This is a genomic window from Acinetobacter sp. Li1LvA2 (assembly GCF_056156705.1).
The window spans coordinates 173015-230685 of the sequence record NZ_JBSICF010000006.1; the positions used below are offsets into that span (position 1 = coordinate 173015).

A 57671-nucleotide genomic window follows, 5' to 3' on the forward strand; every position below is an offset into this window, starting at 1 on the left:
TAAAATACCGATGTTACCTACGTGGTGATGACCACAAGCATTCATACAACCAGAGATATTTAGATCTAAATGACCAAGATCATAAACTTTATCTAAGTCATCGAAACGACGAGTAATCGCTTCAGCAATTGGAATTGATTTCGCATTTGCAAGTGAACAGAAATCACCGCCCGGGCAACTAATAATATCGGTAATAAAACCAATATGTGCACGTGCCATATTTTGCTGTTCAAGCGCTTGCCATACATCGAACAAATCTTTTTGAGGCACATCTGCCAAAGCAATGTTTTGTTCGTGAGTCGTGCGAAGTTCACCGAAAGTGTATTTATCAGCAAGATCTGCAATAAAATTCATTTCTTCAGTGGTCATATCACCCGGTGCGATACCTGCACGTTTTAGAGAAATCGTAACAATACGATAGCCCTTCACTTTATGCGCATGCGTGTTGATGTTGAACCACTGTTTGAATTTTGGATGCTCAGCAAATAAAGCTGTAAAGTCTTCATCTGCCAAATCTTGATAATCAAAAGGAGTGAATTCTTCATCCAATTTTTTCAAGATTTCTGGCTGAATTTTCAATGCTTCACGTGTATGTTCAAATTCAGCTTCAACTTTCTGAGCAAATACTTCAGGAGTTAATGCTTTAACTAGAATTTTAATACGCGCTTTGTATTTATTATCACGACGGCCATGCAAGTTATAAACACGTAGAACCGCTTCTAAGTAAGCAATTAAATCTTCGCGCGGTAAAAACTCACGAATAACGCTACCAATGATTGGAGTACGGCCTAAACCACCACCAGCCATAATTTTATAGCCGATTTCGCCCGCTTCATTACGCACGATATAAACACCAATATCGTGGAATGCAGTTGCCGCACGATCTTTTTCTTCAAGTGCAGAAACAGCAATTTTGAACTTACGTGGCAAGAATGCAAATTCTGGGTGGAATGTACTCCACTGACGAATCAACTCACATGTTGGACGTGGGTCTGCAATTTCACCAGCAACCACTCCTGCGTATTGGTCAGTTGTTGTGTTACGAATACAGTTACCACTGGTTTGAATGGCATGCATTTGTACAGTTGCAAGTTCTGCCAAAATATCTGGCACATCTTCAAGTGCAGGCCAGTTCAACTGAATGTTTTGACGTGTAGATACGTGTGCATATCCACGGTCATAAGCAGTTGAAACTTCAGCAACTTTACGTAATTGCTTAGAATTCATTAAGCCATACGGCACAGCAATACGCAGCATAGGCGCATAGCGTTGCACATATAAACCATTTTGCAAACGTAACGGACGATATTCATCTTCAGAAAGTTTGCCAGCTAAATAGCGTTCAGTCTGATCACGGAACTGAGCAACTCGTTCATTAACCAGCTGCTGGTCGAAATCGGTATATAAATACATGGCGTATGGCTAGTAGATTCATTATTAAGGCGGATAGCATAACGAGCTTTCATTCATCAATAAAATGCTTTTTTTGCATATTTAATAACGGTTTTATTGATAAGCTTTAATATAAATCGACATAAAAAAGCCCGGATAAATCCAGGCCCTTTCTATAAAAGCTTTTTATTTGTTATCTGGTAAGGCATAGGCCACTAAATAGTCACCCATTTTTGTACCAAATGAACCATGACCACCAGCCATAATCACAACATATTGCTTACCATTGATTTCATAAGTCATTGGTGTTGCTTGTCCACCTGCTGGCAAACGCGCTTCCCAAAGTTTCTTACCATTCGTGACGTTAAACGCACGTAAATAGTTATCTTGAGTTGCACCAACAAACATGACATTACCGGCAGTAGAAATTGAACCACCTAAACCAGGCACACCAATTTTCACAGCTGGTAATTGGAACAAGTTCGGCAAGCTGTCACGAATTGTACCAATACGTTTTTTCCATACCACTTCATGAGTTTTCAAATCAACGCCAGCTACATAGCCCCAAGCTGGTTGTTTACAAGGTAAACCAAGCGGAGATAAGAATGCGCTAATTTCAACACCATAAGGTACACCGTACATCGGTTGTACACCCTGCTCAGTTCCCGCACCTTTTGCAGTTTGTGCACGGTTTGGATCAGCAGGAATTAAACGACTTACGAACGGCAAACCAATCGGATTCATCACAGCAACTTGACGGTCAGGGTTAACTGACATACCGCCCCATTCAAACACACCCAAGTTACCAGGGAAAACTAAAGTACCGTTCTCAGATGGTGGCGTATAAATACCATCGTAATTTAGACGTTTGAAAGATACACGACACATAAGCTGATCAAGCATAGTGGCACCCCACATATCTTTATCAGTCAATTTATCTTGTGGAGCTAAGTTCAAGTCAGAGAATGGCTGAGTTTTTGAGTAGAACTCACCTTTAGTTTGTGGTCCACGTTTAACTGTTTGTGGTACTGGTTTTTCAGTCACAGGAACAATTGGTTGACCATTACGACGATCAAGAACAAAGGCATTACCTGTTTTTGTCAATACATAGATTGCAGGAACAGTTTGGCCAGCTTTGTTTTTGATATCAGCTAAAGATGGTTGTGATGGTACGTCCATATCCCATAAATCGTGATGGGTTGTTTGGAAGTTCCATACCAGTTTACCAGTTGAGGCATTAATCGCTAACATCGAGTTCGCATAACGCTCTTTCAATTCGGTACGGTCGCCACCCCAGATATCTGGAGTACCTACACCTGTTGGAACATAAACGATATCAAGTTTGGCATCGTATGCTAAAGGAGCCCACGCATTTGGTGAGTTATGAACGAAATTCGTACCTTCGCCCGGCATTGCATTTGGATCTGCTGCGCCAGTATCAAATACCCAAAGGAGTTTACCAGTGTTAACGTCGTATCCACGAATTACACCAGATGGCTCTTTATTTGAGTAGTTATCGGTTACCGAACCAGCAATAACAACTGTTGAACCAGTCACGATACCAGGAGATGTTGGGTTGTAACCACCTGGGTAAGCATATGGCATAAACTCTTGCAAGTTCACTTCACCATTTTTACCAAAGTCAGTACATGCTTTACCAGTGTCAGCATTCACCGCAACTAAACGGCCATCATTCACAGGAACAAAGACTTTACGCGGACATTGTGTAGAGTCAGATTTCTTGCTTTGAAGACTCGTTGCAAACTCAGTTGTGTTGTTTGCATCGTAGTACATCACACCACGGCAAGTTAAATGCTGGAACGATTTATCCGTTTTAAGCTTCGGATCAAAACGCCATTTTTCTTTACCTGTAGCTGGATCAATTGAAATCAATTGTTGATGAGCTGTACAGATAAACATGTTATTACCGATTTTAATCGGTGTAACCTGATTGGTCGTTTCGCCAGAGTCATTATCTGTCTTAAGATCACCAGTACGTAAAGTCCAAGCAACTTTCAAATCTTTTACATTTTGATCATTAATCTGTTTTAACGGAGAATAACGTACACCTGCTTGAGTACGACCATACGCTGGCCAGTCACTCTCTGCTACACCTGGCACCGCTTGAGCAGTTTCTGGTTGAGGTGTCTTGATTTCACCATTAATTTCTTGCGGATCGTTGAAGATAGAATAAACCATCAACAAGATTGCAATTGCTAGAGTTGAAGATAAGGCAACTTTACTTGATCCAAGGTTGCTGATTCCACGAGTTACGGCTGGAACCAATAACCATAAACCAAGAATACCTAAAATATCTAAACGAGGTGCAAGCGCCCAGAAGTCTGTTCCAACTTCCCAGACACCCCAAATAATGGTACCTAGCATTAAAGCAGCGTACACCCACAATGCGGTAGATGCGCGCTTATAGAGTTGCCATGCAACAATTAGGAGTAATACACCAGTAATAATATAGTAAATTGAACCGCCTAATGTAGCGAGCCAAATACCTCCAATTAACAGGAATAACGCTAATAACCCAATAATAATTACGGTAAAAGTCGTTAAACCTGATCTTGAAGTAGGTTGAGTCATAAACCACCTCTTATCAATCATCATTTTTATCGGAAAGATAGGCCAAGCTTTTCATCAAAAATCGGCCTATCAATACATCTAAAACAAAACTCAGGCATAAAGAAAAAACGGAAGGTCAGGATTATTCAATCAATGATTTAGCCCTCGACAATCCGTTTTTCGGAGTAATTACGCTTAGAATGCAGTTGAGAATTTAATACCGCCTACCCAAGTGTTATCACCATTTTTTAATGCACCAACATGACGAACATATTGCACATTTGGACGGATAGTTAGCCAGTTTGTCGCATGAATACCGTAGTAAAGCTCGGTATTGTATTCAGTGTCGTATTCTTTATTTTGGACATCGTTCCAATCATCGTTGATATGGATACGTGCAACACCTAATGCCAATTCATCTTGAGGACGTTGATTGAGCAAACCTTTATAGACTAAGCCTACATTTTGCATGTTATCAATTTTGTTGGTATCAGAGTCGTGGAACGTTAGGTTCACAAACCCAGTCAAACCACGGTCTGTTTGATCAACCGGCTGGAATAATTTTTGTTTTGCAGTTACCCACACCCCTTGCTTATGAGATGTTTGAGCCTTATTTGTAATTTCTTCGGCATCAGCAGTGCTGTAGTAATACCCTAAACGGTATTCACCAGCCATACTTTGAGCGCCTAATTTAGGTGACCACACTACTTCTGCTGGAATAATTGCACCGTGAGAGCCATCGGTACTTAGGTTAAAGCCTTTGCCTCGGTCCAGATTTTCTGGATTATATTCATATACACCTACTTGCGTATATAAATCGGGTTGCAAATTATATTTAACGCGCATTGCCCATTGGCTGACTGGCCAGTTATACCACTGTTCGCCCACCCAGTTACCGACTTGTGAACCACAAAGCGCCAAGTTCTGGAAATCACAGTCAAAACTATTAAAGTCTTCACCTTCACCAAAACGACCAACTTTCACGTCTAACTTCTGGTCAAGAAATTTTTTCTTGATCCACAAATCGGTTAAACGCCAAGTTTGCTCACGCCCCCACACTTCTTGTGCCGAGCTTAAGTGCCCCGCTAAAGCTGGTGAATGTTCAGAAAGTGATTGCCCATCACGATAAGTTAATGTGATTTGAGCTTCAGTATCTTGCCACCCTAAAATTTTGTTTAAATCAAAATGAGTTCCTAAAGCAAGTTGCCCCGTATAAGCACTACCATGCGTTGATGTATTTTTTGAATCTAAAATACCGGCGTATTCGCCGGTATATCCAAAAGAAAAATCATAACCTTGTGCTTGTAACGCGGTGCGTTGACCGTTCCAATCACCCAACATCCACGGACTATTTGGGTCGAATGCAGCAGCAGCTTGTGCGTGCTGTATGAAAAGAGTAATTGATAAAACGGATAAACAGGAAGCCATCAAGGATTTATGTGTTTTCATGTTTACATACCTTTTATGTCTTTGTTTATAAAGGGTACGCTAATTTTATGTAAAGAAATTATTCAAAATGTTAATCAATTGATTAATCTAATAATAATCTTAATACACAGTGTCTAAGAAATAACCTCAGCTCTTTACCATTGTCCTTCACCAAGTTTTTGACCTATAAAGGAATATCTCATTTTTGATCTTGAAAACTTAATTGGGCAAGCCAACTGTGGTTCTGTATCTGCTGTATTATTCTGCAAAGGAACATCCACAATCCATCCACGTTGTTGTGCTAAGGGCGAGTTTAATGACTCAGTGAGACTTAAAACAGGTTCTACACACACATCAAGGTTTGCAAAAATTTCATGCCACTCTTTAAATGTTTTGCTTTTAATTTTTTCTTGAATCGCTTGTTTAACTTCCTTTCTATCTTCAACATCCAAAGAAGCGCCTTTTTGTAATAATAAAGGCAAATCAAGAGCTACGGACAAACCAGACATAAACTGTGGCTCAAGACTACCTATTGAAAGATAACGACCATCTTGAGTCATATAATAGTCATAGAAAATGCCACCATTGAGCATGCCATGCTCAGGAGCCTGTTCAACCTGCGCGGCAAGTGTAGCGGATGCGGCCATACTATTGAGGCTAGCAACACAATCAGTCATAGAAATATCAATATATTGCCCTTGTCCACTACGCCCGCGTTCAACCACCGCCGCTAAAATAGCAATCACTGCATGAAGTGAACCACCTGCAATGTCTGCAACTTGAATACCAAGTGGTGGCGGACCATTGTCTTGTCGGCCACTATATCCAGCAATACCAGCTAAAGCTAAATAGTTAATGTCATGCCCTGCTCTATCTTTATAGCTTCCTGTTTGTCCATAACCTGTAATTGAGCAGTAAATTAAGCGAGGATTAATTTCGGCAAGTGTTGAATAATCTAATCCTAGACGGCGCATAACATCAGGTCGAAACTGCTCTATGACAATATCAAACTCGGAAATTTTGGCTTTAATTAATTCGATACTTGCAGGATCTTTTAAATCAAGAATAATTGACTGTTTATTTCGGTTTAAATAACTATGTGCCGTTGCTTGCCCATTTGCATAGGGTGGCATGATCCGAATTAAATCTGGACGCGATGGAGATTCGATATGGATGACTTCTGCTCCCATATCGGCTAAGTACATTGTGGCAAAAGGTCCGGGTAAGAGTGTCGAGAAATCGAGAACTTTAAGTCCATTTAATGCTGTCGTCATCGTTTTTTTAACCACTATTATTCATATTTTCTTTTATATTAGTTAAGCAAATATTCTAAAACAATGTCATGTTCAGCCATTTACCTTGATCATTTCGGCAATTTAACATGTAAAAAGTGCTTTTACTCTGTTGTAAATCGCCAATTTATTTTTTTAGACGGTCATTTAGGTCAATTTAAAGTGAACATCAAAGAGACTGAAGGATTCAATATGAGTCGCGATACGATTAGCATCCACTTCGTGAATGCGGCTTTGACAGGCGTAAAGCGCCTTGGCATGGATGTTGAAATGCTCCTTTCACATGTGGGCATTGAAGCGGAATTATTACGTCAACCTAAAGCTCGAATCTCACCAGAACAATACACTCGTTTTATAAAAATGTTGTGGATGGTCACACAGGATGAACACGTTGGATTTGACGTACAACCACGTCGTCTGGGCACTTTTGCCATTATGTGTCAGTTGATTATTCACGCAAAAACATTGGGCCAAGCCCTTGAACTGTCATCTCAATTTTACAAATTATTTGGCGATGAATGGTCTGTCAGCCTAGAGCGTGACAAGCATGAAGCACGTCTAGTTCCACTCATTCCAAAAACTTTAGATCCAGATCATTTCATTACCGAAAGCATGCTTATGATTTGGCACGGTCTAGCATCATGGCTCATTGAACGCCGTTTGCCATTAGAGCGTGTTCATTTTAGCTACCCACGTCCTGCACATGCAGATGAATATGATGCATTATTTTTTGCACCAGTCATGCAGTTTGATGCACCACGCACTGAAATAACCTTTGCGGCTGATTATCTTGATTTGCCAATCCGCCAAGATGAAAAAACGCTAGAAGAATTCTTAAAAGCAGCGCCTGCTCAGCTTTTAGTAAAATTCAAAAATACTAACTCGCTAACTTCTCGTATTCGTGAAGTGCTCAAAAGCCAGATTGGTGAGGAAATGCCAACGCTTAATGACGTTGCATCAATGTTGTATTTATCTCCTCAAACCTTACGTCGCCGCTTGGCTGCCGAAGGTAAAAGCTATCAAGGTGTAAAAGATGCCTTACGTCGAGATGCTGCAATTCACTTATTACTCAACCCTGAATTAACACTTGAAGACGTTGCTCAACAAGTTGGTTTTAGTGAAACCAGTACGTTCCACCGCGCATTTAAAAAATGGACGGGTGTAACCCCTGGCCTATATCGCCAGCTACACGGTTATCACTAATTCTTCAATCTATTTAAGTTTCACATTTAGCCCAAGTTCAACTTGGGCTTTTTTGTATTTCTATTGGCAAAAATCATCACCTGACTGGTGCGCTTATCGTCATTGCACTCGCTATTAAAACCAGTACACTCAAAACACAAATAAATTTTAAGCAATAAAAAAGGAACTGCTATGAGCGAGGCTTATATTATTGATGCCATTCGCACCCCACGCGGAAAAGGAAAAAAAGACGGCTCTCTTTATGAAGTAAAACCAATTACCTTACTCACCACTTTATTAAATGAATTACAGCAGCGCCATCAACTCGATACATCTAAAGTCGACGACATTGTTTTAGGCTGCGTAACTCCTATTGGTGATCAAGGTGGTGACATTGCCAAAACTGCAGCCATTGCAGCTGGTTGGAATGATGACGTTGCTGGGGTTCAAATCAATCGTTTTTGTGCTTCAGGTTTGGAAGCCGTCAACATGGCAGCCATGAAAGTTCGTTCTGGTTGGGAAGATTTAGTGGTTGCTGGTGGCGTTGAATCAATGTCACGCATTCCAATGGGTTCCGATGGAGGACCATGGGCGTTAGATCCTGAAACAAACCTTAAATCATCATTTGTTCCGCAAGGTATTGGGGCAGACCTGATTGCAACCTTAGATGGCTATAGCCGTGAAGATGTTGATAATTTTGCTGTGAAGTCACAACAAAAAGCAGCAGCAGCTCAATCAAATGGTTATTTCAATCACTCTGTCGTACCAGTAAAAGATCACGCAGGCGTGGTGATTTTAGAAAAAGATGAATTTATTAAAGGCAACACCACACTCGAAGGCCTAACGAAGCTCAACCCAAGTTTTGAAATGATGGGGCAAATGGGTTTTGATGCAGTTGCTTTACAAAAATATCCGGAAGCACAAAAAATTAATCATGTTCATCACGCAGGTAACTCATCAGGCATTGTCGATGGAGCGGCTGTAGTTTTATTGGCTTCTGAAAAAGCGGTAAAAGAACAAAATTTAAAACCACGCGCTAAAGTTTTGGCAACTGCGTTAGTCGGTACTGACCCAACCATCATGCTGACTGGCCCCGCGCCTGCTGCACGTAAAGCTTTAGAAAAAGCTGGCCTCACAATTGATGATATTGACCTGTTTGAAGTGAATGAAGCATTCGCAGCAGTTGTTATGCGTTTTATTAATGAGCTCAACGTCCCTGCTGAAAAAGTCAACGTAAATGGCGGTGCGATTGCTTTAGGCCATCCTTTAGGCGCAACAGGTGCCATGATTTTAGGCACACTACTTGATGAGCTTGAACGACAAGATAAAAAGCGCGGTTTAGCGACGCTCTGTGTTGGTGGTGGGATGGGTATTGCCACCATTATTGAACGCGTATAAAAATTAGGGATATAAAAGATGAGTGCAATTCAATACGAAAAAAATGCCGACAATATTGTCATTTTAACGCTTGATTCAACAGGTCAATCTGCGAACACCATGAATGCTGAGTTTCGTGACTCACTCGATGAGGCGACTCAGAAACTTAAAGCGGAAACAGAACTTTCAGGTGTTATTTTCCGCTCAGCTAAAAAAACTTTCTTTGCAGGCGGTGACCTAGATGAGCTGATTCAAGTTCAGCCGGAACATGCGACTGACTTTTTTAATATGGTTGAAAAGCTAAAAGGTCATTTACGTACAATTGAAACGCTAGGAATTCCAGTTGTTGCAGCATTAAATGGCACTGCACTTGGCGGCGGTTGGGAAATTGCATTAAGTTGCCATCACCGTATTGCAATCAATGACCCGAAAAGTAAATTTGGCCTACCTGAAGTTACTTTAGGTTTGTTACCGGGTGGCGGCGGTATTGTACGCATGGTACGTCTGCTTGGGCTTCAAAATGCATTCCCATTTTTAATGGAAGGCAAACAGTTCGGTGTTGATAAAGCAAAATCTTTAGGTTTAATTCACGATACTGCTGAAAATGAACAAGAGCTTTTAGATAAAGCAATTGCTTGGATCAAGGCCAATCCAAAGTCTCAGCAGCCTTTTGATGTGAAGGGTTATAAAATTCCGGGCGGTGATCCAAAAACTCCAGCAGTTGCACAAGTTCTTGCAATTGCACCAGCCATGTTAAGAGACAAAACCAAAGGTTGCTACCCTGCTCCTGAAGCGATTATGGCTGCCGCAGTTGAAGGCGCTCAAGTCGATGTAGATACTGCACTGCGTATTGAATCTCGCTACTTTACCCAGCTTACAACAGGCCAAATTTCCAAAAATATGATCGGTACTTTCTGGCATGGTCTAAATGCGATTAAGTCTGGTGCTAGCCGCCCTGCCGACGTTGCAAAATGGCAAGCAACCAAAGTTGGTGTATTAGGTGCAGGCATGATGGGTGCGGGCATTGCTTATTCAACAGCCATTAAAGGCATTCCAGTTGTACTCAAAGACGTATCTATTGAAAATGCTGAGAAAGGCAAAGCTTACTCACAAAAACTCTTAGATAAACGTGTTTCACAAGGCCGCATGACCGCAGAAAAACGTGATCAGGTTTTATCGCTCATTACGGCTACTGCTTCAGCTCAAGATCTTCAAGGCTGTGATTTAATTATTGAAGCGGTATTTGAAAACCAAGAACTCAAAGCCAAAGTTACTCAAGAAGCTGAACAATATTTAGCTGAAGGTGGAATTTTTGCATCGAATACCTCCACCCTACCAATTACGGGTTTAGCTCAAGCAAGTAAGGATGATAAAGCGTTTATCGGTCTACACTTCTTTAGCCCTGTCGACAAAATGCAGTTGGTCGAAATTATTAAAGGTAAAAATACCTCCGCAGAGACACTTGCTAAAGCCTACGATTTTGTACAACAAATTGGAAAAACGCCAATTGTCGTTAATGACAGCCGCGGTTTCTTTACCAGCCGAGTATTTGGTACTTTTATCCAAGAAGGTATGCGTTTGCTTGCAGAAGGCGTCCACCCAGCACGTATTGAAATGGCTGCTCTTAAAGCTGGCATGCCAGTTGGACCACTCGCTATTCAAGATGAAGTGTCTTTAACATTAACCGAACATGTTGCTGGTGAGGCACGTAAAGCTCTGCAAACCGAAGGCAAAGATTTACCTAAAACCTCTGTAGACGAAGTCGTTCACACCATGATTCATGAGCTAAACCGTAAAGGTAAGGCGGCTGGCGCTGGTTTCTATGAATATCCAGAAAATGGTAAAAAACACCTTTGGGAAGGTTTAAACCGCTGGGAAAAAGATCATGATATTTCTGAACAAGATATGATTGATCGCATTCTATTTGTACAGGCCTTAGATACTTTACGTTGTTATGAAGAGGGCGTATTGGAGTCTGTGATTGATGCCAATGTCGGTTCTATCTTTGGGATTGGTTATGCACCTTGGACAGGAGGAGCAATTCAATTCCTAAATCAGTATGGTACTGATAAAGCACAAAAACGCGCAGAAGAATTAGCTGCCAAATATGGTGAACGTTTTACACCGCCAGCTTTACTAAAAACCAAAGCAGAGCAGAAACAAAATATTCAATAACTTAGACTTACTGAATATTTAAAAACTGCATAAACCTTACCCATATAAATATATTTTATTTATATGGGTTTTTCTTTATAACCTTTAAGATTTCAGCCCTAGGCCTAAATATGCTATAAATAGACTTCATTTTTGTGCTTCTACAGCACATTCGAGAAATCCTTATGTCCGATAAAAATTCTTCCGAGTCAGCAGTTCTAGGCTGGAAATTTGTTCTGATCGTTGGTGTTTTAAGTGCGATTTTCCTTGGCTTTTTCTATTTAGCAATGAGTAATGAACCTGACTATATGCCAGGGGCTCAGCGCAAAGCACAACAAGAGCAAATGCAGCAAAAAGCTGAAAATTCCACAGAGCAACACGCTCAACATAGTGACAACATGTCTGAAATGGATATGAAAGAACATCAGAACTCAACTCAGTAATTAGATATCAAATGACAGATTTTTCCCGTAATGCACTCGTTGTAGAGGGTGGAGGCATGCGTGGTGCCTTTACCAGTGGCGTACTTGATGCTTTTTTACAGCAGCAGTTCAACCCTTTCGATTTATATGTTGGCGTATCATCTGGTTCAACCAACGTTGCAAATTACTTAGCTGGTCAACAAGGCCGCACGTTAACGTTTTATATTGATCACTCACTCCGTCCTGAATTTATCGATTACAAACGCTTCTTTAAAGGCGGTGATTTACTTGATTTAAAATGGATGTGGGAGATTGGCGAGCAAGAGCATCCGCTTGATCAACAGAGTCTTTTCGCTAAAAATCCTGATTTTTATATGGTATTGACGCATGCCAAAACAGGGCAGGCAGAATATCTTCGTGCGGGTAAAGATAACTTGCTGAATGCACTTCGTGCTTCTAGCTCAATTCCAGTTTTAACGCGTCATCCCGTCGATATTATGGGTGAACCATACTTTGATGGTGGCGTTGCAGATGCCCTACCTGTTCGCTGGACGGCTCAGCAAAGTAATGTCAAAAAACTGTTAGTTTTGCGTACCCGTCCAAAAAATTACTTTAAAGCCAGTAGTAAAGGCGATCAATTCCTCGCGAAATATGCTTTTAAACATCATTATGGTTTTGCAAACAGCTTACGTAGCCGTTGTGCCAGATATAATGCTTCAGTAGATTTTGTCCGCGGTTCTAACCCAGACCAGCAAATTTTAGAAATTTGCCCGCCACCCCTTAAGAATATGGCAGGTCGTTTAAGTACTAATCCGAAAAAACTTCGCTATAGCTATGAAGTCGGCTTAGAAACAGGTTTACAAGCCATTGAAAGCTGGAATGCAATGAAATAATGCCAAATTGAGATTTCTAAAAAGAAGTCTCAATTTAACTCTAAAGTCATATCAATATGTGGGATACCACAATCTAGATATTCCTCGCCTTGAACTACAAAGCCCAATGCTTCATAAAACGCGGTCACATAAGTTTGCGCTGAAAGCTTTAGGTAAGGCAATTTATGATGACGCGCATATTCAATAATATGCTCCATTAAAATTTTACCTATACCCTGCTTTCGATAAGACATTAAAACAGCTACCCGCCCTACACTATGCTGTGGCAACAAGCGTGCTGTAGCAATTGGTTGCTCACGATCGTACACAATAAAATGCAAAACTGTGGCATCCAAATCATCCCATTCATCTTCAGGGACAATTCCCTGTTCTTGAATAAAAACCTGCTCACGAATGAGCTTGGCATCTTTCTCAAGCTGCTCCCAACCACCCGCTATAATTTTATACATGGGTTAACCTGCTTAACACTTACAACCAATATTCTCGATAGGCAACTGGTCTTGTAATAACAATTCTAGAGTTTGTTTTTTAATACCATACATGTCTTTCAAGGCTTGAATTTGAACCATAATTTTGGCATCAGGCTGAGTAACATCCTTACGCTTTGTCGCCAGAATCATTTTGTTTTTACTGGTATGTTCAAGCGATACAAACTCAAAAACTTTGGTTTCATAGCCATAAGCTTTTAAAAGTAATGCACGTAATGTATCGGTTAACATCTCAGCTTGCTGACCAGCATGAATTCCAAATTGCAGCATTGGCTGTAAAACTTCGGGACTATGTAATTGTGGGCGTAACTCTTTATGGCAACATGGGGCACACATAATCATTGAAGCATTTAAACGAATGCCAGTATGAATCGCAAAATCGGTAGCAATGTCACAAGCATGCAAGGCAATCATAACGTCCAACTTTTCCGGTTGATAACTACGTACATCACCTTCAAAAAAGTCTAAATGATTGAAATCAACTTTATCTGCAACTTTTTGGCAGAATTCAACCAGATTTGGGCGTAATTCAACACCGGTAATGAGAGGTGTTTTTTGTTGTTCTTGCAAATAATCATATAAAGCAAAAGTTAAATAGCCTTTACCTGAACCGAAATCGACAATCCGTAACTCTTGCTGAGATGCGTCAATCTGTTCATAGGCACTCGCAAAAATTTCAATAAATTTATTTATCTGTTTCCATTTACGGGCCATGCTTGGAATGATTTGGCCTTTTTCATCGGTAATACCAAGCTCTTTTAGAAATGCATTGCCTTGCTGTACATAGCGTTGCTTTTCACGATCATGCGCCTGAACCATTTGTGTCGCATTTACAGCCTGCTTTTTACCCATATTTAATAAGGCTTTTTTCTTATTTTTTTTAAGTTGAATTTCTTGAGTAGTTGAAAATAAGTTCGCTTGCTTACACCGCACTAAAAGCGCTGTAATCTGTTCTAAGCCCTCTTCAAATGAATAATTTTTGGTCACATCTTGGGTTGTATAGTGATATAAAGCCGAAAGCTGCTTTTGTCCATGTAACTCTACAATACGGAAAGTGATTTTTTCCAGTTGTTCCAACTCTCCTTTATATTGGCTCAAAATCAAACGCTCAAAAGTCTGCTCATCAAGCATTTGTTTGATTTCATAAAAGAATTTCTGTTCTTGCTCAAAGGAGAAAACCGACACGGATATACCTAAAAAATGAAGACTCATATAAAATAGAAGTTTAAAGGGTCTAGGATTAAAAATAAAATAACTTTACGACTGTTTTGTATTTCTATACATTTGTATTTTTAATCAAAAAAATTAAACTCATGAGTAAATCTGTGCTGGAAACTTACGATCCAAAAGAAGAACTACTTAACGCCTACAGCCATGGAGCTGGTGTCGTTATGGCAGTTATTGCTTCTATCTTTTTAATTATGAAGGGATCTTATCTTCCAACTGCTCAGTGGGTGGGTTTATGGGTATACTCATTTAGTCTCATTTTGGTTTTCACTAGTTCTACACTCTATCACTTTGCTCAAACACAAAATCTACGCTACTGGTATAAGAAGCTTGACCATACAGCTATTTATTATTTAATTGCTGGAACGTATACACCCTTCTTAAGCATCGCAATTCCTACTACAAAAGCTCACTATCTGTTGGTTGCACTTTGGAGCATCGCTGCAATTGGTACACTTTTCAAGTTAGTTTTTATACATCGTTTTCAAAAAATTTCTTTGCTAGCGTATATTTTAATGGGATGGCTTGCTGTGTTTGTAATGGATGACATGCGCACGTATTTAAGTAAAGATGCATTGATTTTCTTGATCCTTGGCGGCTTAGCTTATACGGTTGGAGCATTGTTTTACGCGTTAAAAAAGGTAAGATATACCCATGCGATCTGGCACATTTTTGTGCTTTTAGGTGCAGGAGCACATTTTCTTGCGATCTATTGGTACATAGTTTAGTTCATTTTTCACTCTTATTCAGTGATCCTGAAAGAGTCATGGATGATGTTCTTTCACGCTATTCTTTTAGAAAAAATACGTCTTTAAAAGGAATAGTAAATTAAAAATAAATTTTAGCTGATATAAGGTCTTATATGGAGTCAACTTCTGCGACTGCTGCTCCAGCAGTAGCCACTAATTCAAAAACACGGGTTTTGTTTGCAAGCTTAGTCGGTACAACCATTGAGTTCTTCGACTTTTATATCTATGCAACTGCTGCCGTTATTATTTTTCCTCACCTGTTTTTCCCTGCTAGTAGTGGCAGTGCCGCAGTCTTACAATCTTTAGCAACCTTCGCGATTGCCTTTATTGCCCGTCCCATCGGTGCCGCAATATTTGGGCATTTAGGAGACCGTATTGGTCGGAAAGCCACATTGGTTGCAGCTTTACTCACCATGGGTATTTCAACCGTATGTATTGGTTTACTTCCTACCTATGCGCACATCGGAATCTTCGCCCCCTTACTATTGGCTGTATGCCGTTTAGGACAAGGCTTAGGTTTAGGTGGTGAATGGAGCGGTGCAGTATTACTCGCCACTGAAAATGCCCCAGAAGGTAAAAGAGCATGGTATGGCATGTTCCCACAGCTTGGTGCTCCAATTGGTTTTATTTTGGCAACTGGTTCATTTTTATTATTGAGCGCAACTATTCCTGAGCAAGCATTTATGCAATGGGGTTGGCGTATTCCATTTATTGCAAGTGCTGTATTAGTGATTGTGGGTTTATATATCCGTTTAAAACTACATGAAACTCCAGCATTCCAAAAAGTTTTAGATAAGCAAAAAGAAGTTAATATTCCATTTAAAGAAGTTATCACTAAACATAAGGGTAAGCTTATTCTTGGTACGATTGCAGCAATCTGTACGTTTGTCGTGTTCTATCTTACTACTGTCTTTGCCTTAAACTGGGGAACCACAAAGCTTGGTTATGCACGTGGTGAGTTTTTGGAACTTCAGCTCTTTGCCACCCTTTGCTTTGCTGCATTCATTCCTTTATCAGCTATTTTTGCAGAAAAATTTGGTCGTAAAACAACCTCCATTGGGGTCTGTATTGCTGCTGCGATTTTCGGCTTGTTCTTCTCTAGCATGTTAGAGTCTGGAAATACATTAATCGTCTTCCTTTTCTTGTGTACTGGCTTGGCGATTATGGGATTGACCTATGGTCCGATTGGTACAGTTCTTTCTGAACTTTTCCCAACTTCAGTTCGCTACACAGGTTCAGCATTAACGTTTAACTTAGCAGGCATTTTTGGTGCATCATTTGCGCCACTTATTGCAACTAAGCTTGCTGAAACTTATGGTTTATATGCAGTTGGTTATTATCTTACTGCGGCATCACTTTTATCACTCATCGCATTCTTACTCATTCGTGAAACGAAAAATGATGATGTGAATAATCAGATCTAAAAATTAGAAATTCTTATATAAAAAAAGCCGGTTCAAAATTGAACCGGCTTTTTTATAAATATATGATCTTAATTTATTGATGCTGGATTCGAAGGTGCAATGCTATTTGATACAGCAGGAGCTGTTACATTACTTGCTGCAACAGCAGCTGGTCCAGCAACAGCCGCTTCACCAATGAGTGCAACTTTTGCTTTTTCTTGGCTCTTCACAGATAAAGCAGGGTTAGTTGCTACAATACGATTAATGTTTGCTGAGTTTGCCGGAGCAATCGCCGTCGTTTGTAAAATAATTGGGCGATTACCTGTGTTACCCAACGTATAGCGAATGCCTGTACGCGGGCTAATCACTGTAGTATTTTCTTGCTTCACTACAGCTTGAGCCGAAGTTGGGCCTTTTGCTGCAAGTACTTTATCAACCGTTGTCGTTTGAGGGGCTGAAGCTGCTTCTGCTGCGAAAACAAAACTAGGCACAGCAAGAACAGTTAAAAATAAAGGTTGTAATACTTTTTTCATTGTCTTTCCAACATACACTCTGGATGAGAAGTAAATAGCATTTAATGCTTAAAACTGCAAACATTATTCACAGGCTTACTACAAACATAAAAAAAGCAGAACAATAGTTCTGCTTTTTTTCTTTAAGGCAGATTAGATCTTACCGTGACATTGCTTATATTTTAGTCCAGACCCACATGGGCATGGTGCATTACGGCTTTCTGGAACAGGGAAAGCTTGCTGATCGACAGATTCTGTAGTTTCTTGAGAAAGTGTAACTTCACCAGTTAAACCATCTACATCGTCATGTTCAAAGGAAAGCTTCATTGATTCAGCTTGCTGCTGCTGTTGAGCTTCCATTTCTGCAAGTTCTTCTGGTGTTGGGATATGTACACGAGACAAATCAGTCACAACATCAGTTTTAATAACACCTAACATATTTACAAACAGGTTGAAAGCTTCTTTCTTGTATTCCTGTTCAGGATTTTTTTGCGCATAGCCACGTAAGTGAATACCTTGACGCAAATAATCCATTGCAGCCAAGTGATCTTTCCAATGACGATCAAGAGAGTTTAAAACGAAGTGACGTTCAAGCATTGCTGCTGATTCCTCACCCATTTGAGCGCGGCGCTGGCGATAACGTTCAATTACTTCATCACTAATACGCTCGACTAAACCTTCTTCATCTAGACGGCGATCTTGATCTAACCACTCTTGAATTGGTAACTCAATACCCAAATCAATACGTAGAGCGTTTTCCAAACCTTCCACATCCCACTGGTCATGAATTGACTCTGGTGGAATAAAGTTAGCAATCACACCTTTCATCACTTCGTGATGCATTTCTTCAACGTATTCTTTTAAAGTATTTTCAGCTAATACTTCATCACGTTGCGAATAAATGATCTTACGTTGTTCATTATTCACATCATCGTATTTCAATAAGTTTTTACGAATATCAAAGTTACGCGCTTCAACCTTACGCTGAGCATTCTCGATTGAACGACTCACCATTTTGTGTTCAATCGCTTCATTTTCTTGGAGACCCATCGCACGCATCATTCCGACTACGCGGTCACCTGCGAAAATACGCATAAGGTCGTCTTCAAGAGACAAATAGAAACGAGAAACACCAGGGTCACCCTGACGACCCGCACGACCACGTAACTGGTTATCAATACGGCGTGATTCATGGCGTTCAGAACCAATGATGTGCAAACCACCTGATTGCAATACATCTTCGTGGTCTTGTTCCCATTGTGCTTTCAGACGTGCTTCATCTTCAGCAGTAGGATTTTCAAGTTTGGCAAGTTTCGCTTTCCAGTTACCACCCAAGATAATGTCCGTACCACGACCAGCCATGTTGGTTGCAATCGTTACTGCATTCGGGCTACCCGCCTGAGCAATAATGTCAGCTTCACGCTCATGTTGTTTTGCATTTAACACTTCGTGATGAATACCAGCTTGCATTAACTTAGAAGATAAAATTTCACTGGCTTCAATGGTCGCGGTACCAATCAGAATCGGTGCAACACCCTTCTCACGAATATTCGTAATTTCCTGAATAATCGCATCGTATTTACCGTTACGGTTTAAATAAATTAAATCGTTTTGGTCATTACGTACCATTGGGCGATGAGTTGGAATAATCACAACATCAAGGCCATAAATTTCTTTCATTTCCGCAGCTTCAGTATCAGCAGTACCTGTCATGCCTGAAAGCTTTTTATATAGACGGAAATAGTTCTGGAATGTTGTGGTCGCTAAAGTCTGGTTTTCAGGCTGAATTTCCAAACCTTCTTTCGCTTCAACTGCTTGATGCAAACCTTCTGACCAACGACGACCCGGCATTGTACGACCAGTATGTTCGTCAACAATCACGACTTCACCATCATGAATAATATAGTGAACATCACGTTGAAATAAGAAATGTGCACGAATAGCAGCAGACACATGATGAACAAGGCTCAGATTCGTTGCTGAATATAGGCTTTCACCTTCAGCCAACAATCCCATTTGAATAAGTTCTTGCTCAACAGTTTCATAACCAAATTCGGTCATTTCAACTGAACGCTGCTTTTCATCAATCCAGAAATGCCCACCATCTGCCACTTTTTCTTCTTTTTGCGGATGTAATTTAGGAGGAATCGAATTAATTGCAGCATACAGATGCGAAGAGTCTTCACTTTGACCAGAAATAATTAATGGTGTACGTGCTTCATCAATCAAGATTGAGTCAACTTCATCGATAATGGCATAGTGCAGACCACGTTGTTTCTTTTCTGCTAAAGAAAACACCATGTTGTCACGTAAGTAGTCAAAACCGAATTCGTTATTGGTACCATAGGTAATATCAGCAAGATAAGCTTCCGCTTTTTCAGACGGACCTTGCATTGAATAGATCGTACCAATAGATAAACCTAAAAACTCAAATAATGGGCGGTTCAACTCAGCATCACGCTGTGCCAAATAATCGTTCACTGTAATAACATGAACGCCTTCACCACTTAATGCGTTTAAATAACACGCCAAAGTACCCATAAGGGTTTTACCTTCACCGGTACGCATTTCGGCAATTTTGCCTTCATGTAAGGTAATACCACCAATAAGCTGAACGTCATAGTGACGCATGCCCATTACACGCTTGGCCGCTTCACGACAAACTGCAAATGCTTCTGGAAGTAATTTATCTAAACTTTCGCCATTATTATAACGTTGTTTGAATTCTGGAGTTTTTGCAGATAAGTCTGCATCGCTTAAAGCTGATATCGTCGGCTCGAGCGCATTGATTTGCTCAACAATTTTGCGCATTCGCTTGAGTTCGCGCTCATTTTTTGTACCGAAGATACCTCCGATCAGACTTGCCAACATGGATAAACTCTCTAAATCTTGCTTGGTCAAATGAATAAACTTTTTCTCAGTCGTTTATTATGGTGCCAGAAATTTGAAGTACAAGGGGTTTGCACAAAACCCCTAAAAAAAATCTGATAGTTAGATGAATGGTATTTCACTCATCTAGTTCCCCTTCATGTATTTGGCACTTAAAACGCACCATTAACGCTCATCTATTAAGCATAACTTCCGAGAAATCTAATTTAGCAAATTTACCTTAAAGTTACATTGATTAAGCACTTAAAATAATGAGTTTTAGTCATATATATTTACACTTATACAAAAAATTCATAATAAAATACAAAAACAATAATTTTAATCATAAAGTAAATGCTGCATATTCATTCAATCGAATAACAAATTATGAGCAATTGAGGAAATATCATGACACTACAATTAGGAGACACTGCCCCCGATTTTCAACAAGAATCGAGCGAAGGCACAATTAATTTTTATGATTTTTTAGGGGATAGTTGGGGAATCTTATTTTCACATCCAGCCGACTATACGCCAGTATGTACAACAGAGTTAGGTTACACAGCAAAATTAAAAGATGAATTTACGAAGCGTAATGTTAAAGCCATTGCTTTGTCAGTAGACGATGTAGAATCTCATAAGGGCTGGATCAACGATATTAATGAAACACAAAACACAACTGTAAATTTTCCAATCATTGCGGATAAAGATCGTAAAGTCTCTGAGCTTTATGATTTCATCCATCCTAATGCCAGTGAAACACTCACAGTGCGTTCTTTAGTGATTATTGATCCAAACAAAAAAGTTCGCTTAATTATTACCTACCCTGCTTCTACAGGTCGAAATTTTAATGAAGTCTTACGTGTGGTTGACTCATTACAATTAACAGATAAACATAAAGTCGCTACGCCTGCGAATTGGCAGCAAGGTGAAGATGTCGTTATTGTCCCATCACTTAAAGATGAAGAGGAAATTAAGCAACGCTTCCCTAAAGGCTATAAGACTGTTAAACCTTATTTACGCCTCACACCACAGCCTGAGCAAGATTAAAGCCTTTTAAAAGGCTTTAATCGAAGCGCAAGACAAGCGAAGCGCGCGTAGGCAGGCATCTGAAAGACTCCCTACAAGACAAACGAAGTGCGTAGGCAAACATCTGAAAAGTTCTCTACAAGACAAGCAAAGCGCGTAGGCAAGCATCTGAAAGATTCTCTGCAAGACAAGCGAAGCGCGTAGGCAGCCATCAGAAGATTTTGAACAAGCCAACCCCATAGTAAATCTTAAGCAAAATAAGTAAATATTCCACCCTTAAAAAGTCATCTAACGCGATGGCTTTTTTTATTTATGTATTGAATACACATGGTTTTTACTGCTCAGATCAGTTATAACTCGAAGCGATTCGGTATAAAAAATAAAAATCATGATCTATAAAATTCATCATTTAAAGTGTGGCAGCATGTGCCCAGTTTGTGCCCCACTCTTTGGACAAAAAGGCTTTCGGGCTGAAGTCGTCTGCCATTGCCTTCTGGTTGAAACTGATCGAGGCTTAGTGCTTATTGATACAGGCTTTGGCTTGCAAGATTATTTACATATGAAACAACGCCTAGGCTCATTAGTTAAACGTTTAGGTAAAATTGAGCCTAACCTTGAGTTTAGTGCTATTCAGCAAATTCAAAAGCTCGGGTTTAATCCAAAGGATGTACAACACATCTTTGTCACTCATCTTGATTTTGATCATGCAGGCGGAATTTCAGATTTTCCACATGCCACTGTGCATGTTTTAGCTGCAGAATATAACGCAGCCCAACTTCCAAATTTTAAGGGCAAACTTCGTTATAGAACCAATCAATATAAAGATCATCGCTACTGGAACTTTGTTGAATATCAGCAAGGTGAAGCTTGGTTTAACCTCGAAAAAGTAAAAGGCTTCCCTCTGTTCCAAGATGAAATTTTAATGGTGCCTCTATTGGGGCATTCAGCTGGTCATTGTGGTATTGCGATAAAGCAACAAAATCAATGGTTATTATTTTGTGGAGATGCTTACTACTCACATCTAGAGTTAAACCCTAAAAATAAATTAAGATCACTCAGTGTGCTGGAAAAAACATTTGCAGAAGATAATGAGCAACGCCTTGTTAATCTCAAACGCTTACAGCATTTAGCTCAACATGAGCCAACGATTGAAATAATTTGTGCTCATGATCCTTATGAGCTTAATCGGTATCAAACATGAAAAAATTATCGCTCATCACACTTCTCATCTGTATAAATTTACAAGGATGTATGCAGCATGAAAGTATCGCTCATGAGCAACGACCAAAAGACTGGGGCACTTTAGTCTCTCAGAACCATAACTTTTATCAAATTAGTAATGATGTTTTTCGCAGTGAACAACCAAGTACTGCAATGATTTCAGAATTAAAGAATCATCAAATTGGAACAATTATTAATTTAAGGGCCAAAGATGCAGATACTTTAGTTTTTAAAAATGAAAATTTTAATCTTGTGCATATTCCTATCAACACATGGGCAATCGACCGACAAGATTTATTAGAAGTCATGCAGCAAATTAAAATTGCTAAACAGAGTAATCAACGTGTTTTATTGCACTGCTACCATGGTTCAGACCGTACAGGCGCCAGCGTTGCGATGTATCGCATCATTTTTGAAAATTGGGCAATTGATGATGCGGTTAAAGAAATGAAGCAAGGTGGTTATGGCTATCATATTATTTGGAAAAATATTGACCGTTTATTCACCCCTGAAAATGTAAAATGGATTCAACAACAATTGTCGAATCCATCTTAACTACATCTTGAGTAAACCTTAGATCAGATTAACGCTGATCTAATGGCACCCAATCAATGACCCAAGCCGATTTCATATTTAAACTTGAATCAGAAGTAATTTTCTTACGGGCCGCATCTGCTGTATCACGGTCTTTCGCAGGTCCAACCATAATACGGATTCCCTTACTAGTTTGGCTCGTAGTTACCTTATAGCCTTTAGCTCGTAATTTAGAAACAACTGCATCTGCATTTGCTTGGTTAGCAGCCAATGCAACTTGCACCATCCACTTTTTATCACCATTTTCCAGCAATTCACGCGCTTTTTCAGCCTCAGCTTTTTTATCAGCTTCTGCTTTACGCTTAGCCTCTGATGTTTTCTTATCAGCTTCTGCTTTGTGTTTCGCTTCAGTTGCTTTCTTATCGGCTTCTGCCTGACGCTTTGCTTCAGCTGCTTTCTTGTCAGCTTCTGCCTGACGTTTTGCTTCAGCTGCTTTTTTATCGGCTTCTGCTTGGCGCTTTGCTTCAGTTGCTTTCTTATCAGCTTCTGCCTGACGTTTTGCTTCAGCTGCTTTCTTATCAGCTTCCGCTTGGCGTTTTGCTTCAGCTGCTTTTTTGTCTGCATCTATTTTTGAAGTATCAGTTGTTTTATTTGCCACATTAGCTTGCTGGTTTTTAGCTTTCGCCTCACCTACTAACTCTGGTGGAATATTATCTGAACTTTCTTGAGCAGCTGTACGACGTGCATTAATCGCAGCGTACTCTGCTGCGGCTTTACGAGCAGCATCAGCTTCTGCTTGCTGTTGCATTGCTAAAAACTCAGCTGCACGTGCTTCTTGCTCAGCAACCGCTTTTTCACGCGAACGGCGCTGTTCTTCTAACAAACGCCTTTCTGTTTCAACATCAACCGCTAGAGGCTGTAGTTGTACCATTTGTCCTTCGGTTGCTTGCTTTGGCTTAGTTTGAGTTTTTGGCGATGTGGATGCGGGTGGCTGAACTTCAACCTGTTTTATTTCCTCATTTCCTTTTAGAAGTAATGCTGCCAATAAAACACCACCTCCCAGTAAAACAACACCACCCATCCAGCGTTGTTTGTTATTCATTGACATTCTTCCAAATACTCCCAAATCGCTTCTAAAGTATGAAACGAACCACAGGCCAAAATCAGCTGATTGTTATTTGTTTGCTCAAGCGCTGATTTAAAAGCCTCTTTGATATTGCCATATTGTTGTACTGTCTGGCCTTGCAAGGCATCATTGAGTTGCTGAATCGGTGCAGCACGCGGCACATTCAACTCAGCAATTTTCCAATGTAAAACAGTAGGTTTCAATAAATCGACTACTGATTTTATATCTTTATCTGCCAGCATTGAAAATACTGCGACAACTTCTGTGTACTGTTTATTGTATTCTAAGAAATTTCGCAATTGCTTTAACAAAAATTCAACACCATGTGGATTGTGTCCGGCATCAAAAATTACCGTTTTCCCCTCCACTTGACGCTGCTCAAAACGTCCTGCTAAACGTGCAGATTGAATACCTTTTTCTAATGCTGACTGAGAAATTTCAAGTCCACTATTTAAAATAGCGGCAACCGCTCCCGCAATATTTTCAATGGCTAAATGACCTAAGGGAAGCTTTAAAGTAGTTCCTTCAGAGGCAAAGTACCAGTTTTGTCCATCATCGGCGAGTTTATAAAAATAATCACGATTAACGGTATATAAGTCTGCTTGCGTACTTTCTGCTTTATCTTGGATTGCTTGAGGTAGAATTTGTTCACCGGCAAAGACAACCGGAATGTTTGGACGAATAATGCCTGCTTTTTCAAAAGCAATTTTTTCGATAGTATCGCCCAACCAGTCAGTATGATCTAGGCCAATATTAGTAATAACTGCAACGTCGGGATCAATTACATTGACGACATCTAAGCGTCCACCCAAACCAACTTCGAGCACCCATACATCACATTGCTGTTGTTTAAAAATGACAAAAGCAGCCAAAGTGGTTGCTTCAAAAAAAGATAAGCTTAAATCACAATCGCGACGAGCCTGATCGACTTGAACAAAAGCATCAATCAGACTTTGATCATCGACTTCAACTCCACCTAATTTGACTCGCTCATTAAAGCGATAGATATGCGGTGACTGATATAACCCAACTTTATAACCCTGTGCGTTTAATATCGCGGCCAGTGTGGTTGTAGTTGAGCCTTTACCATTCGTTCCGGCTACTGTAAAAACTTTAGCAGTAGGCTGAGTTACACCCAGCTTTTCTGCAACAGGAATTACACGTTCCAGACCAAGATCTATCCCTGTAACGTGAACATGGCTCCAATAATTGAGCCATGTATCTAAAGAGTCTATTGAAAGTGGAGCTTGTTGGTTCAAGGTAAGTTCATCAATTTCGATACAAGTCGAGATACAGTATCACGTAAAGCGTGACGATGAACAATCTGATCGATTACACCATGATCAAGCAAATATTCAGCACGTTGGAACGGTTCTTCTAGAGTTTCACGTACAGTCTGCTCAATTACACGTTTACCAGCAAAGCCAATCATCGCTTTAGGTTCAGCAATATGAATATCACCCAACATTGCTAAAGAAGCTGTTACACCGCCATATACAGGATGTGTTAACACCACGATATAAGGTAAACCTGCATCTTTTAACTTTTGGATCGCCGCTGAAGTACGTGCCATTTGCATAAGAGACAGCATGCCTTCTTGCATACGTGCACCACCAGAAGCTGCGAAACAGATCAATGGTTGACGTTTTTCAATAGCAAGTTCAGCAGCCTGAACAAAACGGTCGCCTACAACTGTACCCATAGAGCCGCCCATAAAGTCGAACTCAAAAGCACATGCAATCATATCTACGCCATTTAAATTACCTTGCATGGCAATTAAGGCTTCCGTTTCACCAGTTTTGGTTTGCGCTTCACGCATACGATCTGGATATGGCTTGGTATCGACAAACTTTAACGGATCTTTCGCGCTAAATTCTTGCCCTAATTCTACTACTACATTGTCGAAGAACCAGTTCAAACGATCACGAGCTTTCATACGTAAGTGTTCATCACACTGCGGACAAACATACGCATTGAAAGAGATTGCTGTACGTGTCACTAGAGCATGACATTCAGGGCATTCAATCGTTGGCTCAGTAAATGTTGCTTTGAGAATTTGTTGCTCATTTGCGACTTCAATACCTGGAACCGGACGTTTTGTCCATGGTGTCGAAGGGCTAAGAACTTTCCCTGATTTCACTTCTTGATTCATACTAACTCATCGAGCGCTGCTCGAAGCTCCTTGACTTTATTCACCGTCTGTTCAACAGCGTCATCCGCTGCCAACGTTGCAAAATTTTTAACGAAAGCACTACCTACAATCACCGCATCAGCAACACTACCCATTGCTTTTGCTGAAGCAGCATCACTAATACCAAAACCAACACCTACTGGAATATCAGTGGCATTTTTGATTTTTTGAATACGTGCAGCAGCTTCTGCCGTATCTAGTGTTGCGGCTCCTGTTACACCCTTAAGTGAAACATAGTAGATAAATCCACTTGCCTGATTTGCCACATGCTGAATGCGTTGGTCTGTAGAAGTTGGTGCGAGCAAGAAGATTTGATCCATATCATGTTGCTTCAACACAGCACCAAACTCTTTTGACTCTTCTGGCGGTAAATCCACCAGTAATAAGCCATCTACACCGCACTCTTTCGCATGAGAAACAAACTTCTCGTAACCAATCACTTCAACCGGATTCAGATAACCCATTAAAACAACAGGTGTATCCTGATCCTGTTCACGGAACTCCTTTACCATATGAAGAGCATCTAATGTGTTAGTCCCTGCCGCAAGCGCACGTTCAGCTGCAAGCGCAATTACTGGACCATCGGCCATTGGATCTGAAAATGGTAAACCAAGCTCAATGACATCTACTCCTGCTGCAACCATTTTATGAAGTAACGGAACTGTTACTTGCGGTTGTGGATCACCCGCCATGACATAAGATACAAGCGCTTTACGTTGTTGGGACTTAAGCTTTTCAAAACGAGTGGCAAGACGTGACATAGGGTTGTGCTTTCCTTGAATTATTTAAAATTGAGGAGTTGTTTGTAGAAATACAAGAACATCGCATTTTAACGCTATTTTTTGTCCATTGAACAGGTCTAACGTTATGGCGATATTCGATTGTATGATTCATACAACCCATGGCGTACATTTATCAATATTTTGAAACTTTTCTCAATGATCAAAGCTTCCTATTTTCGAGCCATTATTAGATCGTCATCTGAATAGAAAATCGCCACAGAAAGGCTATTTTATTGCATTTTTAGTTGTTAGCTGTAATTGTCTTTTTCTTGCTAATAGGGTTTGTCCTGTCAAATTTTTATGAGCACGTGCAAGTGCTGACTGGTCCGAATATCCCAATTGTTCAGCAATTAAAGTGAGGCTGGCATTTTGGTTAAGTAATATCTCACAGCGCTTCATACGCTCTGCATCTAAAATTAATTTAAATGAAGTGTTTAATGACTGTAGCTGGCGCTGCAAGCTTCGTACTGAAATATTCAACTCGGTGGCAATATCTTCTATTTTAGGGGCCTGCTGCCTTTGCTTAAAATATTCATGGACGATCCAATGTATTTGCTGAGCTAAATCTGTATGTATTTTACGCTGAGCTAATGCTTCTTCTGCCTGTTTCACTAAAAGTTGCATTAAGGTTGGGTCTGCATGCTGAGGACGAATACTTAGTCCCTCACTTGCAAAAGTTAATGCGTAGTAAGGTTTTTCAAATGATAATTTGCATTGAAAGAAACGCTGATAGTGCACTAACGGACCACGCGCACGGTGCACGAACTCAACTTGTTGCAAGAGAAAATCATGTAGTGGGGCTATCTGTTTAGCAAGCTGTACCATTGCTGCCAAGGTCAGTTCACAAAGTATGATATTGCTGTCATTAACCAATGGCCAATACAAACGAATTTTAGAAGCATCTTGCTCAATTTGCATAGGCACTACTTGCTCACCGTCAATTACCAGACGATGAAACTTCATAATATATTCAAGAACCTCTGCAAAACTGCCACTTCGGGATGCCATATAACCCAACACTCCAAAATTGGCAGGTGTAATGCAAGTGGCCATTTCCAAAGCTAAATTGGAAACTTGTAGCTGAGATTCGGTTAGCTCTAAAAGCTCAAGAAAAAAATTTAAAGATGATTGAGCATCAATAGACGAAGCTAAAATATTTTGAACTTGTCGGGCCTGAACATCCGTCAGATTTAATGCCTGCCAGTCCATTTCTCTTTCTTTTAAGTAAGTATTCCAAAGGTAAAAATACCCATTTGAAATCGTAAAATCTTGCATGGCTCATCCTTTTTTTACTGCCATCTTGTCGCAAACTGTATAAAAATTGGCAATAACTGTCAAAACAAAGCCGACCAGCCGCGACATACTAGTAAACAAGTTAGATGCGAGAAATAAAATATGAACGCACATGTTTCTTATCAAGTCGAGCCAGTGGTTCGTAAAGATCTAGATTTTCATTTAAACGAAGCGCCTCGCTTTTGGTTTAATAATGATCCTTTTTTGACTCGTATGTTTGATGCGCTCAGCTTAACCTTTCCGGATGGAGAGCGTTACTTTATCGAATGTGTTCGTATGTTCCGAGACAAAATTGATGACCCCGAACTACAAAAACGAGTTGCGGACTTTATTAAACAAGAAGCTCAACACGGTATTGCGCATGACAAAATGAATCAGCTCATGAAAGAGCAAGGTATGCCTGTTGACCAATTCACAGCTACACTGAAAAGAATTTTTCGTTTTGAACTCACCAAACGCTCACCGCAATACAATATTGCAATGACGGCAGCAGCTGAACATTTAACTGCATTAATGGCAGAAACGTTTTATAGCAATAAAAAAACTTTAGAAAATGCTCACCCCTATGTCCGAGCGCTGTTTGCGTGGCATGCCATTGAAGAGATGGAGCACCGCGATGTTGCTTTTGATGTCATGAAACAAGTAGGCGAAGTTCCTGAGTCGACTCGTCGTTTTGTATTGGTTCTTACAACAGTACTCATGTTTGGTTTTACTCTTTATCGCACCAATGTCATGTTGAAATGTGATGGCTTTAGTTCTAGAGAAAGACTATTAATGAGCCTTAAAGGCTTACCGTGGTTCTTTGGCAAAAATGGCACATTAACCGCTATGAAAAGCCAATATTTAGATTGGTTTAAAAAAGATTTTCATCCAAGTCAGCATCCGGTCATTCGTCAATATCCTGTTTGGATTGAAACACTTGAAAAAACTAATGACCCGATTGCGGCTGGTGAAGCATTCTGGCAAGCAGGTTTATAACCTGCTTGTTACCATTTTGCATAATGTTGTTCTAGTAAGCCGTATTGTTCATTGCAATTGATGATATCGGTTGCCTCATGCTCAATTGTGCCGCTAATTTTAGCTTGCCACTGATTGAACTGGCTGCCGATCATTCTTAAATTAATATTTTCGTATCGGCACCAACCAATATGCACTTGTAGATTAAGTTTTTGATCTAGAGAGCTAATTTGCCAAAGCTCATCATTTACTTTTTCAAATAAAACATCAGTCAGTGGAAATAAAACTCCGTTAATCCATAAGCAATTTTCATTACCAAAGCTTTCATTAACACCAGAAGCTAAATTTAAACCAATACGCCGCCCTTGCTCATCCCAGAAATTACATGAAAGCCAGAACCAAGCTGTTTCAGGTCGCAAAAAACCACAAGTATCATCTAGCGATGCAAATGTCTTTTCATCAAATTGTACGATTTGGTTTTGTTTATTAATAAACATCCCCTCTACAGCAAGCGTGGTCTGCTTTTGAGTATAGGTCCAACCATTGATACCTGTCGGCGTACATAAACTTAATATGTCTGTTCCAGCACAAAAAATTCGAGCGCTAAGTTGAATCTCACCATATTTCGTGACTCGAATGTACCGCACGCCATTGGCATGCTGAATATCAAACTGATAAGGAGATTTAGAAAAATAGCTTTGATTAAACAATGGCTGTTCATCAAGATAGGTTTTATGCCCCAAAGGCTGAATTGCATTCCACTCAATGACCTGCTGAGTTTCATGATCATAAATATAGAAAAAACCGTGCCCAACCCAGCCAATATCTGCAATGGCCAGACCAATACTATAGTGTTTATGTTGAATACCGCAGAATTTGAATTTTTTATATTTTAATTGCTTACGCCAGCCTTTTAAGACCTTACCATACGGCGTTTTATAAATATAATGTTGTACATGAATAGTGGACGGTACAGATTCAAAACGCCCATAACGAGGCTGTCCATTTTCTTGAATTAAATCCATTTACCCACTTCCGTATGAATATTAGATTTCAAATGACCTATACCACAGTCAAATACGTATTTTCCCAAATTGTTGCAGCAAAATCGCCTTTTATTAAATGAATATAGCGCCCTGCTACACAATCTATCGCTAAGCAGTCATCAATATCAATAACTCGATCTGTATGTGCTTTTTGCCACTGCCGATCTATAAATTGTTTACCTAATTGTTTGGCAACAACCGCATTGGGTGCAACCACAAACTCATAACGATGAAGCTCACCGAATTCACGCGCATCATATCCACCCAGATTAATTAAATATAATTTTAAATCATCTGGTTTGGGTGCTGCATCTGTAAAATGAATTTGATAATTTTGCCCTTGAGAGCTAACACCAGAAAGCTTGGCCCAAGCATCAATATGTAATCCTTGAGCCTCACCAAACCAAGCCTGTTTAAGTTGAGGATAAACTTCTTCTAAAGTATCTCCTACCGCCATGACTACATCATGAACTTCTGTATTAGCGCGGGCATGGCGCCCGCCCAACATCACCATAAACAAGCTTGGCATTATAGTTCTCTTACATCTCGACCATTTCTACGCCATCAATGCGTGCAACAGTCATTAAATCTTTATCACCGCGGCCTGAAACAGTCGCAATAATAATCTGATCTTTAGACATTGTTGGCGCAAGCTTAGAGACATAAGCCATCGCATGTGAGCTTTCAAGTGCAGGAATAATCCCTTCGATTTTGGTTAAATCACGGAAACCTTGCAAAGCTTCTGTATCATTAATCGGCACGTATTCTACGCGCTTCATATCTTTCAAGAAGCTATGTTCAGGACCAACACCCGGATAGTCAAGACCCGCCGAGATACTATGTGTCTCAATAATCTGACCTTGTTCATCACTCATCAAGTAAGTACGGTTACCATGCAATACACCCACATGACCTGCATTTAACGGCGCAGAATGCTTACCAGTTTCAATACCAAAACCAGCAGCTTCAACACCATACATTTTCACATTGGCATCATTTAAGAATGGATAGAACAAGCCCATTGCATTTGAACCGCCACCCACGCATGCAACTAATGCATCTGGTAAGCGACCTGCTTGCTCCAAGATCTGCTTGCGTGCTTCACGGCCAATAATCGACTGGAAGTCACGAACGAGTTGAGGATATGGATGTGGGCCTGCAACTGTACCAATCACATAGTACGTCGTATCAACATTGGTTACCCAGTCACGCATTGCTTCGTTCATGGCATCTTTCAATGTTTTAGAACCACTTTGCACAGGTACAACAGTCGCTCCCAATAAACGCATACGATAAACGTTCATGGCTTGGCGCTTAACATCTTCAGCACCCATATAAACAACACATTCAAGACCTAAACGTGCTGCAATTGTTGCAGTTGCTACGCCATGTTGCCCTGCACCAGTCTCAGCAATAATACGTTTTTTACCCGAAAGCTTTGCCAATAACGCTTGACCAATCGTGTTATTTACCTTGTGTGAGCCTGTATGGTTTAAGTCTTCACGTTTAAGATAAATTTGCGCACCACCTAACTCTTTTGACCATCGCTCAGCATAATAAAGTGGACTAGGACGACCTACATAGTAGGCTAGATCGCGGTCGAATTCTGCCAGAAACTGTTCATCATTTTTCATACGAGAATAGAGATTTTCTAAATCTTCTAATGCCGCCATGAGTGTTTCTGACACAAAACGTCCGCCATGGATACCGAAATGCCCTGCAGCATCTGGGTACTGTGTATAGTCAATCACATTGTTTTGCTGATCCACGTTGGACTCCTTGCATAAATCGTTCAATGAGTTGTTGGTCTTTTATACCTTTTGCGGACTCTACGCCTCCGCTCACATCTACTGCAAAAGCACCGGTAGTATGAATAGCGTCAATGACATTGTCAGGGGTTAAACCACCTGCCAAGATTAAAGGAATATCAAGTTTTGGAAATTTAGACCAGTCAAACTGATGCCCTGTGCCCCCTTTAAGCTCAGGATGCCACGCATCAAGCAATACAGCACTGGCACCAGCCGCTTGATATTTTTGAATTTCAGCAATTACATCTAAATCAGGTTTAACCTGAATCGCTTTATACCAGCGACGCTTACAATGGCGAGCTATTTCCTGACATTGTTCAGGAGTTTCATCGCCATGTAGTTGTAATACATCTAGGGGAACACAATCAAGTACATCCTGAATTTCAGTGGCACTTGCATTAACAAACAAACCAACCATTTGTACATAAGGTGGAATTACATTTGTAAATTCTTGAACCGCTGCAACTGTCACATGTCTAGGACTTGGCGGAAAAAAAACAAAACCGATCGCATCTGCTCCAGCAGCAACAACTGCCTGAATATCTTGAATGCGAGTAATTCCACAGATTTTTGCGCGTGTACGTTTTTGGTTTGATGGGCTCATGATCTGCCTAAACTACAACCATTTCTTAAAATAAGCGCCATTGTAATGCAATTTTTGCCCCTTGCGTAAAAGTTCTCTGGGAATTGGGCTAAATGACATTGTATGAAATAAATCGCCACTTTATACTGCGTAAAATTGGAAGCAAGTGTAAGCAATTAATGCTTTAGGGAAGCTGGTGAAAGTCCGGCACTGCCCCCGCAACGGTAACAATGTAAAGCATATTTTTTAAGTCGATATCGACTTACACCACTGCATTAATGTGGGAAGGTGAATATGTCCATAACATAAATATGGCGCTGAAGTCCGGAGACCTACTTGTTTCATCTATCTACCCGATCATTCACGTGGGGTGAATGTATGGAGCATGTTATGTCTAAGTCTTTTCAACCTACTCGTCTGGTAGGGGCTATCGCTATTGCGATGGGGTTTTCACCTGTTATTTTTGCTGAAGATACAACGAATGCAACTCAGCTTGATCCAATTGTAATCACTGCCTCAAAAAGTGCTGAAAAAGCCAGTGAAGTTCCAGCGCGTATTTCAGTGATTTCAAAAGAAGAAATTGAAAAAAATCCTATTTCAAATTTATCTAATATCTTACAAAAAGATGCATCTATTTATATCAAACAAAATGGTGGTCTTGGACAAGGCACTAATCTTTTGATTCGTGGTACAAATCCAAATCATGTACTGTTATTAAAAGATGGAGCGCGTCTAAATACTCCAAATACTCTTTCCCCAATCTATCCTGAACTTTTAGATACAACTAATCTTGACCGAATTGAAATCTTAAAAGGCCCTGCATCAGTTCAATATGGTACTGATGCGATTGGTGGTGTAATCCAAATGATTACATCTACACCTGAAAGAAATTCTGCATTCCTTACAGGTATTTATGGTGAAGATAATACGTATAAGGCCATTATTGGAACAGATTTAGTCAGTGATGCGGGATTCTTTGCTCAGATTCGTGGGCAAAGTATGGAAAGTGATGGAACACATATTTTCAACACACAACCAGACAATTTAAAAGCGGCCTATGATCAAAAAGGTTATAGCGCAAAATTAGGTTATGACAATAAGAATAATTTAAATACAAGTGTTGAAATTTCTCAAAATAAGGGCGCTAATAATTATTCAGACAATGGTGGCATAAGCAATACAGCTAAACGTGAGTTTGACAATCAGTTAGTCAGTACCAGAGTCGAATACAAACCGACATCTAATATCACTATCAATACAAGATATTCTAACTTTAAAGATACACAAGAGTATCGTGAATCATCACCTTATCATGCTGACACTAAACGCAATGAAGGTGATTTAAATGTTAAGTGGCAATTTACACAGGCACAAAATATCTTGGTTGGCGCAAGCATTGATAATACAGAGTATCAAGATGCCTCTATTTTAAATGGAAAGCAAGATATTGATTCTACCGGCTATTATCTACAACACCAGTATAAAACTGATAAAATCAGCACGCAATTAGGCGTACGCCTCGAAGATAATGAAAAATTTGGAACACATAATGTAGGACAAGGGGCTGTTCGTTATTTTGTATTACCGTCAACCAGTATCTATGCAAATATCGGAACAGCATTTAGAGCCCCTTCACTTACTGAATTGTATTATCACAGCGAAGCTGATTATGGTTCTTTTGGAATTTATCATACTTATGGCAATACTAATCTAAAACCAGAAGAAAGTACTTCATATGAAATTGGCTTAGATCATCAGTTTACTCCTGCATTAACAGCATATTTATCGGCATATAAAACAGACGTCAAAAATTTAATTGCATCAAATTCAAATTTTGATGTTGCAACCAATACAACGACAAGTACTTATGAAAATCTAAACAAAGCACAATTTTCTGGTGGTGAGGTTGGTTTTAAATGGAAACAAGATGATCTATTTTTATCAACTGAATATGCCTATGTAAAAACCGAAAATAAAGAAACTGGCTTAGAGATTGCTTATCGTCCTAAGCAAACCCTCACCTTAACTACAGGTTTAGAAAATACTGTTTACGGTGTTAGTGCTTCACTTATCGCCCGCTCTAACTCTAATGCTCAAAATAGTGCTAATCCACAAAAAGTCCCAGGCTATGCTACTATCGATTTAAATGCTTACTGGAATATCAATCCAAACGTTAAAGTATTTACTAATATCGAAAATGTGGGTGATTCTGAATATAAAACGGTTTACAACTCACGCAATTGGTATGTGAATGGTGGCCGCCAAGCTTCTGTTGGGGTCACTTTCCGTTATTAATATCTCCCTTTAATTATAAAAATATTTTCTTAACTCCAGTTTCGGGGTAATGTTCTGACCGACATTATCCCCTTTTTTATGTTCAGGATATCCATCATGGGACACCGTTTAAGCAAAATCTATACACGCACAGGCGACTCAGGCACAACAGGTTTAGGCGATGGCTCTCGTGTTGCTAAAGATGATTTACGAATTGCAGCACTTGGTGATGTCGATGAACTCAATGCCATTATTGGGGTACTTCGTGCTCAAATCACAGCTAGTCAAATGACCAACAAAGCCGATTGGGATAAAAGTCTCAGCCTTGTTCAGCATTGGCTTTTTGATTTAGGTGGAGAGGTTTGTATTCCAAACTACAATTTACTTGAGCCTGTTTGTATTGAGTTTCTTGAAAAAGAAATTGACCGTATGAATGAAGACTTACCAATGCTTAAAGAGTTTATTCTTCCATCAGGCTCTTTAACTTGTAGTTATGCCCATCAAGCCCGTGCCGTTTGTCGCCGCGCAGAACGATCTCTCCTGTCGGTACAAACACGTGATCAAAACATTCAAACCACGGCGCTCCAACTTTTAAATCGTCTATCTGACTGGTTGTTTGTTGCATCTCGTGCTTTACAACGTGCCGAAGGTGGACAAGAAGTGCTTTGGCAAAAAAATATTAATGAGATTATTTAAAAATAGATTAGATTAAACATGGTCTCTGCTCTTTTTAAAGAGACCATAGTCAAAATATTTCATAGAAGAAAATTATGCGCATTATTGGTCATCGTGGTGCACGCAAAGAAGCTCCTGAAAATACACTAGGTGGGTTTCAGCACATAAAAAATTTAGGTATTCGTGGTGTCGAATTTGATATTCGTCAGCTTCAAGACGAAGAGTTGGTCGTGATCCATGATGATAATTTTTTACGTACAGCCGGAGTCAACCAAATTGTTGAGCACTCTAATTTGGCTCAAGCATTATCATTTGATCATCGTCAAAACTGGCCTGACTGGCCAAATTCAGAACCAACACCCACTCTCACAGGCGTTTTAAACCTGCTTGATAACTTCGATCATATTGAAGTGGAAGTGAAAGCTGTAAGAGACATGGTTTTAGCAGAAAAAATTGTTCAAAAGCTTGAGACTGAATTACAAGGTTTTGAGAAAGTCGTCACCATCACAAGTTTTGATCTTCAGATTCTAACTGCCTTACGCGATATAAACTCTCAATTCAAACGTGGATTGTTAGTCGAACTTCCAGTTGGAGCAACAGCAATTGAACTCGCACATCAATATGGTTGTTGTCATATTGGCTGGCACGATCAACTCGCAACAGATGAAATGATTCAGCTTTCACAACAGGCCAACTTAAATATTAGTGTCTGGACAGTGAATGATGTCGAAAGAGCAAAAAGGCTGCGTGATTTAGATGTACAAGGGCTAATTACAGATATTCCAACCACGATGTTACAAGCTCTATAAATATAAAAAAGGTGGTAAAACCACCTTTTATTTCTTTTGCGCCTGAATAAGGCGTTGTCCACTCTGATCAAGCAGATATAGCGTATTACCTACGAGTTGGAAGCGTTGAATACGTTGCAAAGCATCTACCAGTTCTGCCTCTTGAGCCAAAGCTCCATCACAGCTTAAATGTCCTGCATTTACCTGCATGTCAAGTTTTTGCTGACTAAAATCAAATGTATAACGACCAAAAACTGCGTTACATCCAGTATGGCCTGATACTGTTTTGATAGCAGAATTTAAAGAGAGAGTTGGCCACTGTGTAAAGAATTTTGCCTTATGGCCACTGATCTGAGTAATCTGCCAATCAATATCTTGAATGCCATCAGGGCTCACTCTCTTTTTTACAACAGGCGATTGAACATGATGAACTGTTTTTTTTGTTTGAACTTTTTTTGTACTTTGATCGGGTGCACTTTGACATGCGGCTAATACAAGACTGATTGTGACCAAGATACACTTCAATGATAATTTCCTTGCAATATCAATGCTGTTCTTTTTTTTCAATCGTTGTACGTTCATTAAACAACTTCTCCTACTTGAAAAACTCTGTGACATAGTTTAATTCTGTTACCGTTCTTTCAATACATCTGTACAATAATGCTAGTGATTCTCACTAAGCACGTGCTAATATGAAGGATAGAATAGCAATATATCTTGATGATTGGTTTTGCTATGTCGTTTTGTCTTTGTACCTTGTCTGACAAGGATTCTAGGAGCGCTGCCGGATATGACTTCCGCCCCACTCAAAGCCCCAATTAACTGGACCGCTAGCATTACCTTAATTGGTTTACCAATTCTTGCCGCAATCATAATCCCGATTTACGCGTATTATTATGATTTTAGTGTAAGCGCATGGGTAAGCTTATTTTTTCTTTTAGCTCTAAGTAGTATGGGGATTACTGCTGGTTATCACCGCCTGTGGGCTCACCGAGCTTATGAAGCGTCGTTACCGCTTAAAATTCTTTTAATGATCGGTGGAACTTTTGCCGTACAAAACAGTATTCTGTTTTGGGCATCTGGTCACCGTACTCACCACAGACATGTTGATCATGTCGATGAAGATCCATATTCAATTGAGCGTGGTTTTTGGTATGCCCATATGGGTTGGATGATCCGCGATCATTCGCCATCTGAGCCCGACTTTAAAAATGCACCTGACTTGCTCAATGATAAATTGGTTATGTTCCAGCATAAATACTACGGTTTACTCGTAGTTGCAGTTCATGTTGGAATTTTAGGTTTAATTGGTTGGGCAACTGGCGATTTATGGGGTGTAGTCCTCATAGGTGGTCTCTTACGCTTAATCATTAGCCATCAAGTAACTTTCTTTATTAACTCACTTTGTCATATGTTCGGTAAACGTCCTTATACAGACGAAAACTCGGCACGTGATAATTTCTGGTTAGCTATCGCCACTTGGGGCGAGGGTTACCACAACTATCACCATATCTTCCAATACGATTATCGTAACGGTGTGAAATGGTGGCAATATGACCCAACAAAATGGTTGATTTGGTCTTGTTCTAAACTTGGTTTAGCTAAAAATTTACGTCGTATTCCAAGCTTTAATATTAAAAAAGCAGAACTGGCGATGAAGTTTAAATATGCCGAGCAAGATCTTGCTATCTATGGTCATGATGTAAATGCTGACATTAGTCAAATGAAACAACGTATTGCACAAGAATACGAAGCATTTACCCATACTTTAAATGATTGGGCAAAACTTAAAGAACAAGAGTTACAAGCGAAAAAAGCAGCAATGGCTGAAAAGATTCATAGAATGGATCACAAGCTTAAAGTTGATTTTCAGTTGCTTGAACACCGCTTAAGTCATCACCGTGAATGCTTAGAAACACTCATGCGTAGTGTTAAAAAGAATACCAACGTGGTGTCAGACTAAAATAAATTCTGATCAAAAATAGCTCTTTCGGGAGCTATTTTTATGCCTGCTTTTTAACTATGGTATAGTGAAATCCGCTTTCTCTATTTTGCCAAGCCCATGCAATTTAATCCGCTCTACCCTTCACTTCCTTCTAAATTATTTCATGTTCAGCAACCATCTCCTTTGCGTGGTGCAAAAGCAGGCCATTTCAATGCCGCTTTGGCAGATGAACTGCAATGGTCAGAAGACGAAAAAAATGCATGGGTTGAAATCTGTAGCGGACAGCGTACTTTCTCTGAATTCCCTTCTCTGGCCATGGTCTATGCTGGCCACCAATTTGGACAATGGGCAGGACAACTCGGTGATGGTCGTGGCTTACTGATTGCGCAAATACTCAATACAAAGGGTCAAACCATAGATCTGCATCTAAAAGGTGCAGGCCCTACCCCTTATTCAAGAATGGGAGATGGACGTGCAGTGCTGCGTTCCGTTGTCCGGGAATATTTAGCTGGGCATGCATTAAATGCTTTAGGCGTCGCTTCTAGTCACGCGGTAGGTTTTACGACCTCTACTCAAGGGGTACAGCGCGAAAAACTAGAGTTAGGCGCAATGCTACTCAGAACATCTGAATGTCATATCCGTTTAGGACATTTTGAATGGATCAATCAATACGCTCCAGAGTTGCTGCCAGAATTCACTCAAAAATGTATTGAATGGCATTATCCTGAGTGTCTAGAAACTGAGAATCCTATTTTGTCTTTTGCCAAGAAGGTAATTGAGCGTACTGCAATCATGATTGCGAAATGGCAATTGGTTGGGTTTGCTCATGGCGTGATGAATACCGATAACTTAAATATTACAGGTTCAACTTTAGATTTTGGTCCATATGGTTTTATGGAACGCTTCCGCCCGAACTGGATTAATAACCACTCAGATTATCAAGGACGTTATACTTATCAAAATCAGCCAAGCATAGGCCATTGGAATTTATGGACATGGTTAAACAACTTAATTCCACTTGCTGAACCTGAACAAAAGGATCAGTTCAAAGAAGAGTTAGCGCGTTGCTTAGAACAATTTGAACCGACTTTTATTGAACATTACACAACTGGTTTATGTCAAAAAATGGGACTTCCCCATTTTCATAAAGACAGTCTTGATTGTAGTTTTAGTTTTTTAAAAATCTTACAAACTGAACAACTCGATTACACTCAGAGCTTTATCCGACTTCAAAATAAAGAATATAAGACTCTACGAGATGATTGCCTTGATATTCGACAGTTTGATGAGTTTCTTAGTCAATATCAAAGTATTCGTGAACATCAAGATACTGCTGAACTTGATGCAAACATGCAAAAAGCAAATCCAATTTATATATTACGTAATCACATGGCTCAGCGTGCTATTGAAGCAGCGGAAAGAGATGATTTTAGCGAAGTAGACCGTTTGTTTAAGCTGCTTGATCAGCCATATACAAGACAACCAGAGCTCGAACAGCCACAAGACTTAGGTCCGTTACCAAGTGACGTACCAGACGTAGCAGTCAGCTGTTCTTCTTAATACTTTAAAGACTAAATCTCTCTTAAGCCGCTTTGGTAGTGGCTTAAGAAAGTTTCTTAAACATCAAAGAATAATATATGAAAATTAGACCTATCATTATTTGTACACTTCTTATAGTTCCACTCGGCATCGCTTTTTATAAATATGAAAAATATTTACCAACTTTTACGCCAAGTCATCAAGCACTTTCAAACGAAGAGGTCTTAGAACTCATCAAAACAAAGCCCGTCACCTCAATTGAAGTGTTTAAAAATCAACGCGTACTTCTGCTCAAGAGTAATCAGGATGTGATTCGTCGTTATCCTATTCGTCTTGGCTTTAATCCTAAAGGACATAAACACTTTGAAAATGATGGAAAAACACCTGAGGGTGTTTATTCTATAGATTGGCGCAATCCACAAAGTGCTTTCTATAAATCATTGCATATTTCCTATCCCGATACGAAAGATATTGCTTATGCCAAGCAACATAATCAACCAACAGGTGGAGATATCATGATTCATGGATCAGTTCCAAAATCCTTTTTATCTATGCCTTTTAGCTCGACTTATATGCCCCATAAGGATTGGACATTAGGATGTATTGCGGTTAGAAATGCAGATATAGATGAGATTTGGCAATTCGTACCAAATCATACGAAGATTATTATTTATCCATAAAATCTTTAAAACTATCCACATTTTCTGTGGATAACATTGTGGTTATCCACAGAATAACTTTCGCTAGTACTTATTCTTCAGGATATTCGAAGCGGTAACCTACACCATAAACAGCTTGAATCCATTCATGACGGTTACCAGTTTCAGCCGCTTCACTAATTTTTCGGCGCAAATTTTTGATATGACTGTCAATTACACGATCGGCAACGTCAAAACTATCTGGATTAATATGATCCAATAATTGTGCACGTGAATATACTTGTCCAACATGCTCTAAAAATAGCTCAAGTAAGCGAAATTCGGTCGGCGTTAAGCTCAATGATTTTTGTTGATACCAAATTCTTTGCTGAGCTTTATCAATTCGGAAAGAATCATTTTGTTCAGGTTCTGCTTTACGCTCTAAACGGCGCAGAACAGCTTGTACGCGAGCAACTAACTCTTTTGGGCTAAATGGTTTACATACGTAATCATCAGCGCCCATATTCAGACCTAATACACGGTCAATTTCCTCAGTACGAGCCGTCACCATAATAATCGGCAAATCTGATTGTTCACGAACTTTACGGCAAATGGTCAAACCATCCATTCGTGGAACCATTAAGTCCAGAACCATTAAATTAGGTTTACGTTGTTGGAAACTCGCATAGGCATCTTGACCATCATGAAACATACTTACTTCAAAACCGGCAGCTTCAAGATAATCACGCACTAAATGCGCTAATTCGACTTCATCTTCAACCAACATCACATGTTTCATGAGATATTTTTCCTTTTATATTTAACTCTGCTTTTTAAAAGTGAGCACACAACGTAAACCACCTAACGGTGAATGTTCAAAACTGAGTGTACCACCAAGCGCCTGCGCAATTTTACAAGACAAAGCCAAGCCTAGCCCTGTTCCACCTGTACTACGCGTACGCGAATCATCTACGCGATAGAAACGTTCACCTAAACGAGATAACTGCTCATCGTTTAAACCAAATGGGCTGTCATCGACATACAAAGTCCACTCCTGCGGAGTTTGAGCTGTATGAATATGGATTTTGCCACCTGTTTCTGTGTAACGAATACTATTACTAATTAAATTAACAATAATCTGTTTAAAACGATCACGGTCTAATAATAGCGGAGAACTTGTTCCTTCAACCTGAATTTCGAGACCAGCCTGCTCAAGTTTAGGTTTAAAGTTTTCTACTTCCTGTAATATCACTTCCCATGGATTAACAGAACTTAAATAACACTTAAGCTGCTGGGCATCTGCCTGTGCCAAGTCTGCAAGATCTTGGGTCAATTTTTTCAAGCTTGAAACCTGACGCATCATCGCATCTAAATGCTCAGGCGTTGCTTTTCGAATCCCGTCTTGCATCGCTTCAATTTGTGCTTGTAATACAGCCAGCGGCGTTTTTAACTCATGAGAAGTATCTGCCACCCATTGACGTCGCGACTCTTCATGCTGATGTAAAATTTCTGCTAAATGGTTCAATTGGGTTGATAAATCGCCCAACTCATCATTTCGTTTAATAACAACTTGATGCTGATAGTTTCCTTTCGTTAATTCATTGGTTGCATTTAATAAACGCTGAATCGGCTTTTTAAAATAAGTCGCCATCAAAAGCGCTGCAACTAAACTTGAAAGTAAGGTTAAAGCATAAATTAAGAGTAGATAGCGCTTTTGATTACTAAAGAAATTAATACTCAAAGCATCTTCTTTATCTAAAACAGGTTTTAAACCTAAATATCCTACAACTTGATTGTTTAAGATAATCGGGCGAAATGACATCTGATCTGAAGAAGGCGGTTCACCTACAACAAACTGGTGCCGTGCATCATATAAAGATAAACGGGAACTCAACCCCAAACGGTCAGGCAAAGCAATAAAACGCTTCTTACCATTTTGAGTTTCAATATCTTTTAAGCTCCCTTTCTTTGATTTATTTTTATCATCACTTGGGCGAAATTGGTTTGCACTTAAGGGAAATCTTAACCCTTCAAAGGGTTGATATTGAGAAGGTAAATTTTGCTCAAGCGTTCTTAATTCTTCATCACTAAAAATAGTATTTTTATTTGTCGGTGCAACTTGCGGTGAAATATTAATAAGGGCATGTTCATCGAAAGAATGCTGTTGTATGGCAATATCGTATTGGCGACGAAGCCACCACTGCGAGAGACGATCGTAGTCATCAGGAGCCGCGGTTCCTTCGATTTGTAAAATCTGTGCCTGAATCGCATTCCCCCAATCATGGTACACCGTATAGACATCACCCAGATTGGTAATGAGTCGGTCGAGCTTCTGCATTTCAACGTCAGCCACGTATTTGGCAAAGTTCTTTTGCATTGTCCAGTGCAAAACGCTCAAGCTTGCAGTCGCAATAAGCAATGTGGTGAGCAAGACTGTCAAAAACAACCGTAATGCAATGGGAACACGTAGAACGTTCAAAAGCACTCTCTCATTTTTACCCTATATTTCGCATTGTAACCAACAACGAAAAGAAAAACTCTCCATTGTTTCTACATCTTTATTATCTAATCTTTAAGCCATCAGCAAACACAACATTAAAAGGCTTTAAATATGAAAATGACGGCAAAAATAGCATTATTCAGTGCGGCAATTGTAACAATGGGAAGTTTAGCGGCGTGTCAATCGACGACTCAACCACCTAAACCTGAGCGTGGAATGATGCAAGATGGTCCACGTGAAGGCCACCACCGTATGAAGCACCGTGAGTTCACACCAGAACAAAAAGCAGCATGGGAACAGCACCGTGCCGAACGTCAAGCTCGCTTTGAACAAATCCAAAAAGCATGTGATGGTAAGGCCAATGGACAAGCAGTAAATGTTCAAGTTGGAGATAAGACACTTGAAGGTACTTGTAACCTGCGTTTTGAACCAAAGCGCCCTCAACCACCAGTTAACGCCCCTGCTCCTGCATCAGCTCAAGCAAAATAATTCTAAAAATCATAAAACAAAAGGCGCCTATAGGCGCCTTTTGTTTATACATAACTGTTTACGATTTTGACTATTTGTATCATATAAACATAACCAAAAGTGTTTACACTCAAAGCACTTAGCTAGTTTAAGTATTTTTTTCTTGACTTTGCAGTCACAAAGTAAAGGTCCTGAGGTGCTTGTGCAGTTATGCAAGTTGTTGCACGATGTAATAGTCCAAGGTGCCTCATGGCACATTCTCATAGATTAAGATTATAACTCTGGTTTCACCAGTATTGAGGAACCCGATATGCCACAATACAAAGCGCCCTTACGTGATATGCAATTCGTTTTGCATGAATTATTAAATGCTGAAGAACACTATGCAAAATTACCTGATTTCCAAGGTAACGTAAGCCGTGAATTGGTTGATCAATATTTAGAAGCTGCGGCAGATTTTTGTGAAAATGAACTTTCTCCTTTAAACCAAGTTGGCGACCGTGAAGGTTGTACTTGGAATGATGGCGTAGTTACCACTCCAACAGGCTTTAAAGAAGCTTATCAAAAATATATTGAACTTGGCTTTCCGTCTTTATCAGCAGAAGAACAATACGGTGGTCAGGCTTTACCTAACTCTTTAGGTATTGCAATTTCTGAAATGGTTGGTACAGCAAACTGGTCTTGGGGTATGTACCCTGGCTTGTCTCACGGAGCTGTACGTACATTAGAACATCATGGTTCTGATGAACAAAAAAATACTTATTTACCAAACCTTGTTTCAGGTGTTTGGACAGGTACGATGTGCTTAACTGAATCTCATGCAGGTTCTGACTTAGGTATTATCCGTTCTAAAGCAGAACCAAATGCTGACGGTAGCTATGCAATTTCTGGCGAGAAAATCTTTATCTCTGCTGGTGAACATGACATGGCTGAAAACATCATCCATATCGTTCTTGCTCGTTTACCAGGTGCGCCGAAAGGTACCAAAGGTATCTCATTATTTATCGTTCCTAAATTCCATGTAAATGCAGATGGTACTGTGGGCGAGCGTAATGCAGTTCGTTGTGGTTCTATCGAGCACAAAATGGGTATTCATGGTAACGCGACTTGTGTCATTAACTTTGACCAAGCTAAGGGTTACTTGATCGGACCTGAAAACCGTGGTTTGAACTGTATGTTTACCTTCATGAACACAGCACGTATTGGTACTGCGGTTCAAGGTTTAGCAGCATCTGAATCATCTTTCCAAGGTGCGTTAACTTACGCAAAAGAACGTTTAGCAATGCGGTCTCTTTCTGGTCCTAAAGCTCCAGAAAAAGATGCAGACCCAATTATCGTTCACCCTGCTGTTCGTAACATGCTTTTAACTCAAAAAGCATTTGCTGAAGGCGGTCGTGCACTTGTTTACTTACTTGCTCAATATGCTGACATCGTTGAAAAAGGCGAAACAGAAGAAGAGCGTAAGTTTGCTGACAACATCTTGTCTTTATTGACTCCAATTGCAAAAGCATTCTTAACTGAAACAGGTTCTGAGTCTGCTAAGCACGGTGTTCAAGTCTTCGGTGGTCATGGCTTTATTTCTGAGCATGGCATGGAACAAATCGTACGTGATACACGTATTTCATGTTTGTATGAAGGTACAACCGAAATTCAAGCACTTGATTTGTTAGGCCGTAAAGTATTGCAAACTCAAGGCGCAATGCTAAAAGACTTTACCAAAATTGTTCACAAATTTGTTGAAGCGAATAAAGACAACGCTGCCATGAAAGAATTTGTTGAGCCGCTTGCAGCTCTTAACAAAGAATGGGGCGATCTCACTATGCAGATTGGTATGCGCGCAATGCAAAACCCAGATGAAGTAGGTGCTGCTGCTGTAGATTACCTCTACTTCTCAGGTTATATCACTTTAGCGTATCTATGGGCTCGTATGGCACTTGTTGCACAAGAGAAATTAGCAGAAGGTACGACCGATGTTGATTTCTATAACGCGAAAATTACAACTGCTCGCTTCTACTTCAAGAAAATCTTGCCACGTGTTCGCTCACATGTTGATGTGATTGCAGGTGGTCTAGATCCATTGATGTCATTAGACGCTGAACATTTCGCTTTCTAACCATAGTTAGTTGCGATATGCAATGTTAAAAAACAAAAAAGGACTGCTCAGTTTTGACGGTCCTTTTTTTATAAAATCAATGATAAATTTACACTTTAAATTCCATATCCATTTCGTTTTACAGGATATCTAGCACAGGCCAATGTGCACAAAAAAGGTGAACGATTATGCCAATTTACAATGCTCCTTTAGCTGATATGAAATTCATCTTAAATGATGTATTTAAAGCAGAACAATTTTGGCAGTCTAATGAGAAACTCGCTCATGTAGATGCTGCAACAGCTGAAGCAATTTTAGAAGAAATGGCTAAATTTGCTCAGAACGTGACTCATCCATTAAACCGTACCGGTGATGAAGAAGGCGCTCGCTATGAAAACGGTGAGGTGTTCACACCAGCTGGTTTTAAAGATGCATTCCGTCAATATGCAGAAGGTGGTTGGATTGGCTTAGGTGCCGATGAAGAATGGGGCGGTCAAGGCATGCCAAAAATGCTCACCGTTCTTTCGGATGAAATGTTATTTGCAACTAACCCATCATTTATGCTCTACCCTCTTCTTTCTGTGGGTGCAGGCATGGCTTTAAACAGCTATGCATCTCAAGAACAAAAAGAAACTTACTTACCAAAGATTTATTCAGGTGAATGGTCGGGCACAATGTGCTTAACCGAGCCACATGCAGGTACTGACTTAGGTATTATTAAAACCAAAGCAGAACCTAATGAAGATGGTACTTATAACATCACAGGTACTAAAATCTTTATCACTGGCGGTGACAACGATTTAGCAGAAAATATCATTCACTTGGTACTTGCTAAAACTCCAGATGCCCCTGCTGGTTCACGCGGTATTTCTTTGTTCATCGTGCCAAAGTATTTGGTGAACGAAGATGGTTCATTAGGTGAACGCAACCTCGTTGGCCCAGGTTCTATCGAACATAAGATGGGGATTAAAGCGTCTGCAACTTGTGTGATGAACTTTGATGCGGCAAAAGGTTACCTTGTTGGTAAAGAAAATGAAGGTCTTGCTGCCATGTTTGTCATGATGAACTACGAACGTTTATCAATGGGCATTCAAGGCTTAGGCGCATCTGAATTTGCTTATCAAAATGCAGCACAATATGCGACTGACCGTTTACAAGGTCGTAGTGCAGCTGGTGTTCAATCACCAAATAAACCTGCTGACAGCATTTTAGTCCATGGCGATGTTCGTCGTATGTTGTTAAACGTACGTGCAAACAATGAAGCATCACGTGCTTTTGCAGTCTATGTTGGTCAACAGCTCGATATCACTAAATTCTCAACTGATGCCGAAGCTGTGAAAAAAGCCAATAATCGCGTTGCGCTTTTAACACCAATTGCTAAAGCTTACCTCACAGATACCGCATTCCAAGCAACTTTAGATGCTCAGATGGTATTTGGTGGTCACGGTTATATTCGTGAATGGGGCATGGAACAATGTATTCGTGATCTCCGTATTGCTCAAATCTACGAAGGAACGAACGGCGTTCAGTCTCAAGATTTAATTGGTCGTAAAACCATTAAATGTGGCGGTGCATTCATTGCTGAATACATCACTGAGATTCGTGACTTTGCAAATGACTTAGACACTGATTTGAACTTCATTAAAGATGCAACTTTAGATGCTGCAACTGAAATCGAAGCAATCACTCAGTTTATTATTGAACAAGCTGCTGAAAACGTAGACTTCCCGAATGCTGCTGCTGTTGATTATCTACATGCAGTTGGCTTACTCAGCTTCGCTTATATGTTTGCGAAAATTGCAGCGGCAGCGAAAGATAAGTCTGGTGACTTCTATCAAAATAAACTTGCTTTAGCTCAATACTTTGCTGATCGTATCTTGCCGGATATTGATGCACGTATTGCTAAAATTAAAGCTGGTTCTGACTTAATCATGGGCTTCAGTGAAGACTACTTTACGAACCAAGCTTAATTAAGTTCTTTATGAAAAAGCGTCTGAATATTCAGGCGCTTTTTTATTTTGTATTTACTATTTCCATTGGCATGAAATTTGTTTAATTTCTAAACATTAAGAAACAAACAAAAGATATTACTATGCCTGATCCTAAAAAATACGAGCGAATACTTGACCGTTTTGGTCATTACGCCGTAGAAGCCTTCCACTATTTAGCCCTGTTTATTATTGGATGTATGGTGGCTTGGTCCGCAGCCAATACTGTTTTTGAAATTTTAACAGTCAAAAAGTATGCTTCAATTGATGATATTTTATTATTATTTATATATTTAGAACTTGGGGCAATGGTTGGAATTTACTTTAAAACCAACCATATGCCTGTACGCTTTCTTATTTATGTTGCGATTACAGCCTTAACCCGCCTACTCATTTCAGATATTCAACATGACCATAAAGCGGATATGGACCAAGTCATTATTACCGGCTCAATTCTTATTTTAGCTCTGTCTATCTTGGTTGTTCGTTTTGCATCTTGGAATTATCCGTCAGTGATGAAAGAGAAACATGCAAAAACACCAACGCCTTTAAAGCCCCCTCAGCCTCAAGATGATGAATTAGCATAAAAAAATGGCCTCAATATTGAGGCCATTTATGTATTCTATATTTCAAAATTAACGGACACGATAAATTTGGTGTTTTGAGTCTACGAGTAAATATTGGTTAGGTGTTTTAACCCAACGGTATCCACGTGGTGGCTCATACAAACGATGCGATCTCCAGTCTGAAACATAATAGCGACTATTGCGGTATTCTGCTGGAACACGATCGCCACGTTTAAATGCTACATATCGGCCATAGTGCTTACCGCGATCGGCATTTGACCACTGGGGAGCACGATGATCATTTCGGTAGTCATGACGTCGGTCATCACGATGCTCATATCGATCATAGTTTTTACCATGATTATTGTCCCAACGATGACTTGTATCGGCCATCGCAGTAGCTGACATACCCAACATTAATGTTGAAAGTACAAGAACGATTGGCTTTTTCATGACCTATTTCCTTTTATCTTGATCTGAAGCTAGATTAAAAGAGAGTCAAGGAGAAACCATGAATAAAACAGCTTTGATTGATATTGTTTGTAATGACTATAAAGAAAATATGAAGAATCTGTATCTGTGCTACCATTACCATTTTTCAAACTAGGTCAATTGCTGTGTCTGAAATCAGTTTTGAACGTCTTCATCAATTTTTTTGCAAAGTTCCAACCGTACAAGAAGCCCGTATCATGGCTCATGGAGCAGATGGCGAACATGCTTGGTGGTTTAAGTTCAGTATTGATGTAGAACATCCGCTAGCATGGCAAACAGTTCAAGAATTAGGACATGTTTTAAACTATCTCTCGACGAATGAACGTCTACCGACTTTATTCTTCCCTGTTTCTCCACCGCCTTATATGAACGGTGAAGCGAAAGACTTCTTATCGTGGATTATTCAGTGTAACCATCCTGAATTTAACCCAGATGTAGTCTGTGACTGGCTTGAGGCTCGTTTACCAAATCCGGTAGATGATGAATCTCAATGGAAAATTAAGACTGATTTGAGTGAAATAGAAAAGTTAGATGATAAGGCTTTAGATCAATTGATTCCGCCAGCGCCTTAAATCGGACTTATGGAACAGCCTTTACTTACAGTGATGTTCTAATATCTTTTGTATAGGCTAATGCCTCACTTTTGAAAGGTCAAAAGTGACAAAAACCTTTGTTTCACTGATGTTGCCTCCCTGCAACACAGTGAAACGGCGACATCCATGTCGCCAATCACCTTGCCAATTTTGTACAAAATCACGGTAACGAATAAGCTCCGAGTTTAGAATCAAACTAATTAAGACTCCGTCGTGAACACATAGCCTCAACGTTTATATAAAAAATAGAATTAGAAAGTCGACAAACCTGACCATTCCATAAAACGATAAATCCAATACTTCACTTTAGACTCATCTGCATACTTCGCGTAATCCACGCTCATCTGTCTACCTTGTAGGTTTGACCAAGAGGTATTGAAGTAATCTTGTGCATCCTTAAAGACTTGATCTTGAACTTTACCCACAACCAGCATATCCGTTTCAAGGTTGTAATTTTTTAAATTACGGGCCGTAAAATTAGCAGATCCTACAATTAACTCAGCGTGTTGAGCATTATATTTCAAAATCATTTTGCTATGGTTCTGCTCACCATGTGTGTCACACCAACGAATTGGAATACCCGCTGCATGTAACTCTGAAGCTACCTGACGATTTGGAATACCATTTTTTTGTCGGCCAAAAGCATCTTTATTGGGGTCAAGTAAAACGCGAACTACAACTCCACGATCTTGAGCCTTTTTTAAAGCCTGAATAATCTTGCGTTCAGATAAATAGAACATACTTAAATCAAGATGCTCTTTAGGCTTAGCCGAGTTAATCAATTTTAATACAGATTGATAAATCGCCCCTTCAGTTAACACTTGAACTTGAGGTTTGGTTACGTCTTTTTCAAAGTCACCTAAAATGAGCGATGGAGAACTACTACCTGACATTCGCGCAACCGCGGCTTCAGATTGTAAAACATCTGCGGCTGTCGTTCCAGTTACAACTAATGCAACATTTGAGTGTCTAGAACTACCATCATGCGGATTTGCTGAAGTCACCAGTGACTTCCAACCAGTATCGGTATCGACGACTACAGTTTTACGGTGATTGGCCTTAAAGTTAAATAAGTTCAAATAACTGCGCAGTGTAATTTTTTCCTCACCGAATGGATTTGGCAACCAGCCTTTTTCAGGGTTATTTCCAACATTCTGACAGCAGATATACCATAAGCCTGACCAGAACGGATTAGAAGCACGTAAAGGAGCTAAATTGGTTTCAATCACATCAACACCCGCTTGACGTAACTGGCGGTAATGTTCAGGGCTTAAACCACCATATACTGAGTTAATCGGGTCAGTAATTAATACAATCTGGATTTGGCGATTCTGTCTTTTTTTACTGACTAATGCATCGGTTAACTCTTGCATTAATGGCCTTTGCTTCAGTTTTGAGTCACCCACTTCTGAATTAAACAAGAACATGTCGACCACAACTGTGGTTTTTGCCTCATCAATCATTTTCAAGATTTCATCAAAGATGTGCTGATCAACCTGTTGTTGCCCTTTTGCATCAAGGTAGGTTTTATCTGCTAAAAATTTGACATCGGCATGTCTAAGCTTGCCACTAAAGTTAATCCCTTGTGGCAATGGTTTTACTGTGTGGTAAATTGCTGATGCAAGATATGCAATAGCAACAACGCAAAGTAATATCGCCATATAACGACGCCCTGACCAATTTATTTTTTGATGAATTCGTTGAAAAATACGCATAAAAAAGACCTAACTTGATGGTTTCAAATTAGGTCTTTTGGATTGATTTTTCAAGTTTAGTTTCGTGTTAAAGCCTTAAAAACTAAAATCAACACCTACCGTAAAATTACGTCCAACTTGTGGAATATTTGATAAGAAAGATGCATGTTGATAAACCGTGTCATCTAACAAGTTATTCGCTTTCATATAAACACGATAATCTGTTTTTGCACCATATTGCCCAGAATATGCCACCCCAAGATTGAGCATGTTATAGCCTTCAGTTTCGGTCTCGTAAGCTGCGATCTTGTCTTGGTTAAAGACATGATAATACTCGGCAGAACCACTAAAACCATCACCAAAATCTGCGTCAACTTTAGTACCTAAACGTCCTGCTGGAATACGCGGAGCATTACCTTCTGCATCAATTTTACCGCGCACATAATCACCAAAAGCACTGATCTTGTACATTGGTGTAATTTGATAACCAATTTCACCCTCTGCACCATAGAAGCGTGCTTTATCTTGAGTGTATTGAACTAAACGGAAGTCTTTATAACGGTCAAGGGTTTGCGCATAGATGTAGTCATCAAACCAGTTATGGTAAACATGAAGATGGTAATCAAGTTTGTTATTATCAAAATGCAAACCTAACTCAACATTATTCGATTTTTCCTTACTGAGTTGATCATTTCCTAACTCATAAGTATTTGTCGCAAAATGCCCACCATTGGCATATAACTCTTGAGCTAAAGGTAAACGTTCCTGATGTGAAGCGACAAAAGAAAGTTTGTAGTTCGGTGCAAACTCCCAATTCGCAGCACCTGCGTAAGAAAATGCAGAGCCATCAAAATCTTGTTTAGAGTTATCATCTACATCAACTTCTTGCTGATCTGCTCGTGCAGAAAGCTCAAAATGTACGTCTTTCCATTGTTTATGTTCTAAAGCAAATACGCTCCACTTCTTGGTAGTGGTCGGTGCCATAAAGGCTTCTTCGCCAGTTAAATTCAGTTTTTGCTGACCTAACTGTGCACCGATCACTCCTTCCCAACTTGCAATTGGGTTATGTACTAACTCAACACGCCCGTCATAGCCTTTGTTTTGGAATCGGGTTGCAATTGCTCCCTCTTCAATTTCGTCATGTTGATAGTCGGTATAGCTCGCTTGTGCACGTAACTTTTGGAAGCCTGCAAATGGATCATTTAACTCAGTTTTAAAGTCATAATGCTCAGATTTTAAGTCAATCCATGGACCGCCATGTTCATGATCATGGGCTTCTTCATCACTATGTCCTTCATGGTCATGATCTCCACAATGCAAGCTCAGATCATCTACATGGCAGGTTTCATATTCATGACTATGCCCCGGTAAGCCATATTGATCGCGACGGTTGCTATAAGAAAAACCTGAATAACCACGGTCATAAATCCAAGACAACCCTACGTTAACTGAATCGCCCTGAGCAAAAGTATTATCTACACGGCGCTCTTTTTCACCTTCATGAATATAATTTGGCGCAATGTAGTTATTCGCATCACGTGTTAACCCCTCAACACGTAAAGCAACTTGGCTGCCCAAGCCAACAGTTACTCCAGCACTTGCCAGTTTTTCATCACTTCCAGTGTTATAACGTAAGCCAACTTGTCCTTCATAACCGTTTTCAGGCATTTGCGTAGGGATCTTGTTATCAATTACGTTGACTAAACCACCCACAGTTCCAGCACCAAACAGTAAAGTTGAAGGACCTCGAATCACTTCGACTTGTTTTGCAAGCGCTGGATCTACAGTTACTGCATGGTCAGGAGACAAGGTCGAAACATCAATATTTTCTGATGAATTTTGGAGTACTTTAACGCGTGGTCCATCTTGTCCACGAATCACTGGACGACTCGAACCAGCCCCAAACTGATTGGCATAAATTCCCACTTCGCTACTGAGCGCATCCCCAATGGTGGCAGCTCCTTGCGATAAATGTTTTTGATCCACCACTGTATCTGCAACCGCAAAATCTTGTGAAGTTTGCTCAAGTGGATGAGCCTTAATTCGAATGGTTTCTAACTTTTCAACATTTTCACTTTCTGCTGCAAACGAAGGAACGGATATGACAGCTAAAATGGATAAGGTCAAAATATTTTTATAAAACTGCATTGGATGTGTCCCGAATCACGATATGTTTTATTTTTGTTATATTATAACATTTCGTTTGTTTTGCAATAAAAAACATTTTTAATTAGACGATTAGTTAGACTGGTCAACGAAATGATGTGAGTAATTTTTAATTTCTAATGCCTTTTACCATCTCTCATGCCGTTATAGCTCCTCCCTTATCTAAGCTTAGCCAAAACACTTTACCGATTGCCGCGTTAGCCATTGGGAGTATGACACCCGATCTTTACCGCTTATTTACAGTTCAGTCCAGCATGCTGACGCACCAATGGAAAGGTCTGATTTATCCCAACCTTGCATTAGGCCTCGTCTTTTGTGCAGTTTGGTATTTTCTTTATCGTCCAGTGGTATACCGTTTTTTTGGTGTGCAACATGATCTTGGCCTCAGCTCTTTAAAACGTATTTTTATATTTTTTATTGGAGTTATATTTGCACTCATTGTCGGTATAGCGACTCATCTGATTTGGGATGGTTTAACACATTCAGACTTTCGAACGTTTGTATTTAAAGATGTTCTAGCGACAACTATTCATCTTTTTGGTCATCCCTACCCTTTGCATCGTCTTTTACAAATTGGCTCCTCTGCTCTTGCCTTACCTTTTCTCGGTTGGATGTGTATTCACTATTACCAGCGCTATAAACAACACTGGAAAGTAAGTAAAAAAATTAAAGTTTTCGCATGGACCCTATTTATTCTATCGACGTTGTTAGGCTTATTCTCTTTTTGGGATTATGCCCGTTATATTCCTCATGAGGTTTGGCATGCCGATACCTATTATTTTACTGGCCGTTCTATCAACGAGTTTATGCAAGGTTGGCTCAGCACATTTAGTTTAGGGTGCTTACTTTTCCTATTTTTGGATAGACAACAAAGAATGGGGTAATTTGGAAAACTTGCTGCCAAATTGCTCATTTTTCGCTTAATTTCTGCGGTTTTTTGATCTACTTCTTGTGGCAAACCATGCAACAGGGCATAATCGAAAACTTATTTTTTTGACGGTGCGCGGTTTACGCATCCGTCTTTTCAGCCAATATAGTTTGGATAATCTTCATTATGATGCGAACTCATTACTGTGGCTCTTTAACTGAAGCCCAAATCGACCAAACCGTTACACTATGCGGTTGGGTACATCGTCGCCGTGACCATGGCGGTGTTATTTTCCTTGATATGCGTGACCGTGATGGCCTCGTTCAAGTGGTTATTGACCCAGATACTCCAGAAGCATTTGCAACTGCAGATAAAGCACGTTCTGAATATGTATTAAAAATTACAGGTCGTGTTCGTCGCCGTTATGAAGGTACTGAAAATGCCAACATGGTGAGTGGTCAAATTGAAGTTTTAGGTAAAGACATCGAAGTTCTTGCCGCTTCAGAAACACCTCCATTCCCTTTAAATGATGAAAATACCAATATTTCTGAAGAAATTCGTTTGAAATATCGTTTCTTAGATATTCGTCGTCCTGAAATGTTGGATCGTTTACGCTTCCGTTCTAAATTGACCAATCTTATTCGTAACTATTTCGAAGATAATGGTTTCTTAGACGTTGAAACACCTATTTTGACACGTGCAACTCCTGAAGGTGCGCGTGACTACTTAGTACCAAGTCGTGTACAAAATGGTAGTTTCTATGCACTTCCACAATCACCACAATTATTCAAACAATTGTTGATGGTGGGTGGTATTGATCGTTACTACCAAATCGCGAAATGTTTCCGCGACGAAGACTTACGTGCTGATCGTCAACCAGAATTTACTCAAATCGACGTTGAAACTTCGTTCATGAGTGACGATGACATTATGGACTTAATGGAAGTCCTGACTGTGAAGATGTTCGATGAACTTCTTGGCGTTAAATTCGATAAATTCCAACGTATGACTTACGCAGATGCAATGCGTGACTATGCATCAGACAAACCTGATATGCGTATTCCGTTGAAACTCGTTGACGTTGCAGACTTAATGCAAGAAGTAGAGTTCAAAGTATTTGCGGGTCCTGCAAAAGACCCTAAAGGCCGTATTGTTGCTTTACGTGTTCCAGGTGCAGCATCATTGCCACGTAGTGCAATCGATGAATACACTAAATTCGTTGGCATCTATGGTGCAAAAGGTTTGGCTTACATCAAAGTTAATGAACTCGCTAAAGGAATTGAAGGTCTTCAATCTCCAATCGTGAAATTCATTGAACCGATCGTACTTGAATTGTTGGCACGTGTTGGTGCGCAAGATGGCGATATCGTATTCTTTGGTGCTGATAAAGCTAAAGTTGTAAATGATGCAATGGGCGCGCTTCGTGTGAAGATTGGCCATGATTTGAATCTTGCAACTTGTGAGTGGGCTCCACTTTGGGTTGTTGACTTCCCAATGTTTGAAGAAACTGACGATGGCAAATGGACTTCTGTTCACCATCCATTCACTCTACCAAAATCAAGTGTAGAAGAAGTGAAGAGCAATCCAGGTGAAGCACTTTCTGTTGCTTACGACATGGTATTGAACGGTACTGAAGTTGGTGGTGGTTCTCTACGTATTTATACATTAGAAATGCAAAAAGCGATTTTCGAAGCGCTTGGTATTTCTGATGAAGAAGCAGAAGAGAAATTCAGCTTCTTATTAAATGCACTTCGTTACGGTGCTCCTCCTCACGGTGGTTTGGCATTTGGTCTTGACCGTTTAGTAATGTTAATGACTGGCGCGACTTCTATTCGTGACGTTATTGCATTCCCTAAAACTAAGACTGCTGAATGTCCACTTACTCAAGCACCTGCTCCTGTTGAAGCAAATCAGCTTCGTGACTTAGGCATCCGCTTACGTGAAAAGCCAAAAGCTGAAGAATCTAAATAATTTTTAGATTCTTAAATTAAAAAAAACCCTGCTTATGCAGGGTTTTTTATTAAGTAAATTTCAAATTTTAGTGGGATATTTCTTTTTCAAAACTTGAGAGTGTTTTAAATTTTTGCTCAAAAATTTGAATAATTTCTGTTTTAAGCTTTTCAAAATCAACCACGTGTTCATTATCATTTAGACAAATTTGTGGAAGTTGTTCATTCTTAATAACTTGATTAATTTCAGGAAGATTTTGTAGCCTTAAGTTAAAGTTTTGTCCACGCTCAAATATATTGACTGGATAAAAACGGGATGAGCACAACTGCCACAACCTAAAAAGATACTGATTAACGTCTAAAGGCTGTCTAAATCGATGACTTGATACTTCTTTTAAGTAAGTCTCTTCAGTTTTCCAAACTTCTTCAAATATCGATTTCAAAAAAGGTTGAGGCAAATGAGTACTATAAAAACTTGAAAATTTTCGATTATATAAACTCAAAAAATTACCCAAATTACTGCTCATAGAATAGCGATAATTAAAAAGTGCATAGGGATTTTTATGGAATAATTTTCGCTTATCAAAATGCTTATTAATAATTGCAACATCAGTTAGGGCAACTGCGCCTAGAAAGTTCTCTTCACCTACGACCATAAGTGGCTGTAAATGCACACCATCACAAGGTAAACCATTTCTAAAAAAGAACTCAGGCTCTAAAGGCCTATTGATAAAAGTATCATCATTAAAATAGACAAAATGCTCTGCTAAACCATCTATTTTATGAATATTAATTTCAATAGCATGTGAGTTAAACGTAGGCAAACAATGGGGATCTATAATTTGATCGTGTGTGACCAAATTTAACTTAGGATGATTTTTGACTAAAAATTCAGGGAAATGACCACAAGTCACCAGATGGATTTTTCTAACCCAAGGACAAAATTTTTCAACAGATCTAAACCAATAATGAAGATTATTCCAGTCGCGATAGCGACATTGCTCAACAAGTTCAACCACCTTTGTTTGAGCTTCTTTGGATTTATAATATATATATTGTTGCTGCCATTTCGTATCGGTTGAGTCTACCCAAATCATTACAAAATCAACAGGCTGCATCAAACACATATCCAAATAAGTACAGAAACTTACTAGAAAATTTCAGATAAAAAATGGAATTCAAGGTTTATTAATGTTAATAAAAATTCACAATTCATTCATAATTTTAATTTTTCTATATAATCACCCCAATTAAGGCTCTCTTGAGATGACAGTGAGCAAATGGCATAATATCACCACTTTTTCTCCCTTGGTGATTCATTATGGCAATGCGCCCTGATGTACGTCGACATGCTTTAATCGTAATCGTATTCTCTCTTGCGCAATGGTTTTTCATGCGCTATATCCTTGCAAATGAATTATTTAACATCACTACAAGTCAACGTATTCTTTATTTCTGCGTAAGTAGCTTAGCAGGTGCATTGCTTATTTTTGTTGCGCTGATTTATATGGTTTTAAAAGGAAATGCGGATAAAAATTAATATCCGCTTCCCCTCATAAAGTTTAGATAATCCTAAAATTTATTTCCCAATATAGTTATCACATAACTGAATCAATTCCGGATGTCTATCATGCTGATGGACAATAGGAATGATTTTCTGGTTGCGATTGATAATAAAACCTTGATCATTAATCGTAATTTGATCTATTGGATACAATCCAAGAGTTACAATAATAGACTCAAATGGCTGACAGCGAGTTACATCAGCTAAATCATTGGTAATTAATAATTTATTGTGCATTGCTTGATCATAAATTCTTTCAGACATTTTTTGATATGGCTGTTTGCAGAACTCTTCAATCATTTTATTGATATAGACTTTAATCGAGTTCATATCTCCAATTGTGA

The 57671-nt window shown here is 39.6% G+C and carries 50 protein-coding genes and 1 riboswitch (2 of these 51 running past the window's edge); of the genes, 25 read left to right on the forward strand and 25 right to left on the reverse strand.

All coding sequences use genetic code 11. The features are described from left to right. The 4 genes from ACS604_RS13415 to ACS604_RS13430 all read right to left on the reverse strand — a co-directional run. Positions 1–1413, reverse strand: the 5' portion of a protein-coding gene (locus ACS604_RS13415; RefSeq protein ID WP_004789205.1) for a nitrite/sulfite reductase. 231 nt of this gene lie to the left of the window's left edge; only the first 1413 of its 1644 coding nucleotides appear in the window; it begins with the start codon at positions 1411–1413; the stop codon falls past the left edge of the window. Between the two features lie 165 nt (positions 1414–1578). Then, positions 1579–3984 carry a membrane-bound PQQ-dependent dehydrogenase, glucose/quinate/shikimate family gene (locus ACS604_RS13420; RefSeq protein ID WP_312823492.1) on the reverse strand — a complete coding sequence of 802 codons (2406 nt, stop codon included), beginning with the start codon at positions 3982–3984 and terminating at the stop codon, positions 1579–1581. Between the two features lie 174 nt (positions 3985–4158). Beyond that, complete coding sequence (locus ACS604_RS13425; protein ID WP_081399429.1) at positions 4159–5391, reverse strand: carbohydrate porin; 1233 nt, start codon at positions 5389–5391, stop codon at positions 4159–4161. A 155-nt stretch (positions 5392–5546) separates the two neighbouring features. Next, positions 5547–6665 carry a CaiB/BaiF CoA transferase family protein gene (locus tag ACS604_RS13430; RefSeq protein WP_474771950.1) on the reverse strand — a complete coding sequence of 373 codons (1119 nt, stop codon included), beginning with the start codon at positions 6663–6665 and terminating at the stop codon, positions 5547–5549. A 210-nt stretch (positions 6666–6875) separates the two neighbouring features. On the opposite strand from ACS604_RS13430, the gene ACS604_RS13435 reads away from it, so the two are divergent. The 5 genes from ACS604_RS13435 (at position 6876) to ACS604_RS13455 (ending at position 12711) form a co-directional block, all read left to right on the forward strand. Beyond that, complete coding sequence (locus ACS604_RS13435) at positions 6876–7886, forward strand: AraC family transcriptional regulator (RefSeq protein ID WP_004789200.1); 1011 nt, start codon at positions 6876–6878, stop codon at positions 7884–7886. A 171-nt stretch (positions 7887–8057) separates the two neighbouring features. Further along, positions 8058–9263, forward strand: a complete 1206-nt coding sequence (locus ACS604_RS13440) for an acetyl-CoA C-acetyltransferase (protein WP_107881252.1) — start codon at positions 8058–8060, stop codon at positions 9261–9263. Positions 9264–9281: 18 nt separating this feature from the next. Then, complete coding sequence (locus ACS604_RS13445; RefSeq protein ID WP_474771951.1) at positions 9282–11417, forward strand: 3-hydroxyacyl-CoA dehydrogenase NAD-binding domain-containing protein; 2136 nt, start codon at positions 9282–9284, stop codon at positions 11415–11417. 164 nt (positions 11418–11581) lie between these two features. Then, a complete protein-coding gene (locus ACS604_RS13450) occupies positions 11582–11839 on the forward strand; it encodes a hypothetical protein (protein WP_474771952.1) in 258 nt (85 codons plus the stop codon). A gap of 11 nt (positions 11840–11850) precedes the next feature. After that, positions 11851–12711 carry a patatin-like phospholipase family protein gene (locus ACS604_RS13455; RefSeq protein WP_231764613.1) on the forward strand — a complete coding sequence of 287 codons (861 nt, stop codon included), beginning with the start codon at positions 11851–11853 and terminating at the stop codon, positions 12709–12711. A 29-nt stretch (positions 12712–12740) separates the two neighbouring features. On the opposite strand, the gene ACS604_RS13460 is transcribed toward ACS604_RS13455, so the two are convergent. After that, the gene (locus ACS604_RS13460) at positions 12741–13160 is read right to left on the reverse strand and encodes a GNAT family N-acetyltransferase (RefSeq protein WP_474771953.1); all 420 of its coding nucleotides are present in this window, start codon (positions 13158–13160) and stop codon (positions 12741–12743) included. 12 nt (positions 13161–13172) lie between these two features. Beyond that, on the reverse strand, positions 13173–14384 hold the full coding sequence (locus ACS604_RS13465; RefSeq protein WP_474771954.1) for a class I SAM-dependent methyltransferase: 1212 nt from the start codon (positions 14382–14384) through the stop codon (positions 13173–13175). A gap of 128 nt (positions 14385–14512) precedes the next feature. Here ACS604_RS13465 and trhA point away from each other — a divergent pair, with 128 nt between their 5' ends. Further along, complete coding sequence (gene trhA, locus ACS604_RS13470) at positions 14513–15154, forward strand: PAQR family membrane homeostasis protein TrhA (protein ID WP_474771955.1); 642 nt, start codon at positions 14513–14515, stop codon at positions 15152–15154. 134 nt (positions 15155–15288) lie between these two features. Further along, positions 15289–16599 carry an MFS transporter gene (locus ACS604_RS13475; RefSeq protein ID WP_474771956.1) on the forward strand — a complete coding sequence of 437 codons (1311 nt, stop codon included), beginning with the start codon at positions 15289–15291 and terminating at the stop codon, positions 16597–16599. A gap of 68 nt (positions 16600–16667) precedes the next feature. On the opposite strand, the gene ACS604_RS13480 is transcribed toward ACS604_RS13475, so the two are convergent. Then, complete coding sequence (locus ACS604_RS13480) at positions 16668–17111, reverse strand: hypothetical protein (protein ID WP_004789183.1); 444 nt, start codon at positions 17109–17111, stop codon at positions 16668–16670. A 132-nt stretch (positions 17112–17243) separates the two neighbouring features. Then, on the reverse strand, positions 17244–19961 hold the full coding sequence (gene secA, locus ACS604_RS13485) for a preprotein translocase subunit SecA (protein WP_474771957.1): 2718 nt from the start codon (positions 19959–19961) through the stop codon (positions 17244–17246). A 405-nt stretch (positions 19962–20366) separates the two neighbouring features. Here secA and ACS604_RS13490 point away from each other — a divergent pair, with 405 nt between their 5' ends. The 3 genes from ACS604_RS13490 to ACS604_RS13500 all read left to right on the forward strand — a co-directional run bounded on the left by ACS604_RS13490 (position 20367) and on the right by ACS604_RS13500 (position 22763). After that, a complete protein-coding gene (locus ACS604_RS13490; RefSeq protein WP_474771958.1) occupies positions 20367–21008 on the forward strand; it encodes a peroxiredoxin in 642 nt (213 codons plus the stop codon). A 367-nt stretch (positions 21009–21375) separates the two neighbouring features. Further along, entirely contained in the window at positions 21376–22188 is an 813-nt protein-coding gene (locus ACS604_RS13495; RefSeq protein WP_212771777.1) for an MBL fold metallo-hydrolase, read from the forward strand. Further along, positions 22185–22763 carry a dual specificity protein phosphatase family protein gene (locus ACS604_RS13500; protein WP_474771959.1) on the forward strand — a complete coding sequence of 193 codons (579 nt, stop codon included), beginning with the start codon at positions 22185–22187 and terminating at the stop codon, positions 22761–22763. The genes ACS604_RS13495 and ACS604_RS13500 overlap by 4 nt, the downstream gene beginning before the upstream one ends. A gap of 28 nt (positions 22764–22791) precedes the next feature. On the opposite strand, the gene ACS604_RS13505 is transcribed toward ACS604_RS13500, so the two are convergent. The 5 genes from ACS604_RS13505 to ACS604_RS13525 all read right to left on the reverse strand — a co-directional run bounded on the left by ACS604_RS13505 (position 22792) and on the right by ACS604_RS13525 (position 28116). Further along, a complete protein-coding gene (locus tag ACS604_RS13505) occupies positions 22792–23850 on the reverse strand; it encodes an SPOR domain-containing protein (protein ID WP_474771960.1) in 1059 nt (352 codons plus the stop codon). After that, positions 23841–25127: a bifunctional tetrahydrofolate synthase/dihydrofolate synthase gene (gene folC, locus ACS604_RS13510; RefSeq protein ID WP_174744196.1), complete on the reverse strand. Its 1287-nt coding sequence runs from the start codon at positions 25125–25127 to the stop codon at positions 23841–23843. Before folC ends, ACS604_RS13505 begins: the two co-directional genes overlap by 10 nt. Next, positions 25124–26020 (reverse strand): acetyl-CoA carboxylase, carboxyltransferase subunit beta, encoded by an 897-nt coding sequence (gene accD / locus ACS604_RS13515; protein ID WP_004789171.1) that lies wholly within the window; start codon positions 26018–26020, stop codon positions 25124–25126. Before accD ends, folC begins: the two co-directional genes overlap by 4 nt. After that, on the reverse strand, positions 26017–26820 hold the full coding sequence (trpA, locus tag ACS604_RS13520; protein WP_474771961.1) for a tryptophan synthase subunit alpha: 804 nt from the start codon (positions 26818–26820) through the stop codon (positions 26017–26019). The genes accD and trpA overlap by 4 nt, the downstream gene beginning before the upstream one ends. 246 nt (positions 26821–27066) lie before the next feature. Next, the gene (locus ACS604_RS13525) at positions 27067–28116 is read right to left on the reverse strand and encodes an AraC family transcriptional regulator (protein ID WP_474771962.1); all 1050 of its coding nucleotides are present in this window, start codon (positions 28114–28116) and stop codon (positions 27067–27069) included. A 120-nt stretch (positions 28117–28236) separates the two neighbouring features. Between ACS604_RS13525 and ACS604_RS13530 the strand changes: the two genes are divergently transcribed. Continuing rightward, a complete protein-coding gene (locus tag ACS604_RS13530) occupies positions 28237–29112 on the forward strand; it encodes a metal-dependent hydrolase (RefSeq protein ID WP_174739547.1) in 876 nt (291 codons plus the stop codon). 8 nt (positions 29113–29120) lie between these two features. On the opposite strand, the gene ACS604_RS13535 is transcribed toward ACS604_RS13530, so the two are convergent. Genes ACS604_RS13535 through ACS604_RS13550 form a run of 4 tightly spaced genes read right to left on the reverse strand, consistent with a single transcriptional unit; the run spans position 29121 to position 32549 of the window. Then, complete coding sequence (locus tag ACS604_RS13535) at positions 29121–30116, reverse strand: DUF2804 domain-containing protein (RefSeq protein WP_039762898.1); 996 nt, start codon at positions 30114–30116, stop codon at positions 29121–29123. 37 nt (positions 30117–30153) lie between these two features. Further along, a complete protein-coding gene (locus ACS604_RS13540; protein ID WP_174739543.1) occupies positions 30154–30666 on the reverse strand; it encodes a DUF1543 domain-containing protein in 513 nt (170 codons plus the stop codon). 10 nt (positions 30667–30676) lie between these two features. Next, a complete protein-coding gene (gene trpB, locus ACS604_RS13545) occupies positions 30677–31906 on the reverse strand; it encodes a tryptophan synthase subunit beta (protein ID WP_002116129.1) in 1230 nt (409 codons plus the stop codon). Then, positions 31881–32549 carry a phosphoribosylanthranilate isomerase gene (locus ACS604_RS13550; protein WP_474771963.1) on the reverse strand — a complete coding sequence of 223 codons (669 nt, stop codon included), beginning with the start codon at positions 32547–32549 and terminating at the stop codon, positions 31881–31883. Before ACS604_RS13550 ends, trpB begins: the two co-directional genes overlap by 26 nt. 126 nt (positions 32550–32675) lie before the next feature. Then, a riboswitch (cobalamin riboswitch) is annotated at positions 32676–32882 on the forward strand. A 24-nt stretch (positions 32883–32906) separates the two neighbouring features. Here ACS604_RS13550 and ACS604_RS13555 point away from each other — a divergent pair. The 3 genes from ACS604_RS13555 to ACS604_RS13565 all read left to right on the forward strand — a co-directional run bounded on the left by ACS604_RS13555 (position 32907) and on the right by ACS604_RS13565 (position 36286). After that, complete coding sequence (locus ACS604_RS13555) at positions 32907–34823, forward strand: TonB-dependent receptor plug domain-containing protein (protein WP_474771964.1); 1917 nt, start codon at positions 32907–32909, stop codon at positions 34821–34823. A gap of 96 nt (positions 34824–34919) precedes the next feature. Continuing rightward, positions 34920–35498 (forward strand): cob(I)yrinic acid a,c-diamide adenosyltransferase, encoded by a 579-nt coding sequence (locus ACS604_RS13560; RefSeq protein ID WP_474771965.1) that lies wholly within the window; start codon positions 34920–34922, stop codon positions 35496–35498. 74 nt (positions 35499–35572) lie between these two features. Next, on the forward strand, positions 35573–36286 hold the full coding sequence (locus ACS604_RS13565) for a glycerophosphodiester phosphodiesterase (protein WP_474771966.1): 714 nt from the start codon (positions 35573–35575) through the stop codon (positions 36284–36286). 27 nt (positions 36287–36313) lie between these two features. Here the strand turns inward: ACS604_RS13565 and ACS604_RS13570 are convergent, their stop codons facing one another. Then, positions 36314–36847, reverse strand: coding sequence for an META domain-containing protein (locus tag ACS604_RS13570; RefSeq protein ID WP_440202843.1), 534 nt, complete (start codon positions 36845–36847; stop codon positions 36314–36316). 208 nt (positions 36848–37055) lie between these two features. On the opposite strand from ACS604_RS13570, the gene ACS604_RS13575 reads away from it, so the two are divergent. The 3 genes from ACS604_RS13575 to ACS604_RS13585 all read left to right on the forward strand — a co-directional run bounded on the left by ACS604_RS13575 (position 37056) and on the right by ACS604_RS13585 (position 40429). Continuing rightward, positions 37056–38228 carry an acyl-CoA desaturase gene (locus ACS604_RS13575; protein ID WP_004789144.1) on the forward strand — a complete coding sequence of 391 codons (1173 nt, stop codon included), beginning with the start codon at positions 37056–37058 and terminating at the stop codon, positions 38226–38228. A 99-nt stretch (positions 38229–38327) separates the two neighbouring features. Then, entirely contained in the window at positions 38328–39770 is a 1443-nt protein-coding gene (locus ACS604_RS13580; protein ID WP_474771968.1) for a protein adenylyltransferase SelO, read from the forward strand. 77 nt (positions 39771–39847) lie between these two features. Continuing rightward, positions 39848–40429 carry a L,D-transpeptidase family protein gene (locus ACS604_RS13585; RefSeq protein ID WP_474771969.1) on the forward strand — a complete coding sequence of 194 codons (582 nt, stop codon included), beginning with the start codon at positions 39848–39850 and terminating at the stop codon, positions 40427–40429. A 70-nt stretch (positions 40430–40499) separates the two neighbouring features. Here the strand turns inward: ACS604_RS13585 and ACS604_RS13590 are convergent, their stop codons facing one another. After that, entirely contained in the window at positions 40500–41186 is a 687-nt protein-coding gene (locus ACS604_RS13590) for a response regulator (RefSeq protein ID WP_003655179.1), read from the reverse strand. A 21-nt stretch (positions 41187–41207) separates the two neighbouring features. Beyond that, positions 41208–42866, reverse strand: coding sequence for a sensor histidine kinase efflux regulator BaeS (gene baeS, locus ACS604_RS13595; RefSeq protein ID WP_474771970.1), 1659 nt, complete (start codon positions 42864–42866; stop codon positions 41208–41210). 132 nt (positions 42867–42998) lie between these two features. Here baeS and ACS604_RS13600 point away from each other — a divergent pair, with 132 nt between their 5' ends. From ACS604_RS13600 to ACS604_RS13615, 4 genes are all read left to right on the forward strand, one after another. Continuing rightward, a complete protein-coding gene (locus tag ACS604_RS13600) occupies positions 42999–43376 on the forward strand; it encodes a hypothetical protein (protein ID WP_005309618.1) in 378 nt (125 codons plus the stop codon). Positions 43377–43665: 289 nt separating this feature from the next. Next, complete coding sequence (locus ACS604_RS13605) at positions 43666–45468, forward strand: acyl-CoA dehydrogenase C-terminal domain-containing protein (RefSeq protein WP_474771971.1); 1803 nt, start codon at positions 43666–43668, stop codon at positions 45466–45468. A 167-nt stretch (positions 45469–45635) separates the two neighbouring features. Next, on the forward strand, positions 45636–47417 hold the full coding sequence (locus ACS604_RS13610) for an acyl-CoA dehydrogenase C-terminal domain-containing protein (RefSeq protein ID WP_004789132.1): 1782 nt from the start codon (positions 45636–45638) through the stop codon (positions 47415–47417). 122 nt (positions 47418–47539) lie between these two features. Further along, positions 47540–48022 carry a phosphate-starvation-inducible protein PsiE gene (locus ACS604_RS13615; protein ID WP_004789131.1) on the forward strand — a complete coding sequence of 161 codons (483 nt, stop codon included), beginning with the start codon at positions 47540–47542 and terminating at the stop codon, positions 48020–48022. 48 nt (positions 48023–48070) lie between these two features. On the opposite strand, the gene ACS604_RS13620 is transcribed toward ACS604_RS13615, so the two are convergent. After that, positions 48071–48454, reverse strand: a complete 384-nt coding sequence (locus tag ACS604_RS13620) for an RcnB family protein (RefSeq protein ID WP_004789127.1) — start codon at positions 48452–48454, stop codon at positions 48071–48073. A 164-nt stretch (positions 48455–48618) separates the two neighbouring features. Here ACS604_RS13620 and ACS604_RS13625 point away from each other — a divergent pair, with 164 nt between their 5' ends. After that, positions 48619–49065 carry a hypothetical protein gene (locus tag ACS604_RS13625; protein ID WP_033850684.1) on the forward strand — a complete coding sequence of 149 codons (447 nt, stop codon included), beginning with the start codon at positions 48619–48621 and terminating at the stop codon, positions 49063–49065. A 272-nt stretch (positions 49066–49337) separates the two neighbouring features. Here the strand turns inward: ACS604_RS13625 and ACS604_RS13630 are convergent, their stop codons facing one another. After that, on the reverse strand, positions 49338–50801 hold the full coding sequence (locus tag ACS604_RS13630) for a phospholipase D family protein (RefSeq protein ID WP_474771972.1): 1464 nt from the start codon (positions 50799–50801) through the stop codon (positions 49338–49340). 75 nt (positions 50802–50876) lie between these two features. Then, positions 50877–52928: a zinc piracy TonB-dependent receptor ZnuD gene (gene znuD, locus ACS604_RS13635; protein WP_474771973.1), complete on the reverse strand. Its 2052-nt coding sequence runs from the start codon at positions 52926–52928 to the stop codon at positions 50877–50879. 137 nt (positions 52929–53065) lie between these two features. Between znuD and ACS604_RS13640 the strand changes: the two genes are divergently transcribed. Both ACS604_RS13640 and aspS read left to right on the forward strand, forming a co-directional pair. Further along, entirely contained in the window at positions 53066–53830 is a 765-nt protein-coding gene (locus ACS604_RS13640; protein WP_474771974.1) for a DUF4184 family protein, read from the forward strand. A gap of 170 nt (positions 53831–54000) precedes the next feature. After that, positions 54001–55785, forward strand: a complete 1785-nt coding sequence (gene aspS, locus ACS604_RS13645; RefSeq protein ID WP_004789117.1) for an aspartate--tRNA ligase — start codon at positions 54001–54003, stop codon at positions 55783–55785. A gap of 67 nt (positions 55786–55852) precedes the next feature. Here the strand turns inward: aspS and ACS604_RS13650 are convergent, their stop codons facing one another. Continuing rightward, on the reverse strand, positions 55853–56881 hold the full coding sequence (locus ACS604_RS13650; protein ID WP_474771975.1) for a stealth conserved region 3 domain-containing protein: 1029 nt from the start codon (positions 56879–56881) through the stop codon (positions 55853–55855). A gap of 203 nt (positions 56882–57084) precedes the next feature. Here ACS604_RS13650 and ACS604_RS13655 point away from each other — a divergent pair, with 203 nt between their 5' ends. Next, positions 57085–57303 (forward strand): hypothetical protein, encoded by a 219-nt coding sequence (locus ACS604_RS13655; protein WP_174732785.1) that lies wholly within the window; start codon positions 57085–57087, stop codon positions 57301–57303. 39 nt (positions 57304–57342) lie between these two features. On the opposite strand, the gene ACS604_RS13660 is transcribed toward ACS604_RS13655, so the two are convergent. Beyond that, positions 57343–57671, reverse strand: partial view of a lipooligosaccharide outer core biosynthesis glycosyltransferase GtrOC6 gene (locus ACS604_RS13660; protein ID WP_474771976.1) — the 3' end only. It continues 601 nt past the right edge of the window; the window shows 329 of its 930 coding nt (coding positions 602–930); its start codon lies off the right edge, out of view — the gene reads right to left on this strand; its stop codon occupies positions 57343–57345.

Bases quoted from the DNA above. Each gene is read 5' to 3' on its own strand.
- ACS604_RS13420 (WP_312823492.1), bottom strand. From the start codon at position 3,984: ATGACTCAACCTACTTCAAGATCAGGTTTAACGACTTTTACCGTAATT.
- ACS604_RS13425 (WP_081399429.1), bottom strand. From the start codon at position 5,391: ATGGCTTCCTGTTTATCCGTTTTATCAATTACTCTTTTCATACAGCAC.
- ACS604_RS13430 (WP_474771950.1), bottom strand. From the start codon at position 6,665: ATGACGACAGCATTAAATGGACTTAAAGTTCTCGATTTCTCGACACTC.
- ACS604_RS13435 (WP_004789200.1), top strand. From the start codon at position 6,876: ATGAGTCGCGATACGATTAGCATCCACTTCGTGAATGCGGCTTTGACA.
- ACS604_RS13440 (WP_107881252.1), top strand. From the start codon at position 8,058: ATGAGCGAGGCTTATATTATTGATGCCATTCGCACCCCACGCGGAAAA.
- ACS604_RS13445 (WP_474771951.1), top strand. From the start codon at position 9,282: ATGAGTGCAATTCAATACGAAAAAAATGCCGACAATATTGTCATTTTA.
- ACS604_RS13450 (WP_474771952.1), top strand. From the start codon at position 11,582: ATGTCCGATAAAAATTCTTCCGAGTCAGCAGTTCTAGGCTGGAAATTT.
- ACS604_RS13455 (WP_231764613.1), top strand. From the start codon at position 11,851: ATGACAGATTTTTCCCGTAATGCACTCGTTGTAGAGGGTGGAGGCATG.
- ACS604_RS13460 (WP_474771953.1), bottom strand. From the start codon at position 13,160: ATGTATAAAATTATAGCGGGTGGTTGGGAGCAGCTTGAGAAAGATGCC.
- trhA (WP_474771955.1), top strand. From the start codon at position 14,513: ATGAGTAAATCTGTGCTGGAAACTTACGATCCAAAAGAAGAACTACTT.
- ACS604_RS13475 (WP_474771956.1), top strand. From the start codon at position 15,289: ATGGAGTCAACTTCTGCGACTGCTGCTCCAGCAGTAGCCACTAATTCA.
- ACS604_RS13480 (WP_004789183.1), bottom strand. From the start codon at position 17,111: ATGAAAAAAGTATTACAACCTTTATTTTTAACTGTTCTTGCTGTGCCT.
- secA (WP_474771957.1), bottom strand. From the start codon at position 19,961: ATGTTGGCAAGTCTGATCGGAGGTATCTTCGGTACAAAAAATGAGCGC.
- ACS604_RS13490 (WP_474771958.1), top strand. From the start codon at position 20,367: ATGACACTACAATTAGGAGACACTGCCCCCGATTTTCAACAAGAATCG.
- ACS604_RS13495 (WP_212771777.1), top strand. From the start codon at position 21,376: ATGATCTATAAAATTCATCATTTAAAGTGTGGCAGCATGTGCCCAGTT.
- ACS604_RS13500 (WP_474771959.1), top strand. From the start codon at position 22,185: ATGAAAAAATTATCGCTCATCACACTTCTCATCTGTATAAATTTACAA.
- ACS604_RS13505 (WP_474771960.1), bottom strand. From the start codon at position 23,850: ATGTCAATGAATAACAAACAACGCTGGATGGGTGGTGTTGTTTTACTG.
- accD (WP_004789171.1), bottom strand. From the start codon at position 26,020: ATGAATCAAGAAGTGAAATCAGGGAAAGTTCTTAGCCCTTCGACACCA.
- trpA (WP_474771961.1), bottom strand. From the start codon at position 26,820: ATGTCACGTCTTGCCACTCGTTTTGAAAAGCTTAAGTCCCAACAACGT.
- ACS604_RS13525 (WP_474771962.1), bottom strand. From the start codon at position 28,116: ATGCAAGATTTTACGATTTCAAATGGGTATTTTTACCTTTGGAATACT.
- ACS604_RS13530 (WP_174739547.1), top strand. From the start codon at position 28,237: ATGAACGCACATGTTTCTTATCAAGTCGAGCCAGTGGTTCGTAAAGAT.
- ACS604_RS13535 (WP_039762898.1), bottom strand. From the start codon at position 30,116: ATGGATTTAATTCAAGAAAATGGACAGCCTCGTTATGGGCGTTTTGAA.
- ACS604_RS13540 (WP_174739543.1), bottom strand. From the start codon at position 30,666: ATGCCAAGCTTGTTTATGGTGATGTTGGGCGGGCGCCATGCCCGCGCT.
- ACS604_RS13550 (WP_474771963.1), bottom strand. From the start codon at position 32,549: ATGAGCCCATCAAACCAAAAACGTACACGCGCAAAAATCTGTGGAATT.
- ACS604_RS13555 (WP_474771964.1), top strand. From the start codon at position 32,907: ATGGAGCATGTTATGTCTAAGTCTTTTCAACCTACTCGTCTGGTAGGG.
- ACS604_RS13560 (WP_474771965.1), top strand. From the start codon at position 34,920: ATGGGACACCGTTTAAGCAAAATCTATACACGCACAGGCGACTCAGGC.
- ACS604_RS13565 (WP_474771966.1), top strand. From the start codon at position 35,573: ATGCGCATTATTGGTCATCGTGGTGCACGCAAAGAAGCTCCTGAAAAT.
- ACS604_RS13570 (WP_440202843.1), bottom strand. From the start codon at position 36,847: ATGAACGTACAACGATTGAAAAAAAAGAACAGCATTGATATTGCAAGG.
- ACS604_RS13575 (WP_004789144.1), top strand. From the start codon at position 37,056: ATGACTTCCGCCCCACTCAAAGCCCCAATTAACTGGACCGCTAGCATT.
- ACS604_RS13580 (WP_474771968.1), top strand. From the start codon at position 38,328: ATGCAATTTAATCCGCTCTACCCTTCACTTCCTTCTAAATTATTTCAT.
- ACS604_RS13585 (WP_474771969.1), top strand. From the start codon at position 39,848: ATGAAAATTAGACCTATCATTATTTGTACACTTCTTATAGTTCCACTC.
- ACS604_RS13590 (WP_003655179.1), bottom strand. From the start codon at position 41,186: ATGAAACATGTGATGTTGGTTGAAGATGAAGTCGAATTAGCGCATTTA.
- ACS604_RS13600 (WP_005309618.1), top strand. From the start codon at position 42,999: ATGAAAATGACGGCAAAAATAGCATTATTCAGTGCGGCAATTGTAACA.
- ACS604_RS13605 (WP_474771971.1), top strand. From the start codon at position 43,666: ATGCCACAATACAAAGCGCCCTTACGTGATATGCAATTCGTTTTGCAT.
- ACS604_RS13610 (WP_004789132.1), top strand. From the start codon at position 45,636: ATGCCAATTTACAATGCTCCTTTAGCTGATATGAAATTCATCTTAAAT.
- ACS604_RS13615 (WP_004789131.1), top strand. From the start codon at position 47,540: ATGCCTGATCCTAAAAAATACGAGCGAATACTTGACCGTTTTGGTCAT.
- ACS604_RS13620 (WP_004789127.1), bottom strand. From the start codon at position 48,454: ATGAAAAAGCCAATCGTTCTTGTACTTTCAACATTAATGTTGGGTATG.
- ACS604_RS13630 (WP_474771972.1), bottom strand. From the start codon at position 50,801: ATGCGTATTTTTCAACGAATTCATCAAAAAATAAATTGGTCAGGGCGT.
- znuD (WP_474771973.1), bottom strand. From the start codon at position 52,928: ATGCAGTTTTATAAAAATATTTTGACCTTATCCATTTTAGCTGTCATA.
- ACS604_RS13640 (WP_474771974.1), top strand. From the start codon at position 53,066: ATGCCTTTTACCATCTCTCATGCCGTTATAGCTCCTCCCTTATCTAAG.
- aspS (WP_004789117.1), top strand. From the start codon at position 54,001: ATGATGCGAACTCATTACTGTGGCTCTTTAACTGAAGCCCAAATCGAC.
- ACS604_RS13650 (WP_474771975.1), bottom strand. From the start codon at position 56,881: ATGCAGCCTGTTGATTTTGTAATGATTTGGGTAGACTCAACCGATACG.
- ACS604_RS13655 (WP_174732785.1), top strand. From the start codon at position 57,085: ATGGCAATGCGCCCTGATGTACGTCGACATGCTTTAATCGTAATCGTA.